Origin of the sequence: Trichocoleus sp. FACHB-6 (genome assembly GCF_014695815.1) — a bacterium.
Lineage (GTDB): Bacteria > Cyanobacteriota > Cyanobacteriia > Cyanobacteriales > FACHB-T130 > Funiculus > Funiculus sociatus.
Window position 1 is genome coordinate 57,672 of sequence record NZ_JACJOY010000057.1, and the last position, 55,023, is coordinate 112,694.

Annotated in this window: 45 protein-coding genes (1 of these 45 cut by a window edge); 18 read left to right on the forward strand and 27 right to left on the reverse strand. The window is 45.6% G+C overall.

The features are described from left to right. From H6F66_RS10935 to H6F66_RS10970, 8 genes are all read right to left on the reverse strand, one after another. Nucleotides 1–1,447 carry the 5' portion of a nitrate reductase gene (locus H6F66_RS10935; protein ID WP_190421040.1) on the reverse strand. Its footprint begins 776 nt before the window's first position, so only the first 1,447 of its 2,223 coding nucleotides appear in the window; the start codon lies at nt 1,445–1,447; the stop codon falls past the left edge of the window. 85 nt (nt 1,448–1,532) lie between these two features. Further along, on the reverse strand, nt 1,533–3,101 hold the full coding sequence (locus H6F66_RS10940) for a ferredoxin--nitrite reductase (protein WP_190421136.1): 1,569 nt from the start codon (nt 3,099–3,101) through the stop codon (nt 1,533–1,535). 404 nt (nt 3,102–3,505) lie between these two features. Continuing rightward, nucleotides 3,506–5,719, reverse strand: coding sequence for a nitrate reductase (locus H6F66_RS10945; RefSeq protein ID WP_190421042.1), 2,214 nt, complete (start codon nt 5,717–5,719; stop codon nt 3,506–3,508). 151 nt (nt 5,720–5,870) lie between these two features. Continuing rightward, complete coding sequence (locus tag H6F66_RS10950; protein WP_190421044.1) at nt 5,871–6,731, reverse strand: nitrate ABC transporter ATP-binding protein; 861 nt, start codon at nt 6,729–6,731, stop codon at nt 5,871–5,873. 51 nt (nt 6,732–6,782) lie between these two features. Next, nucleotides 6,783–8,783: a nitrate ABC transporter ATP-binding protein gene (locus H6F66_RS10955; RefSeq protein ID WP_190421046.1), complete on the reverse strand. Its 2,001-nt coding sequence runs from the start codon at nt 8,781–8,783 to the stop codon at nt 6,783–6,785. An 86-nt stretch (nt 8,784–8,869) separates the two neighbouring features. Continuing rightward, nucleotides 8,870–9,712, reverse strand: a complete 843-nt coding sequence (gene ntrB / locus H6F66_RS10960) for a nitrate ABC transporter permease (RefSeq protein ID WP_190421137.1) — start codon at nt 9,710–9,712, stop codon at nt 8,870–8,872. Nucleotides 9,713–9,800: 88 nt separating this feature from the next. Continuing rightward, the gene (locus H6F66_RS10965) at nt 9,801–11,153 is read right to left on the reverse strand and encodes a CmpA/NrtA family ABC transporter substrate-binding protein (RefSeq protein WP_190421048.1); all 1,353 of its coding nucleotides are present in this window, start codon (nt 11,151–11,153) and stop codon (nt 9,801–9,803) included. 29 nt (nt 11,154–11,182) lie between these two features. Continuing rightward, a complete protein-coding gene (locus tag H6F66_RS10970) occupies nt 11,183–12,718 on the reverse strand; it encodes a ferredoxin--nitrite reductase (RefSeq protein WP_190421050.1) in 1,536 nt (511 codons plus the stop codon). A gap of 413 nt (nt 12,719–13,131) precedes the next feature. On the opposite strand from H6F66_RS10970, the gene H6F66_RS10975 reads away from it, so the two are divergent. From H6F66_RS10975 to trpE, 3 genes are all read left to right on the forward strand, one after another. Next, nucleotides 13,132–15,201, forward strand: a complete 2,070-nt coding sequence (locus tag H6F66_RS10975; RefSeq protein ID WP_190421052.1) for a DICT sensory domain-containing protein — start codon at nt 13,132–13,134, stop codon at nt 15,199–15,201. Nucleotides 15,202–15,352: 151 nt separating this feature from the next. Continuing rightward, nucleotides 15,353–15,787, forward strand: a complete 435-nt coding sequence (locus H6F66_RS10980; RefSeq protein ID WP_190421054.1) for a photosystem I reaction center subunit II PsaD — start codon at nt 15,353–15,355, stop codon at nt 15,785–15,787. 261 nt (nt 15,788–16,048) lie between these two features. Beyond that, a complete protein-coding gene (gene trpE / locus H6F66_RS10985) occupies nt 16,049–17,575 on the forward strand; it encodes an anthranilate synthase component I (protein ID WP_190421056.1) in 1,527 nt (508 codons plus the stop codon). 144 nt (nt 17,576–17,719) lie between these two features. Here trpE and H6F66_RS10990 read toward each other — a convergent pair whose 3' ends face one another. Continuing rightward, nucleotides 17,720–18,991 (reverse strand): septal ring lytic transglycosylase RlpA family protein, encoded by a 1,272-nt coding sequence (locus H6F66_RS10990; protein ID WP_190421058.1) that lies wholly within the window; start codon nt 18,989–18,991, stop codon nt 17,720–17,722. A gap of 193 nt (nt 18,992–19,184) precedes the next feature. Between H6F66_RS10990 and H6F66_RS10995 the strand changes: the two genes are divergently transcribed. The 4 genes from H6F66_RS10995 to H6F66_RS11010 all read left to right on the forward strand — a co-directional run bounded on the left by H6F66_RS10995 (nt 19,185) and on the right by H6F66_RS11010 (nt 22,483). Continuing rightward, nucleotides 19,185–20,072 (forward strand): PhzF family phenazine biosynthesis protein, encoded by an 888-nt coding sequence (locus tag H6F66_RS10995; protein ID WP_190421060.1) that lies wholly within the window; start codon nt 19,185–19,187, stop codon nt 20,070–20,072. Between the two features lie 146 nt (nt 20,073–20,218). Then, on the forward strand, nt 20,219–20,560 hold the full coding sequence (locus H6F66_RS11000) for a DUF952 domain-containing protein (protein ID WP_190421062.1): 342 nt from the start codon (nt 20,219–20,221) through the stop codon (nt 20,558–20,560). A gap of 179 nt (nt 20,561–20,739) precedes the next feature. After that, the gene (locus H6F66_RS11005) at nt 20,740–21,585 is read left to right on the forward strand and encodes a DUF4351 domain-containing protein (protein WP_190421064.1); all 846 of its coding nucleotides are present in this window, start codon (nt 20,740–20,742) and stop codon (nt 21,583–21,585) included. A gap of 58 nt (nt 21,586–21,643) precedes the next feature. Next, on the forward strand, nt 21,644–22,483 hold the full coding sequence (locus tag H6F66_RS11010) for a M20/M25/M40 family metallo-hydrolase (protein WP_190421066.1): 840 nt from the start codon (nt 21,644–21,646) through the stop codon (nt 22,481–22,483). A 67-nt stretch (nt 22,484–22,550) separates the two neighbouring features. On the opposite strand, the gene H6F66_RS11015 is transcribed toward H6F66_RS11010, so the two are convergent. The 3 genes from H6F66_RS11015 to H6F66_RS11025 form a co-directional block, all read right to left on the reverse strand. Then, nucleotides 22,551–24,542, reverse strand: a complete 1,992-nt coding sequence (locus H6F66_RS11015; protein ID WP_190421068.1) for an alpha-amylase family glycosyl hydrolase — start codon at nt 24,540–24,542, stop codon at nt 22,551–22,553. Between the two features lie 240 nt (nt 24,543–24,782). Then, on the reverse strand, nt 24,783–25,712 hold the full coding sequence (locus H6F66_RS11020; protein WP_190421070.1) for a ribonuclease D: 930 nt from the start codon (nt 25,710–25,712) through the stop codon (nt 24,783–24,785). A gap of 306 nt (nt 25,713–26,018) precedes the next feature. Beyond that, nucleotides 26,019–27,728 carry a SulP family inorganic anion transporter gene (locus H6F66_RS11025; RefSeq protein ID WP_190421072.1) on the reverse strand — a complete coding sequence of 570 codons (1,710 nt, stop codon included), beginning with the start codon at nt 27,726–27,728 and terminating at the stop codon, nt 26,019–26,021. 444 nt (nt 27,729–28,172) lie between these two features. On the opposite strand from H6F66_RS11025, the gene H6F66_RS11030 reads away from it, so the two are divergent. The 5 genes from H6F66_RS11030 to H6F66_RS11050 all read left to right on the forward strand — a co-directional run bounded on the left by H6F66_RS11030 (nt 28,173) and on the right by H6F66_RS11050 (nt 33,464). Beyond that, nucleotides 28,173–31,934: a hydantoinase B/oxoprolinase family protein gene (locus tag H6F66_RS11030; RefSeq protein WP_190421074.1), complete on the forward strand. Its 3,762-nt coding sequence runs from the start codon at nt 28,173–28,175 to the stop codon at nt 31,932–31,934. 56 nt (nt 31,935–31,990) lie between these two features. Continuing rightward, on the forward strand, nt 31,991–32,308 hold the full coding sequence (locus H6F66_RS11035; protein ID WP_190421076.1) for a hypothetical protein: 318 nt from the start codon (nt 31,991–31,993) through the stop codon (nt 32,306–32,308). Beyond that, the gene (locus H6F66_RS11040) at nt 32,305–32,673 is read left to right on the forward strand and encodes an aspartyl protease (RefSeq protein ID WP_190421078.1); all 369 of its coding nucleotides are present in this window, start codon (nt 32,305–32,307) and stop codon (nt 32,671–32,673) included. Before H6F66_RS11035 ends, H6F66_RS11040 begins: the two co-directional genes overlap by 4 nt. A gap of 243 nt (nt 32,674–32,916) precedes the next feature. Next, nucleotides 32,917–33,132, forward strand: a complete 216-nt coding sequence (locus H6F66_RS11045; protein ID WP_190421080.1) for a DUF2945 domain-containing protein — start codon at nt 32,917–32,919, stop codon at nt 33,130–33,132. A gap of 59 nt (nt 33,133–33,191) precedes the next feature. Beyond that, nucleotides 33,192–33,464: a DUF3140 domain-containing protein gene (locus H6F66_RS11050; protein ID WP_242018975.1), complete on the forward strand. Its 273-nt coding sequence runs from the start codon at nt 33,192–33,194 to the stop codon at nt 33,462–33,464. 255 nt (nt 33,465–33,719) lie between these two features. Here the strand turns inward: H6F66_RS11050 and H6F66_RS11055 are convergent, their stop codons facing one another. Beyond that, nucleotides 33,720–34,709 (reverse strand): pentapeptide repeat-containing protein, encoded by a 990-nt coding sequence (locus H6F66_RS11055; protein ID WP_190421082.1) that lies wholly within the window; start codon nt 34,707–34,709, stop codon nt 33,720–33,722. A gap of 107 nt (nt 34,710–34,816) precedes the next feature. Between H6F66_RS11055 and H6F66_RS11060 the strand changes: the two genes are divergently transcribed. Further along, entirely contained in the window at nt 34,817–34,966 is a 150-nt protein-coding gene (locus tag H6F66_RS11060) for a hypothetical protein (RefSeq protein WP_190421084.1), read from the forward strand. Nucleotides 34,967–34,968: 2 nt separating this feature from the next. On the opposite strand, the gene H6F66_RS11065 is transcribed toward H6F66_RS11060, so the two are convergent. Beyond that, nucleotides 34,969–35,208, reverse strand: coding sequence for a hypothetical protein (locus H6F66_RS11065; protein ID WP_190421086.1), 240 nt, complete (start codon nt 35,206–35,208; stop codon nt 34,969–34,971). Nucleotides 35,209–35,382: 174 nt separating this feature from the next. On the opposite strand from H6F66_RS11065, the gene H6F66_RS11070 reads away from it, so the two are divergent. Next, entirely contained in the window at nt 35,383–36,087 is a 705-nt protein-coding gene (locus H6F66_RS11070; protein ID WP_190421088.1) for a TPM domain-containing protein, read from the forward strand. Here the strand turns inward: H6F66_RS11070 and H6F66_RS11075 are convergent. The 5 genes from H6F66_RS11075 to H6F66_RS11095 form a co-directional block, all read right to left on the reverse strand. Further along, on the reverse strand, nt 36,084–36,467 hold the full coding sequence (locus tag H6F66_RS11075; protein ID WP_190421090.1) for a DUF4346 domain-containing protein: 384 nt from the start codon (nt 36,465–36,467) through the stop codon (nt 36,084–36,086). The genes H6F66_RS11070 and H6F66_RS11075 overlap by 4 nt on opposite strands. Nucleotides 36,468–36,705: 238 nt before the next feature. Further along, nucleotides 36,706–37,308 (reverse strand): Uma2 family endonuclease, encoded by a 603-nt coding sequence (locus tag H6F66_RS11080; RefSeq protein ID WP_190421092.1) that lies wholly within the window; start codon nt 37,306–37,308, stop codon nt 36,706–36,708. A 121-nt stretch (nt 37,309–37,429) separates the two neighbouring features. After that, nucleotides 37,430–38,632 (reverse strand): GNAT family N-acetyltransferase, encoded by a 1,203-nt coding sequence (locus tag H6F66_RS11085; RefSeq protein WP_190421094.1) that lies wholly within the window; start codon nt 38,630–38,632, stop codon nt 37,430–37,432. Between the two features lie 192 nt (nt 38,633–38,824). Then, on the reverse strand, nt 38,825–40,423 hold the full coding sequence (locus H6F66_RS11090) for a DUF1565 domain-containing protein (protein ID WP_190421096.1): 1,599 nt from the start codon (nt 40,421–40,423) through the stop codon (nt 38,825–38,827). A 193-nt stretch (nt 40,424–40,616) separates the two neighbouring features. Beyond that, nucleotides 40,617–41,165 (reverse strand): DUF2808 domain-containing protein, encoded by a 549-nt coding sequence (locus H6F66_RS11095; protein WP_190421098.1) that lies wholly within the window; start codon nt 41,163–41,165, stop codon nt 40,617–40,619. 194 nt (nt 41,166–41,359) lie between these two features. Here H6F66_RS11095 and H6F66_RS11100 point away from each other — a divergent pair, with 194 nt between their 5' ends. From H6F66_RS11100 to H6F66_RS11110, 3 genes are all read left to right on the forward strand, one after another. After that, nucleotides 41,360–42,286: a hypothetical protein gene (locus H6F66_RS11100; RefSeq protein ID WP_190421100.1), complete on the forward strand. Its 927-nt coding sequence runs from the start codon at nt 41,360–41,362 to the stop codon at nt 42,284–42,286. 122 nt (nt 42,287–42,408) lie between these two features. Beyond that, the gene (rpmF, locus tag H6F66_RS11105; RefSeq protein WP_190421102.1) at nt 42,409–42,582 is read left to right on the forward strand and encodes a 50S ribosomal protein L32; all 174 of its coding nucleotides are present in this window, start codon (nt 42,409–42,411) and stop codon (nt 42,580–42,582) included. Nucleotides 42,583–42,678: 96 nt separating this feature from the next. Next, nucleotides 42,679–43,272, forward strand: coding sequence for a sulfite oxidase-like oxidoreductase (locus tag H6F66_RS11110; RefSeq protein ID WP_190421104.1), 594 nt, complete (start codon nt 42,679–42,681; stop codon nt 43,270–43,272). Nucleotides 43,273–43,520: 248 nt separating this feature from the next. On the opposite strand, the gene H6F66_RS11115 is transcribed toward H6F66_RS11110, so the two are convergent. The 4 genes from H6F66_RS11115 to H6F66_RS11130 form a co-directional block, all read right to left on the reverse strand. Continuing rightward, the gene (locus H6F66_RS11115; protein WP_190421106.1) at nt 43,521–43,727 is read right to left on the reverse strand and encodes a hypothetical protein; all 207 of its coding nucleotides are present in this window, start codon (nt 43,725–43,727) and stop codon (nt 43,521–43,523) included. 237 nt (nt 43,728–43,964) lie between these two features. Then, nucleotides 43,965–45,344 (reverse strand): aldehyde dehydrogenase, encoded by a 1,380-nt coding sequence (locus H6F66_RS11120; RefSeq protein WP_190421108.1) that lies wholly within the window; start codon nt 45,342–45,344, stop codon nt 43,965–43,967. Nucleotides 45,345–45,497: 153 nt separating this feature from the next. Beyond that, the gene (locus H6F66_RS11125) at nt 45,498–46,637 is read right to left on the reverse strand and encodes a hybrid sensor histidine kinase/response regulator (protein WP_190421110.1); all 1,140 of its coding nucleotides are present in this window, start codon (nt 46,635–46,637) and stop codon (nt 45,498–45,500) included. A 369-nt stretch (nt 46,638–47,006) separates the two neighbouring features. Further along, nucleotides 47,007–47,198 carry a hypothetical protein gene (locus H6F66_RS11130; protein WP_190421111.1) on the reverse strand — a complete coding sequence of 64 codons (192 nt, stop codon included), beginning with the start codon at nt 47,196–47,198 and terminating at the stop codon, nt 47,007–47,009. A 139-nt stretch (nt 47,199–47,337) separates the two neighbouring features. Here H6F66_RS11130 and H6F66_RS11135 point away from each other — a divergent pair, with 139 nt between their 5' ends. Next, the gene (locus H6F66_RS11135) at nt 47,338–47,769 is read left to right on the forward strand and encodes a hypothetical protein (protein ID WP_190421113.1); all 432 of its coding nucleotides are present in this window, start codon (nt 47,338–47,340) and stop codon (nt 47,767–47,769) included. Between the two features lie 118 nt (nt 47,770–47,887). Here H6F66_RS11135 and ureC read toward each other — a convergent pair whose 3' ends face one another. The 4 genes from ureC to H6F66_RS11155 are packed head-to-tail and all read right to left on the reverse strand — an operon-like array spanning nt 47,888 to nt 54,356. Further along, on the reverse strand, nt 47,888–49,618 hold the full coding sequence (gene ureC / locus H6F66_RS11140) for an urease subunit alpha (protein ID WP_190421115.1): 1,731 nt from the start codon (nt 49,616–49,618) through the stop codon (nt 47,888–47,890). Between the two features lie 58 nt (nt 49,619–49,676). Then, the gene (locus H6F66_RS11145) at nt 49,677–52,265 is read right to left on the reverse strand and encodes a DEAD/DEAH box helicase family protein (RefSeq protein ID WP_199294782.1); all 2,589 of its coding nucleotides are present in this window, start codon (nt 52,263–52,265) and stop codon (nt 49,677–49,679) included. Between the two features lie 54 nt (nt 52,266–52,319). Then, nucleotides 52,320–52,625, reverse strand: coding sequence for an urease subunit beta (locus H6F66_RS11150; RefSeq protein ID WP_190421124.1), 306 nt, complete (start codon nt 52,623–52,625; stop codon nt 52,320–52,322). A 39-nt stretch (nt 52,626–52,664) separates the two neighbouring features. Next, nucleotides 52,665–54,356: a CHASE3 domain-containing protein gene (locus H6F66_RS11155; protein ID WP_199294784.1), complete on the reverse strand. Its 1,692-nt coding sequence runs from the start codon at nt 54,354–54,356 to the stop codon at nt 52,665–52,667. Between the last annotated feature and the right edge of the window lie 667 nt (nt 54,357–55,023).

The following is a 55,023-nucleotide window of genomic DNA, read 5'->3' on the forward strand; positions in this document are numbered from 1 at the left end:
GACGGAAAGCTGGACAAAGCGTTACTACTCGCTCAGAATTGGTCATCGTGCCAGTTTTTTCGCCCCACTGCGCTGCTGGTAACAAAACGTGAGCAAATTCGGCAGTTTCTGTGGGATAGTAAGCGTCTTGATAGACAGTAAAAGGCGAAGTCTTAAGGGCGGCTTTTGTCCGTTCCAAATCCGGCATACTCACCGCTGGGTTAGTCGCCGCAATCCACAAAAATTCTACTTCTCCTATCTCTAGTCCAGTAATAATTTCCCAAGCGCTGCGGCCGGGAACTGGCGAAATTTGCCCAGGTTGTAATCCCCAAAACTGCTCAACTTCAGTTCGGTGCTGCTCATTTTTTACCAAACGATACCCAGGTAAAAGATGCGCCAAACCGCCAACTTCCCTTCCTCCCATCGCGTTCGGCTGACCTGTCAGCGAAAAAGGGCCGCTTCCGGGAAAGCCAATTTGACCAGTCATGAGGTGCAAATTGATCAGACTGCACACTTTGGCGGTACCTTCTGAAGACTGGTTTAAACCCATTGTCCACATAGACAGCACACGCTTCGATTCAGCCCAAGCTTTTGCAGCTGTTATCAAGTCATGGATGGAAATTCCGCATCGTTCAGAGACAACTTCCGGCGGATAGTGCTGAATTACCTCAGTGTAGGATGGAAAACCTGTGGTGCATTCGTCTATAAATTCAATGTTGAGGCGGTTCCAGCGCAGCAACAGATAACCAATACCATTGAGTAGATCAATGTCTGTACCTGGTCGAATTGCCAGATGCAAATCTGCGGCTTCAGCTGTAGTGGTACGGCGCGGATCGACCACAATCATTTTGACATTCTTGTTTTGCTTGTGGTGTTTCCGCAGTCGGTTGAAGATAATCGGGTGACATTCTGCCGCATTGGAACCGATGATAAAGGCACAATCTGTTAATTCCAGGTCTTCGTAGCAACAGGGGGGTCCATCTGAACCCAAGCTGTAATAATACCCGGCTGTGGCGGAAGACATACACAGACGCGAGTTGGTATCAAAGTTATTAGTCCCCAAAATACCTTTAAAAAGTTTTTGGGCAAGATAATAGTCTTCCGTGAGGAATTGACCGGAACCATAGAGGCAGATTGCATCTGCACCAGAGGTGTCACGCACAGTTTTAATGCGACTTGCGATCGCATTTAAGGCTTCGTCCCAAGAAGCGCGACGGAAAGGTTCATCCAGGGAATCGCGCATCATTGGATACATCAGTCGATCTTTACTGATAGACTCTGTAACTGTGGCTCCTTTGACACATACCATACCCTGGCTCGAAGGATGAGCGCGATCGCCTCGAACTTTCCAGACAGGATTGCCTTTACTATCTCGATTCGTTTCCCGATTAGCTTGGGCTGGCGGCGAAACTTCTAAACCACACCCAACACCACAGTAAGGGCAGAGCGTTTTGATTAAATCACTCATATTCTTAGTTATTTGTTATTGGTAATTAGTCATTGGCTAATGGCTAAGGGCAATTAAGAATTACCTATTACCCATTAGCAACAAACTAATGACTAAGAACTAATGACTGCTTCGGTTTTGCCCCAAAGTGTTCAACCAACAAATCTCGCAGCACTGGCTTAAGATCGTCACAGGGAATCGATTTCATCACCCGGCTACCAAGTTCAGCTTCATAACCTACTTTCCCGCCCATCCAGATATCGACGGCTTCGACGACTTTGCCATTCTTGCGTCCTTTTGTTCCCATCAACCCAATATCTGCCACTTGCGGTTGACCGCAGGAATTGGGGCATCCCGTCCAGTGAATTCGTATTGGTTGAGGTAAAGTTAATTCGGCTTCCAATGCTTTTACAAAAGCCAAAGCGCGGTTCTTGGTTTCTATTAGTGCAAAGCCGCAGAATTGACTCCCCGTGCAGGAAACTAACCCGCGCATCAAGTTCTCTGGATTAACTGAAAAACGTTCTAAAATTGGTTCTTTTAAAAACGCTTCCATACGAGTATCGGGGATATTGGGAATAATTAAATTTTGCTCAACTGTAAAGCGAATTTCCCCACTACCATACACCTCGGCAATTCTGGCTAAGTCAAACATATCTTGGGCATACATCCGACCGACGGGAATATGTAAACCCACAAAGTTTAATCCAGGTTGCTTCTGTTTATAAACTCCGATGTAATCTTTCTTTTCCCACAGGAATTCATCTTTTTCAGCAGCCGATTGCAGAGGTAGAGTGCCACCAACTTCACCAAAGCGTTTTTCTATCTCTTCTCTAAACTTCTCAATTCCCCATTTATCAATCAGATACATCAGCCGCGACTTTTGCCGATTCGCCCGCAGCCCGTGGTCGCGGTAAACTTCTAAAATGGCTCGGCTCAAAGCCACCACGTCTTGTGGTGGAACCCAAGCATTCATAGGAACTGAAGCTTCGTAACGTTTGGGTGAGAACATCCCGCCGACGATGACATTAAAGCCGATGGTGTCGTTTTTGTAGGCTGGGATGAAACCGATATCGTTAAGTTCGGCGTGAACTGAATTGTCACGACAACCTGCGATCGCAATATTAAATTTTCTTGGCAAATTCGTAAACTCTGGATTCCCTTTCCCCATATTAGTGATCATGTCCTGCACCATGCGACACAATCCCCGCGTATCGATCAATTCATCTGGATCGATTCCTGCTAAAGGTGAACCCGTAATATTGCGAACATTGTCCACGCCAGACTGAACCGATGTTAATCCAGCTTGTTCTAATTTTCGGTAGATATCTGGTACATCTTCAAGGCGTATCTGTCGCAGTTGAATATTTTGCCGTGTGGTGATATCGGCGTTTCCCTCATCTCCGTAATGCTGCACAATTTCAGCCAAAACCCGCATTTGGTAAGCACTTAAAATCCCATTCGCCAGCCGCATCCGCAGCATAAATTTGCCTGGTGTCACTGTGCGGTAAAACAAACCCAAAACCCGCAACCGATAGTCTCTATCGGCTTCTTCCATCGCTTCCCAGCCAATCTCTGCTAAATAGTCTAGTTCTTGCTTTAATACCAGACCATCTTTTTCGGATTTAATCCTTTCAAATTTGTTTTGGGTTGGTGTTGCTTCGCCTGCATTTGTCAAATTTTCAGATGATTCGACGGTTGCTGGGGAGCCGTTCGCTTCCACCTGAGCTTTACCTACCTTTCCTGGTACTTCGGTTGCTTCCGTCATAAGTTTTAGCCTCGTTGCATATTATGTCTCTAGCGAGCGCACGACTCGCCTCAACAGCTATTTATCGGACAATCTAGTCAGATTTTTATCTAACCTTATGCCCTCTTATGCCAGGAATCGGTAGACTTTGTTACAGAAGATGCCTATTTACCCAGAACCCCACCTTTTGAAATATTTATAATTTTTTAACTCTTTCTTTTGGAAGATTGCTAAAACTCTCTTTAGAGGTGTGCTTCTTTTCCTCAGCGCCCTCAGCGGCTCGGCGGTTCGCTTTTCCACCAAAAAGGACTAATTTTTCACAAATTTATACCAAGCTAAACTCGTGAAGAAAAAGCCGGAGATTTAGTGTCACAACGCAAATAACCTCCCTCAGATTTTTCGGCAACAACAGGTACAAGTTGCACTGCACAAGCCTTTAATTCTGGTTGCAGCGAGTCGGGACAGGATATGTGATGAGTTAGGGCATTAGCTTCTGCTTTGTCTGCCCAAAGTGCGCCCCAGTGCATTGGGACAAAGACAGTTCCGGGGGAAATTGCTTTTGTTACTTTAGCTGGAAAACGAGATGTGCCGCGACGACTTTGCACTTCCACCAAATCATTCTCCTGAACATCTAAATTGGCAGCATCGCGGGGATGAATCTCAATAAATGGATTCGGGTGCATCTGCTTGATTTTATCAATCCGTCCCGTGCGGGTTTGGGTGTGCCAATGGCCGTAAAGTCTGCCTGTAGTGAGGACATAGGGATAGTCTGGATCTGGTGGTTCTGCCAAACCGCGTGAATGGTATGCCCCAAAACGCGCCCGTCCATCAGGCGAAGGAAAGCGCCCATCTGTATACAATCGCTTCACAGCCGGGAGTCTAGATTCCTTTTCCTTTGGGAGGGGCCATTGTAGCGGGCCTTGTGCTGCTAGTCGTGCGTGACTGATGCCACTCATATCGCAGACGCGATCGCGTGTTACCTGAGCATATTCGTCATAAACTTCAGCTGAGGTAGAGTAAGGAAATTTGTCGCCAAAGCCCAGCCGCCGTGCTACTTCCACAAAGATTTTCCAATCGGCTTTCGCTTCACCGGGAGGAGTACGAAACGCCTTACATAAAGTGACAACTCGCTCAGAGTTAGTCATTGTCCCAGTTTTTTCGCTCCACTGCGCCGCAGGAAGCAAGACGTGAGCAAATTCGGCAGTTTCGGTGGGGTAATATGCGTCTTGGTATACCGTAAAAGGCGATCGCATTAACGCTGCCTTAGAACGTTCTAAATCGGGTAAACTCACAGCAGGGTTAGTTGCCGCAATCCAGAGCATTCCGACATCGCCAGTTTCCAGACCCGTGATGATGTCCCACGCCGCCAAACCTGGAACAGGCGAAATCTGTCCAGCGGGAAGTTGCCAAAATTCTTCTAATTCGGCACGATGTTGGGGATTTTTTACCACTCTATAGCCTGGTAGGATGTGGGAAAGTCCCCCAGTTTCCCGTCCACCCATCGCGTTTGGCTGACCTGTCAGGGAAAAAGGGCCGCTCCCCGGTTTACCAATCTGAGCAGTCATTAGGTGCAGATTAATAATAGTCCGTACCTTGGCAGTCCCTTCCGAAGACTGATTCACGCCCATCGACCACATAGACAGCACCCGCTCAGAATCAGCCCAGTAGTGAGCAGCTGTTTCCAGTTCTTTTACGGATATGCCGCACCGTTTGGCGACAACTTCCGGCGGATAGTGCTGAATCACCTCAGCATAAGCCGGAAAATTGGAGGTGCATTCGTCAATAAAAAAAGTATCAATTCTGCCCCAACGCATCAACAGGTGGGCGATACCGTTGAGTAAATCAATATCAGTCCCTGGTTTTATCGCTAAGTGTAAATCTGCTGCTTCCGCTGTAGTGGTTTTTCTGGGATCGACCACAATCATTTTCACCTTGGGATTTTTCTTGTGGTGTTTCCGCAGGCGGTTAAAAATAATTGGGTGACATTCTGCCGTGTTGCTACCGATGATAAAGGCACAATCGGTTACATCTAAATCTTCGTAGCAGCAGGGAGGGCCATCGCTTCCAAAGCTCTGAGAATAACCTGCCACGGCGGAGGACATACACAGCCGCGAATTGGAGTCAAAATTATTAGTACCCAGACACCCTTTAAGGAGTTTCTGAGCAACATAGTAATCTTCTGTTTGCAGTTGTCCAGAGCCATACATACAGACGGCTTCTGGCCCTTGAGTCGAGAGAACGGTTTTAATCCGACTCGCCACGCGATCTAAAGCTTCTTCCCAGGAGGCGCGGCGGAAGGGTTCGTCTAGGGAGTCGCGCACCATTGGATAGAGGAGCCGGTCTTTGGACAGAGACTCGGCAACGGTTGCACCCTTGACACACACCATACCCTGACTGGAAGGGTGAGTGCGATCGCCCTGCACTTTCCAGATGGGAGTTCCTTGACTATCCCTATTTACTGCTTTACCTGGTTGTGCTGGAGGTGAAACCTCCAGTCCGCAACCAACACCGCAGTAAGGGCAAAGGGTTTTTGTCGTGTCAGTTGTCATTAGTCTATAGTTTATTGCTAATGGCTAAGCAGTCCTAGTTTGATGAAAAAAACGAACTGCTGAGGCGCAGAGGGCGCAGAGTAAGAGAATTTACAACTCCTGCAAGGATTGCTATTAGCTATTAGCCATCCATCCTGCAAATAGCCAATGACTATTCATCGTCATGAGCAAATCGGTTATACAAGAAGTCTAAGGCGTAGTTACGCAAGTTGTAGTATTCAGGATTTTCCATAATCTGGGCGCGGTTGCGGGGACGGGAGAAGGGAATATTCAAGATTTCGCCGATTTTAGCTTTTGGGCCGTTGGTCATCATGACTAACCGATCTGCTAGAAACAGCGCTTCGTCGATGTCGTGGGTAATCATTAAGACTGTTACCCGATGTTCCCGCCAAATTGTCAGGAGTTCTTCTTGTAATTCTTCTTTGGTGATGGCATCTAATGCGCCGAAAGGCTCATCTAAAATCAGAACTTTGGGGCGTATGGAAAGGGCGCGGGCGATCGCTACCCGCTGTTTCATCCCGCCAGATAGTTGCGTTGGCTTTTTGTCAGCGGCTTCGGTGAGTCCCACCATCGCCAAATGTTCTTTGACGATGGCGACTTTTTCTTTGTGGGGTTTGTCTGGGAAGACGGAATCTACTGCCAAATATACGTTATCAAAGGCAGTCATCCAGGGCAGGAGACAATAGTTTTGAAACACCATCATCCGATCTGGGCCTGGTTCGCGAATTGTCGCAGTTTGCAGGCGCACTTCCCCATGAGTTGGCTTGTTGAAACCTGACACCATGTTTAACAGTGTGGATTTGCCACAACCAGAGTGACCAATCAGGCAGATAAATTCGCCTTCGTAAACTGTGAGGTTTACCCCATCCAGAACGGTGCATGGGCCTTGGGCAGAAGGATAGACTTTGGAGACATTCTCAATTACCAAATACGGGTCGCGGTTGATGACCGGACTAAAGGCTGACGGCTGCGGACTGACTGATGAGGTGTTGCTGTTGTTTACAGTTTGCATGAGAAGGATGGGGATGAAGGATTACTAATTGTTTTTGCCATCAGCCATTAGCTATTTACTAATAACTAATTGGTCGATGTTGATTTCTTCGATGATGGTTGGGCGCTTAATTTTGACGCTGTTGAGGTATTGCAGGGGGTCGTCGGGGTTGAAAGTTGTTCCGTCAAACATTTTGATCGGTTCGCGATCGCGTCCAATATCCGTCAACTCTAATTCCCGTGCCGCTTGCCCATAAACGTCCACGCGCCGCACCCGTTCTGTAACGTCTAACCAGTTTTTCGGGAACGGAATAATCCCCCATCGTGCCAGCTGAGTCATCACCCATAGTCCTTCCTCCCGTTCTGGGAAGTTTGCCTTGTCAACAAAGAATTGGTTGTAACGCAACATCATCTCAGGTTCTTCGCCTGTCCCGCGATCGTAGGGGTCGATAAAGCCGGGACGAATATGTTCGGCGGCAGCGCCTACATAATCAGGCTTACAAAGTAATTCCAGAACTTCTTCTCGATGGCGGCGGTCATCGCAGTATTCGCAAGCTTCCAGCAGCGCTTTAATTAAGGCTACGTGGGTTTGGGGGTATTTATTTGCCCATTCTTCCTTACATCCGAGTACCTTCTCAGGATGTCCAGCCCACAGTTGCATATCTGTAGTGATGACAAAGCCTAAACCTTCCTGAACGGCGCGAGAGTTCCAGGGTTCGCCGACGCAGTAACCATCAATATTTCCAGCTTTGAGGTTGGCTACCATTTGCGGGGGCGGAATCACTGTGAGGTTGACATCTCGATCTGGATCTATCCCAGCGGAAGCCAGCCAAGAACGCAACATCAGATTGTGCATTGAGGCTGGATGCACTACCGCGAAATTGTAAACTTTGTCAGGATTTTGGGCGATCGCTCCTTTTAAGTCTGCCAGAGTACGAACGCCTTGATTGTATAATTCCTTACTTAAAGTAATTGCGTTGCCGTTGCGGGATAAGGTCAATGCTGTACAAATTGGTACTGGCGGCTTTCCCCCACCACCCAAAGTCATTGACATCGGCATTCCGGCGACCATTTGGGCAGCATCCAGCCGTCCCGTCCCCACACCTTCTGCGATCGCTTTCCAGCTAGGTTCGCGGTTTAAGGTGACTTCCTCTAACCCGTGTTTGGCAAAAAATCCTTTTTCCTTCGCCACCACCAAGGGGGCGCAGTCAGTTAAAGGAATAAAGCCAATTTCCAGATTTACTTTCTCCAACCCGTTGCGGGAAATTGCCATAGGTGCCTGTATCTGGCGCTTCTTGGCTTTTTTCTGCTGGTTGAGGAAGTAAATCATCTCGTTCCGCAACACGTAGTAGCTAGGATGATTCACCACGTCCATGCGCCTGCGGGGGCGGGGAATCGACACATCCAGAATTTGCCCGATATGCGCTTCCGGGCCATTGGTCAGCATCACGATCCGGTCTGATAGCAACAGCGCCTCATCCACGTCGTGCGTCACCATAATTGAGGTAACGTGGCTTTCCTCGCAAATTTGCATCAATTTTTCTTGCAAACCGCCGCGTGTCAGTGCATCCAGCGCCCCAAAAGGTTCATCCAACAACAGCACTTTCGGACGCAGGGCGAGGGCGCGGGCGATCGCTACCCGCTGTTTCATCCCTCCCGACAGCTGCCCCGGTCGTTTATCAGCCGCTTGCCGCAGCCCCACCATATCAATGTGATGTTCTACAATACCTTTTCGCTCCCCTCTCGGCTTGTTCTGAAATACTTCATCTACCGCCAGAGATATATTTTCTCGAACAGAAAGCCAAGGTAGCAACGAATAATTTTGGAAGACCACCATCCGGTCTGGCCCCGGCGAAGTGATTTGTTTCCCCTCTAAAATCACACCTCCTCTGGTTGGTTTATCTAAACCAGCCACCATATTTAATAAGGTGGATTTGCCACAGCCAGAGTGTCCAATTAAAGATATAAACTCACCCTGTTTAATTTTTAAATCAACATTCCTAAGTGCTACATAAGTGCCACCATTGGCAAGTGGGTAAATTCGGTCTACGTGGTCGATTTCTACAAAAGACATAGGGATTGGGGATTAGGGATTGGGGATTGGGGATTGGGAATTGGGGATTGGGGATAATTCTTACCTAGTCCCTAGTCCCCAGCTCGCTATTTTTGTTCTTCTGGAACTACCATTGAAGCGATAAAAGCCACTATTCTATCTAGCAGCAGACCAACAATACCGACATACACAAGCGCGATGATAATTTGACTCATCAAAGAATTGTTGTAGGCATCCCAGATAAAGAAGCCGATACCCACACCGCCTACCAACATTTCAGCCGCAACAATCGCCAACCAAGACAAACCAATTCCAATTCTTAATCCCGTAAAAATGTAAGGAACTGCTGCGGGAAGTAGAATTTTCAAGAAATACTTTTGTTTAGATAGCCGCAACACTCTGGCGACATTTCTGTAGTCTTGGGGTAGCTGCTGTACGCCTACAGTTGTGTTAATAATAATAGGCCATACTGAGGTAATAAAAATCACGAAAATAGCTGAAGGGTTGCTTTGTTGTAGTGCTGCCAGAGATATAGGCAACCACGCCAACGGGGGAATAGTACGTAACACTTGGAAAATTGGGTCTACAGCCCGATAAGCAAAATCATTCGCCCCAACTATAATACCTACAGTTATGCCAACTATCGCAGATAAAGAAAAACCAATTGCTACCCTTCCTAAGCTGGCTAAAATTTGCAATGCCAAACCTTTATCTGTACCGCCATTATCGAAAAAAGGATTAATAATGTAAGGGTTCCAAGTATCACCAATCACTTGGATTGGCCCTGGCAAACCTTTAGAACCGGGAGGGCAGAGGAGTTGCCATACTAGCAGAAACAATGCTAGTGCAACCAGGGGCGGCACAATATATTTAGCTTGCTTCTGAAAAAAACTTGTCAGTAACTGTTGAGGATTGTTAGTTTGCAGGCGGCGGTCAGCTTTAGCAGTCATTCTTCTTCCTAATTGTTGGTTATTAGTCATCAACTAATTGCTAATTGCTTTTAAACAATTAGCAATTAGCTATCCTTCAATCAGCCATTTATGCCTTTTTAATCTTGAGACTCTTCAAGTATTCTTCTGGCTTTTCGGGGTCAAACTTGACACCATCGAAGAACGTTTCAATGCCACGAGAACTGCTAGTAGGAATTTCTGCATTGGGAACACCAAGCGCCTTAGCCGCTTCTTTCCACAAATCTTCGCGGTTTACTTTGTCCACGAGTTCCTTAAGATTTGTGTCAGCGGGAATGTTGCCCCAGCGAATGTTTTCAGTTAAGAACCAGGTGTCATGACTCTTGTAAGGATAAGAAGCATTATCTGCCCAGAACTTCATCTGTAGCGGGCTACCCGTAACCACTGGACGACCGTCGCCGTAGTCAATATTGCCTTTAGAACGCTCGATAATATCTTTGGCTGGCACCTTGAACCACTTCGCCTGGGAGACAATTTGGCACATCTCCTCTTTGTTTTCTGCTTTGTCGCACCATTGCTGGGCTTCCTGTACCGCCATCAGCAACGCTTTGGCAGAATTGGGATTTTTATCCACCCAATCTTGTCGCATGGCAAAAGCTTTCTCTGGGTGGTCTTTCCACAGTTCACCTGTCACTAATGCGGTGTAACCCTGTCCCTGGTTAACTAACTGCGCGTTCCAAGGTTCACCTACGCAGAAGGTTTCCATGTTGCCCGTTTTCATATTTGCCACCATCTGCGGCGGTGGGATAGGAACAACAGAAATATCCTGGTTAGGATCAATACCGCCAGCGGCTAACCAGTAGCGCATCCATAGGTCGTGGGTGCCGCCAGGAAACGTAATCGCAGCTTTGAGGTCATTTTTACCACCTGCTTTGGCTTGAGCAAAGGCTTCTTTCAGCCCCTTGCTTTCTAAACCAACTTTTGCATCTTTGTAAGTATTGGCAATGGAAATCGCCTGACCGTTGGTATTCAACCGCGCCAAAATGTACATCGGTACGGGTTGCTTGTTCTTGGTCTGGCCCAAGGTCATGAAGTAAGGCATGGGGCTTAAGATATGCGCCCCATCAATACCACCGCCTTGAGAGCCTATTTCCAAGTTGTCGCGAGTTACGGGCCAAGAAGCTTGCTTGAGGATTTCGACACCTGTCATGCCGTACTTATCGAATAAACCCTTTTCTTTGGCAATAATCAGGGGTGCGGAGTCGGTAAGAGCGATGAATCCTAACTTGGCGTTGGGTGTTTCTACTTTTGGTGCGTTAGCCGCTAGGGTGGCGGCGGGTGAGGAACCTGAAGCACCTGATGTGGAGCTATTGGCGCTTGTGGAGGTGTTGGTAGGGCCAGAGCTACAGCCATGAGCGAGTAAAGATGCAGCTGTAGCTGCTCCTGCGGTGATGATGAATTGCCTTCTGGAAAGTCTGGTCATTTTGTTTCTTTGTTGTTGCTAATTACTGACTAATTTTTGATTTCGGCTTTGAATTGCTGGATGAGTAAATCGCGCAACACTGGTTTGAGGTCTTCGCAGGGAATGCTTTTCTGAACGCAGGTGCCGAGTTCGGCTTCTTTACCTACTTTGCCGCCCATGTAAAGATCCACACCTTCAACGGTTTTGCCGTTTTTGCGTACCTTTGTCCCCATTAAACCGATGTCAGCAACTTGCGGTTGGGCGCAGGAGTTGGGGCAACCTGTCCAGTGAATTCGCACGGGTTGGGTTAGGGAAAGTTCTGCTTCTAGCTCCTGAATCATTGCCACAGCGCGGTTTTTGGTTTCAATCAGGGCAAAGTTGCAGAACTGTGACCCGGTGCATGAAACAAGTGCTTTTGTCAAAGGTTGGGGACTGGTGGAGAATTTTTCTAAGAGGGGTTCGGCTAGGAATGCCTCCATCCTTGAGTTTGGGATGTTGGGGATGATGACGTTTTGTTCAACGGTGAGGCGAATTTCGCTGCTGCCGTAGACTTCAGCTATTCGGGCGAGGTCAAACATATCTTGGGCAAACAAACGCCCGACGGGAACGTGTAAACCGACGTAGTTTAAGCCGGGTTGCTTTTGAGGATATACGCCGAGGTGGTCGCGTTTTTCCCAGTCAATTTCGTCTTTTTCGACTGCTGGTTGCAGTGGTTTACAGAGATATTTTTCTACTAATGCCCGGAAATTTTCGAGTCCAAGTTCATCGATAAGCCACATCAACCGGGCTTTTTGCCGATTGGATCTGGGGCCTTGGTCGCGAAAAACTTCGAGAACTGCTCTGGATACATCTACAACATCTTCGGGAGGCACCCAGGTATTTAGGGGAATTGCTGCGTCGCAGCGTTTTGCGGAGAAGAAGCCACCGACGAGAATGTTAAACCCGAAGGTGCCGTTTTTGAAGGCGGGGACGAAAGCGAGGTCGTTGATTTCGGCGTGAACCGAGTTGTCGCGACAACCTGCGATCGCTATATTAAATTTTCTCGGCAGATTCGAGAAGGCTTTGTTGCCTTCCCCCTTACTGGTAATCATGTCCTGAACTTGCTGCACAAGTTCTCTGGTATCGAACAATTCATCCGCATCAATTCCCGCTACTGGCGAACCAGTGATGTTGCGAACGTTGTCCATCCCAGACTGGACGCTAGTTAAACCGACTTGGTTAAACCGATTGAAAATCTCTGGCAGATCCTCAATCCGGATTCCCCGCAGTTGAATGTTTTGCCGAGTGGTAATATCAGCATTGCCATCTTCGCCATACTGTTGCACGACTTCAGCTAACACCCGCATTTGACTAGCTGTGAGAATGCCGCTTGGCATCCGCAGCCGCATCATAAACTTTCCGGGAGTGACTGGTCGAAAGAACACACCCACCCACTTAAGACGGTGGTCACGGTCTGTTTCGTCCATCGCCTCCCAGCCAATGCGGGCGAAGTGTTCCAGTTCTGACTTTACTGCCAGACCATCTTTTTCGGCTTTAAATTTTTCAAACTTGTTCAGACTTGCTGTTGGCGTGGCTGTGCTTGTCATGGGTGTGTCCTCATTACTTAGCGCTCAACTGCCCCCAAACCGATTTCAGGTGTTTCGTCAATCGCTCGTTGATGATAAGTTATGCGGACTGACTGAGGAAATTCGTATACAAAGTTACAAAATATTAATGTAAATGAAGTTTCTGCATAATTGTTATGCTAATTTGACATCAGCTCCTACTTAAGAAAGATTGATAAGTAGGGCTGATTATGGTTATAAAGGCTAAAAATTAGAGGATGGAGAGTGAGGAAAGAGAAGGTATAAGATTTGTTAATTAATAACTGATAAATAATAACTTTCTTTTTTGCTACCTAATGTGTAGCAAATAAATACAGAAACCCTATTTAAAAGTTAGAATGCAGCGCTGTTTTGTACGATAAGCATTAGAACGGGTACAAAACTCGGCAAAATTAATGATCATACCGACTTCTGTGCTGACAGAGCTGCTCTGGGCCCTGCCTCACCTGCGAACCCAAATGTATTTCAAGTCTTCCTTAACGGCACTCTCTCATGCTATGGAAGACCAAATTCTGGCATCTTCAGACAAGCATCTGGTGATTGCCAGCTTCCAGCGAGAGCGTTTCTATCGTCAGGAGGCTCATCGGTATCGACGGATTGCCGAACGGACGGATCAGGTATATGTGATGGCGGCACCGGAAACATCCTTTACCAGCGGATCGGGCTTTTACGAGACTGTGGCTTTTGAGCCTGAGGACGGCTTGGGTAAAGAATGGCACTTAGTGGTGGTAGGACAGCACTATGCCACCTGCTTAGTGTGTCGGGAAAGAACAGCTGAAGAAGCAAAAGTTAAGAGGCAAGAAGCAAGAGGAGAGAAGTCCCGCCTGTCAGCTCCTTTGGAGATGGACACAGCCCGCCGATTTGAGGGAATCTGGAGTTTTGATCGGCAAGTAAGCTGTACTGTTGCTGGATTATTATTGAATCGGATTTTACAGTATCGCCCGGAGTTGGAGGAGAAAATCGCTCAAGCGCAAAACGCTTACGGCATTGCTTCGGTAGCACGGGTTGTAGGGGTTGGGGCGAATTTATTAACTCAAAATGCAACAGCCACCAACCCCGATCCGTTTGTTGAGTGCCTGCTGACTTACTTGCAAGCTGGGCAGTATAAACTGCTAAAAGCTTATCGCTCTATTTCTGCTCAGGAACGCAAAGAGCGTTTGGTAAACTCAATTACCGCTGCCATCCGCCGGGGTAGCAATACAGGACAGCCGCTACATCCGGATGAAATTCTGGAAGTGGCAGTGCAGGAGTTGGGTCAGGCTTTGTCTGCTTCTCGGTGTCTAATATATCGGGTCTCAACGGATACAGCTACGACAATTAATCATGAATTTTTGGGGGTGAGTGGTAGCGGGGATTCTCGACTTGTCTCTACGCTAGGTCAGGCTTGGCCTTTGGAGAATAATCCTCTGTTTCAGGAAGTTGTACAGAAGCGAGAACAAGTGTATGTAGCTAATACTCATACAGATTCTCGGATTGTCGGGGATGGGTTGAAATCAGGCTCTAATAGCCAGCTGCAAGCTATTGTGAGCAATTTTTCTATTTCTTCCTGGCTAATGGTACCAGTGCTGTATCAGGATCGGTTGCTGGGGATGGTGGAGTTGCATTATTGCGGCGGGACACCGTATGAGTGCGAGGAAGATGAACTGGAATTGGTGGAAGCGATCGCTACTCAGATCGGTGGTGCTTTAATTCAAGCTGAAGCCTACGCTAACCTGCAAGACCTCAACCAGCAGCTAGAAGCCCTCGACCGCACCCGCAGCAACTTGGTCGCCATTACTGGTCACGAATTACGCACCCCTCTGTCTACCATCCAAGTCTGTCTGGAAAGTCTGGCAACCGAACCTGATATGTCTCCAGAAATGCGGCAGGTAATGCTCAACACTGCTCTCTCCGACGCGGAACGGATGCGTAAACTCGTGCAGGATTTCCTCACCCTTTCGCGGTTAGAAAGCGGTCGCGTACAATGGCACCCAGAATCACTGGAGTTGCAAGAGTGCATTGATCTGGCCCTCAGCAGTATCCGCGCCCGTCATTCTGATGGTCAATTGCCAGAGATTATTACACAAGTCCCCAATCCCCTGCCTTTGGTGAGAGCCGATGGCGAGTGGCTGGTTGAGGTTCTTGCCAAGCTGCTAGATAACGCTTGTAAATTTACCACGTCTAAAGGAAAAATTAGCATTAAAGCTGGCAGTAACGGTGGCTCTATGCTGGAAGTTACTGTTGCTGATACGGGACGCGGTATTGAACCCAATCGACTTGAGGCTGTTTTTGATCGGTTCTATCAGGAAGAAGGCGCTTTGCGGCGAACTACTAGCGGTACTGGTTTAGGACTGGCAATTTGTCGCCAGATTGTCAGCGGTTGGGGTGGTGAGATTTGGGCTGAATCTGCTGGTAAGGACAAAGGCAGTAAGTTTCACTTCACCGTTCCCATCGTGGCAAAGCAGTCAATGGTTAGTAGTCAGTAGCCGTGGGAAGGTGGGAACTACAACATTCCCACCTTCCACCTTCCACCCTCCAACCCCTTGACTAATGACGAACTGTTACAGTTCTTGACAGAGTGGCAATAGAGACGTTTGCTGGGTGATAGGATGCCCTAAAACGTTGGGAGAAAAATCTATGCCAGAAACGGTAGAGACTCTAACTGGACAAACCCCGATATTTGGTGGCAGTACCGGAGGCTTGCTAACAAAAGCCCAAACCGAAGAAAAGTACGCTATCACCTGGACAAGCCCCAAAGAGCAAGTGTTTGAAATGCCGACTGGTGGTTCTGCCATCATGCGGCAAGGCGAAAACTTGCTGTTCCTCGCCCGCAAAGAATATTGCATTATGTTGGGCGGACAGCAACTACGCGCCAAGTTCAAAATCAACAACTACAAAATTTACCGTGTCTTCCCTAACGGTGAAATGGAGTATCTGCATCCGAAGGATGGCGTGTTCCCTGAGAAGGTAAACCCCGGTCGTCCCTATGTAGGTAAGAAAGAACGCCGGCTAGGAGAGAATGTAGAACCTCCAAAAGTGAAGTTTAGCGGCCGTAAAACTTACGAAGTGTAGCGTCCGTTTTTGGGGTAAATGTCGATAGTTTTGTGGCGCGGTACGCCGTTGTGCATAACTTTAGGCACATAGCCCCAATTGTTCTCAAAAATACATAAAAAATAGTAGGGTGGGCAAGAAAAAGGCAAACGGCAAAGGTAAAAAGGCAAAATTATTCATTTTTCCCTTTTTCCTATTGCTTTTTCCTTCTTAATGCCCGCCCTATTTGTTTGAAAGGCTTATTGTGTTTTTTACACTTGAGGAACAATACCCGATAAATTTATGATTTTTCCTGACTTTACTCAATTTTCCGATTTAGCTAAAGAAGGCAACTTTGTACCTGTCTACCAGGAATGGGTAGCGGATTTAGAAACCCCTGTGTCTGCTTGGTACAAAGTCTGCGCGGGACAGCCTTATAGCTTTTTGCTGGAATCAGTGGAAGGTGGGGAGAATATCGGACGCTACAGTTTTTTGGGATGCGATCCGTTGTGGGTGTTGGAGGCGAGGGGAGAGAAGACTAGGCAAATTCATCGGGACGGGAATGCGATCGCATTTGAAGGCGACCCGTTTCAGGCATTGGCATATTGTCTAAAACCCTTTCACCCAGTAAAGTTGCCTCAATTACCGCCAGGAATTGGGGGATTGTTTGGCTTCTGGGGATATGAATTAATTAACTGGATTGAACCTCGCGTACCGATTTATCCAGCTACTGAAGAGGATTTGCCGGATGGGTTGTGGATGCAGGTGGACAATCTGATTATTTTCGATCAGGTGAAGCGGAAAATTTGGGCGATCGCTTATGCAGATTTGCGAGATCCTGATGTGGATTTGGCTACTGCGTACAAGTTAGCCGGCGATCGCGTTAAGCAACTGGTAAGCAAACTCCAGCTACCCTTATCCGGGAAAGACACAGTTTTAGAATGGACTCCGCCAACCGGAGAGGGGAGTGAATATACCAGCAATACTTCCCGCGAACAATACTGCGCCAACGTCCAAAAGGCAAAAGATTATATTCGTGCTGGGGATATTTTCCAAGTTGTACTTTCCCAGCGACTCTCGGCTGAGTATAGCGGCGACCCCTTCGCCTTATATCGTTCCCTGCGCCTAATTAACCCTTCGCCTTACATGGCTTATTTCAACTTTGGCGACTGGCAAATTATTGGTTCTTCTCCAGAGGTGATGGTGAAAGCGGATCTTTCTCCAGAAGGGAAAGCGATCGCTACCGTCAGACCAATTGCTGGAACGCGCCCGCGAGGGAAAACGCCGAAGGAGGATGACAGCCTTGCGGAAAACTTACTTCAAGACCCCAAGGAAATTGCCGAACACGTCATGCTAGTTGACTTGGGACGCAATGACATGGGGCGCGTTTGCACCAGCGGTACGGTGAGAGTCGATCAACTGATGGTAATTGAGCGTTACTCTCATGTGATGCACATTGTCAGCAACGTTGTGGGACTCCTAGCCCCCGATAAAACCGCTTGGGATTTACTTAAAGCTTGCTTCCCCGCTGGGACAGTCAGCGGTGCGCCCAAGATTCGGGCGATGGAGATTATTAAGGAATTAGAACCTTGTCGTCGCGGGCCATATTCTGGGGCTTATGGCTGGTATGACTTTGAGGGACAATTGAATACTGCGATCGCTATCCGCACGATGGTTGTCCGCCCCCAAGACGGCGGTAAACATACCGTTTCAGTTCAGGCTGGTGCTGGTTTGGTTGCGGATTCTGACCCGGAAAAAGAATATGAAGAAACTCTCAATAAAGCCAGAGGGCTTTTAGAGGCGATTCGCTGTTTAGCTATTAGCCAGTAGCAGCGGGCTACTGGCTAATAATTTCAAATCCGTCTGTCTAGTTGTCCATAATCAAAGAACCCCACTCCCAACCCCTAGAGAGATCAACCGGGGAGGGGCTGGGGTGACTCTTCATTGCGGGTAATCAACTGAATTTGGCTTAGGCTACAGCTGCTTCATAACGACCGCTTCATACGGCACGACACCAGCCTTTTCACTTTTAATACAGCGTGCCGCAGTCCGCGATAAATCAAGCGTCCTGGGGGCAATGTAGGGGCCGCGATCGTTGATTCGGACGATGGTAGCATCCCCATTTTTCGTATTTGTCACCTTGAGAAAGGTATTAAACGGTAGAGAGGGATGCGCTGCCGTTAGTGCGTACTGGTTATACTTCTCGCCGTTTGCTGTTAAGCGCCCGTGAAAATAGTCTCCATACCAGGAGGCAAAACCTTCAAATTTGTCATCTGTGGAGACTAATCCGTGCAGTTGCGCCTGTGCTTTTACCAAGGTTAAAGGTGCAGCGCCCAAAGCGACGCGGAGATTATTCACCCATTCGATTGCCAATAGTTCTCCATTGCGATCGAGATTGGATGCGATCGCTTCATCAATGGCAAACAACTGGTTATTGCCTAACCTCCCCCCAGGCATCCCATACAATAGCATTGGTTGCACTTGTGAACCATCCACATTGGGGTTTTGCAAAAGTTTCGCTACACGCTTGGCAAAAGCTTCAGCTTCAACTTTGTCGGGAATTTCGGCAATCAAATTTCCCTTCACCCAGACTTGAAACTGCTCGTGTTCTGTGGCTTTTTTGCCAGAAGAATTCTTTTTTCCCTTCGCCAATGACAGCCAAAATCCTCGCCGCTGACTGAGTTTAGAGCTGTTTAAATTCTCCCCTGCTTCACTTTTGTAGCGAGTCCGAACTACAGCAACAGGCGCAGGCTTTGCTTTTTCATTAGGCTCAAAACGAGCAGGCCAGTTTAACAAATTCTGCACAACCTGCATTATTCTTTGAGGGAAACTAATCTTTAATACTCTACTGCCTGGTACTTCAATCCATGAGGCAGATTTGGAAATAATTGTTGGTGTAAAGGGCGCAGATTCATTGCTTTGCTCTGACGCTGGAACACAGAGATCATTGTCTAACGCATCTATCCAGCGGATAGATTGAACAGCCGATTTTACTTTGTCTTTGTTTGGTAGAGGCTCTCCTATTCCCGATCCAGCCTGCAAACCCAAGCTAGGTAAAACTGCACTAAATTTCTGAGAATGCAAGCCCCCTAAGTTGAATTGTGCCGGAAAAACTACGGGATTATAAGTTTCCAGGGGATTACCCACAGCCGACAAAACCTTGGACGGAAGAGCAGCCGACAAATAATCTGGTACCCTCAACAACGCCTGGTTAGACGATAAAAAATAACTGAACCAGGATGTCACCCAAAAAAGTCCGAAGAATGGCATGAGCAGTTAAATATTTGGTTACAATGCACTCTGGGTAGCTAATCGTTACCCAGTATACATAACTCCAATAAGAGTATATCTGCTCAATCCTTAATTGTACAGTCTAGGGCGATCCCAGCCTCTGGGTACCGTAATAGCGATCGCAACAACGCAACAATTTTTACCAAATATGGACAACCTCACCTTCTACATTGTGGATGTATTTGCTCTAGAAAAATACACCGGAAACCAGTTGGCAGTTTTTACCAATATCGGTGAACTTTCTGATGGTGAAATGCAACGAATCGCTAAAGAAATGAATTATTCAGAAACCACCTTTGTGATATCTCCAGATATTCGCGAAGGTGGTTATGACGTGCGAATCTTTACGCCGGAGCAAGAACTACCTTTCGCAGGTCATCCTACACTAGGTACTGCCTATATCTTGCAGCAGAGAATTATTAATAAACCAGTTGAATCCCTGAATCTAAACTTGAAAGTTGGACAAATTCCTGTAACCGTGCACTACGCCAAGCAAGCAGTTGAATGGTTATGGATGCAGCAAAAAGCGCCTGCTTTTAACCAAAACTTGGAAATAGATACACTTGCCAAAGTTTTAAATCTAGATTCAAGCGAGATAGATAACCGATTTCCAATTCAAGAAGTTTCCACTGGAGTTCCGTTTATCATCGTTCCATTGAAAACTCACTCCTCCTTAAAGCGGATCAAAATCAACAAAGATAAATACTTTGAGCTTGTAGATACCACTCAGGCAAAATCCATACTGGTTTTTTGTCCGGAAACCTACTATGCAGAGAATGACCTAAGCGTGCGCGTATTCGCTGATTATCTTGGGGTTCCAGAAGATCCAGCCACGGGAAGTGCGAATGGTTGTTTGGCTGGATATTTAGCGCAGCATTCCTATTTTGGAGAAAAACCCATTAATATCCGAGTGGAACAGGGGTATGAAATTGGCAGACCTTCCTTGCTGTTGTTAAAAGCTGAAAAGAATGCTGATTCAATTGAGGTATTTGTAGGGGGAAAGGTGATTATGGTAGCGAAAGGAGAATTTGTTTAATAATACCCCCGACAAAGGGGAATCATAGCTAAATAAACAAAGCCTACCTACCCAAGCTTTCAAAATATCGTTCCTAGGCTGCGGCTTGGAAATGAATAGGGAGGCCGAGACTCCTGATAACTACGTACCTAAAATTTGAGATTTGTATGAATATCATATTGCATATCACGAAGCGCGAACAATGGAAAGAAGCACAGTCAACAAAAATATATCGCGGCGATACTTTAGACTCTGAGGGTTTTATTCATTGCTCAACACCGCAGCAAGTTATTAAAGTAGCTAATAACTTTTTTCGCTACCAGACTGGTTTAGTTATCCTGTGTATTGAATCTGAAAAAGTAGAGCCAGAAATCCGATATGAAGGATTAGATGCGGGAGAGCAGTTTCCTCACATTTACGGTGCTTTGAATATCAGTGCTGTGGTGCGAGTGCTGGACTTTGAGCCTGGCGAAGATGGCTTGTTTACATTGCCAGCCGAAATTGAGTAGGATTAATAAGTTTGTAGGTTGTCTTAAGTCCGAAAGAAACCCAACGCCAATTTGACTGGCATAGTTGGGTTTCCCATCCTCAGTCCCAACCTAGGCTACTACTTTATATTGTGTACTTTCATCAGTTACTCTCGGTGAGAGAATAATATTTTAAATTATCTATCTACACCGAATCTTTCTTGAACTACGACAACGCTTGTAAATATCTTGCCCAAAAGTATCCGCGCCAATTTGCCCGTTGGTTACTCTCAGTTGACACTGACGATATCCAGGTACTTAAAACTGAACTGAGTCTAGAACCAATTCGCGGTGATTCTCTAACATTTCTGCAAACCGATAACCAAATCCTGCACGTAGAATTTCAAACCCTACCAGTATCTAATCCGCCATTACCACTGCGGATGCTTGACTACTGGATGAGACTTCATCGCCAGTACGGTTGTCACATTGAGCAGGTTGTCCTATTTTTAAGGCGTACTACCTCAGAAGTTGCTTTTACCGAACAGTTTGAAGCTGTCAATACCAGACATCGCTACCGAGTAATTCGTCTGTGGGAGCAAGACCCCGCGCCACTCCTAGCAAACCCTGCGCTTTTACCTTTCGCCACTTTAGCTCAAAGTGACTCACCTAACACTTTACTAGAGCAAGTCGCTGCACAAGTCGCTAGGATTGAGTCACGCGAAGAAAGAGCGAATCTGTCAGCTTGTGCTGGGGTTCTCGCGGGGTTGCGGTTTAACGATAATTTAATTCGTCAATTATTGAGGGAGGACATTATGCGAGAATCTACGTTCTATCAATACATCCGCCAAGAGGGACGCCAAGAGGGACGCCAAGAGGGAATCCAAGAGGGAGAGGTGGCGTTGCTACTGCGTCAGCTTACTCGTCGGTTTGGTACTATTACCCCTCAATTGCAAGAACAGATTCGTACTCTATCTATCTCCCAATTGGAAGATTTGGCAGAAGCATTTTTAGAATTTTCTAATGTAACCGATTTAATTAATTGGTTAGAGGTTCATTCCTCATAAGCACTCACAGGGGAGACTATTTTTGTCACCTAGTGGGAAAATCAGGAGGGATAGGAAATTGGATTTAAAAGAGCAGCTACATACACATCTTAAGCAGATAGTCCGCGATCGCGATCCTTATCTGGCAAGTTCTGGACATTTTTATGTCCAGCAATACATCCGCGAACATTTGGCACAGTGGGGAACAGTAGAAACCCATGAATTCCAGATAAGGGGTAAAACCCATCAAAATTTAATCCTGAACTTACCAGCTAGTGCCAAGAATCAAAAACCACCGATTTTAATCGGCGCTCATTATGATGCTGTACCTGGAACTCCTGGCGCAGATGATAATGCTACTGGTGTCGCCGCACTGTTGGAATTGGCGAGAATTTTCGCGGCAGAACCAATAAAATATCCAATGCAATTTGTGGCATTTGATATGGAAGAATACGGCTTATTGGGTAGTCAGCAATATGCAGCTGATTTGAAGAAGCAAGGGCAACCAATACGATTGATGCTGTCTTTAGAAATGCTGGGATATTGCGATTCTACGCCTGGTTCGCAACGCTATCCGGCTGGTTTAGAACGCTTTTACCCGAATCGGGGTGATTTTATTGCTTTAATTGGCAATTTAACGGCAATTCCTGACTTGATTCGTCTTAGCAGTAACATTCGTAAAGTTGGCACGCCAGCTGAGTGGTTGCCTGTTCCGAATAGAGGTTTAATTGTCCGTCAGACGCGACTAAGTGACCATGCTCCTTTTTGGGACAACGGTTATCGGGCGATGATGGTGACGGATACGGCTTTTATGCGAAATCCCCACTACCATCAGACAAGCGATCGCATCGACACCCTCGATTTAGACTTCCTCACCGGAGTTTGTCGCGGTTTAAGCGAGGGCATTCGCCGTCTGTAAAGGGGGAATCATTTTTAACGCAAAGGGACGCACAGAAAAATTCTATTTTGCCTCCCTTTGCGTTTTATTAAACTAGCGCGTAAACTTTAGCTTCCCACGGAAAAATTGGCTCTTTCCCAGCCCATTCTCCGGAAACCATGCGTTCTTGCGTTATTTCTTTCCACTGCTTGCCAGGGCGTGTTGCAGGCCAATTTGGTACAACATACTTAGCGTTAGGATTATTAGGATCGGGCGTGCCATATTCAGAAAAATTCGCTACCACGACTACTAAGTTTTCGTCTTTTCCTCGCTGCCAAACAATAACGCGCTTACCTTCATTGAAATCAACATGGATAAAGTTCGTGTCGTTTACTGCTAATGCGTCAGAAGTAGTGCGGAAGTTTACTAATCTGGAAACGTAGCCGAAAATACGCTTTCGCCAATCATCATCCATGCGGCTGTAGTTAACTGGATCAACTTGTTTTTTATGGTCATCTGAAGTAGACAAGTCATTTTGATCGGCAAATTCATCTCCTGCTAAAATCATCGGAATCCCTACAGCAGTGAGAAGACAAACAAAAGCTAATTTAATACGATTTTCTGTGTCAAAAACTCCATTGTTAGTCAAGTAGCTGTAAATTCGCTCGTTTCCAAATCCTCCCACATCATGAGAAGTTAGATAGTTAACAGCTTGCGAACCATCTGTAAAACCTAAGTTTCTACAATCAATGAGTTTCCGGACACTCCATTCAAAGCTGGGTTCATCAAAAGCACTATTTCCTAAAATTACCCGGCGGATAATCTGCTTAAACTTTTCGTTCCACAGCCCATCGAGACGATTTTGATAAACTAAATCCAGAGGTACGCTTAGTTCTTCACCAATTACAGTAAATTTATCGCCCTTTCCGCCTCGTTCTTGCCAAAGCGATCGCGCATAGTCTTTGAATTCTTGTAAAAAGTCATAATTGCTAACATTATTAACACTATCCAGCCGTAAACCATCCACGCGATAATAATCTATCCAGTGGGCAATGTGGGCTTTCATGTATTCACGCGCCGGAACATATCGGGAAAATTTGCCTGTAATTGGGTGATAGCCTTCCACCCAATAATTGTACTTAAATAAATCTCCGCCAAATCCATCCCGATTTCCTTGTTCTGGATCGCCGCTACCAAACTTGATGTATAAATCCAGAAAATTGACGTTGTGGTAAGGATTGTTGCGAGAAAAAGCCATCACAACATCAAGGAAAAACCGCACTCCATACTGATGACAAACTTTGATCAAATCGACTAAGTCGATAGAAGCCGTGGGTGCATTCTGACTATCCGGGCAACCTAAATCAAAATCTGCGGCAAAATAGTTAGCTGTACCATAGCCCCAATTTGTTTTATCATCGCTATCTTGCGGTGGTAAAAGTTCCAGGGCGTTAACACCCAATTCAACTAAATGAGCGTGACCTTGCTGAAGTTCTTTAACTTCAAGAAAACTAGGCGCGATCGCTTGTTTTTCTACTAGCGCCAGTACATCGCGAAAAGTGCCATTTCCTTCAGGAATTTTCCCATCCGAATTAATTTTAGTCCAGCGTGTGGGCAACTCGTAAATAACTAGCCGATTATTCGGTTGCAGCTTTTCTGTAGTATCCCCTTGCCAATTCGCAGTTTGACCCTCCGGATCGCACGGAATCAGCATTTCATCCTGATAAAGTATTACACTGGCTGGGTCTTTACTACCTTCCCCTGATAATCCCTCCGGAGCAATGAAACGCCGATCAACTGTGTAAGCTGTGGGATCGGTGCAATAATAAATTTCATTTTTACCATGATAAGCATCGGTATCGCGTACTTTGAACCAGTAAAAGTACACTTGTCCGTTTTTTAAATTGCAATCTGCGGCTGGTATTTGCCACACATCGGGAAATTCTTTCGATTGAATGAGGTCAAATTCTTGAAAATTTGAAAATTCCTCTGAACTATTTTTTTGAAAATTGCCGATGTAAAGTGTTGGTGCTGGGTCAATTTTTCCGGGTCGCCACAATAAAAAGTGAGTCTGTTTGCGGTTTAATAAATCTGGAAGCATAATATACACCTCTTTAAGAATTTGGTGAGTTACGGAGGTTGCTTACAAGAGAGTATTATGCTATTCCGGATAAAAGTTAGTATGGTGGGTGTTACCCATCATATCAAGCCCGATCTTCAACCCGTAATCTCTGTAGGGTGGTTGAAGGAACCTCACCTAACTTTCAATTAAGGTATGCGTTGGGTTGCGCGATCGCTTAACCCAAGCTACTATTTATGGCTATTGCAGGCAAAATGACTGCTAAAACGGAATATCATCATCAGCCTCATCTTGTTCTTTTTCTTTGAAATTTAGCCGTGAGTTAATGCTTTTCTCCTCTTGTATGGGCAAGCCATCTGTCAATCCTAATTGTTTTTGTAAATTTTGCGTCACCGTTATCGGAAAATCTAAGTTGATACCTCGCTCTTGGGCAAATTTTGCCAACTCGTCAAAAGAAACTTTTTTAGTAGTTTTCTCATAGCTGGAGAGTTTAAAATAATCGCTTTCTGATAAATTCTGTGCCTGCATTGCTGCTTTAATTCGGTCTTTAATATGGTTGATTTCTGTATCCAGTGATTTCCAATTATGCTCAATTTCTCGATAGCGTTGAGCAAGTGCTGTTAAATCTTCGTTAGCTGGATTTGGATTAATTAGCTGAGTTAATTGCAACAGCCGATGATGTACGTGAGCCAGATAGACTGGATCCATTTTTGCATAGTGTAGCTGGCTTTTTGTCAAAGGTCGCTGTCCCCAATCGCTTTGGCTTTGGGTTTTGTCCACATTTGGGAAATAACATAGGTTTTCTGCCAAGGTTTTCAGTTGCAGATTCGGCACTGGTAGCAGATAGTAGGGAATTTTTTTGGCTATTTCTAAAGTGCAGATTACATTTTTAGCTTTATTTTTACCCAAGAATTTTAGGTCAAAGCTGGAATTGTGAAACACCTTTTCAATTGCCGGATTTAACATAATTTTTTCAATAAATATTTCGGTGATATCCGGGTATTCTAAGATATCTAATATAAAGACGCGATCGCCACTCAAGTCTGTGGATTCATCTAATACCTGAATCAGAGATAGTCGTGGTTTTTTGGTGTTGTAGTCAGCAACTTCTGTATCAACCCAGAGAGTTTTCGCCTGAGTATATGCTGCAATCTGTGAGCTGATATCGTTAGGGTTGGTGATATATGGCATTGCCGGAAGGAGTGGATATTAAATGTCAGATTAAACCAATGAAAGCAAAATCCTAGTCTAATGACGCAGATTGCTTATTTATTCAATCGGGAAATATATGTATCTTAATCGCAGTTTGGCTGTTCTACTCCTAATCAGTGGTACAACAGCCAGTAATTTAGCCTTAGCGCCCGAAAAAGGCTGAATTCAAAAGGCATTCAGTCTAATAAACTTACTAACGCTGCCCTAATAAATCGCCCTACCTCATAGCGTCTATGAGGTAGGGCGTGTCAAAAACAAACTTCAGTTTAACAGGCGGATTCCGCTTTATGCAGGCTGGTATCCAATATCACCAATGTCCCCCTGGGCTGTATTTCTCGCGATCGCTGGTTGTGCATTTACTAACGCAACCGCTTGGTGTAGTGCGTCAACACGATTCCGCACCAGGTGATTTTGTGGGATGAGGTTCAGAATGCCAAAGCGTTCCAGCCGTTGCTCGATCTTTTCAGTAGCACCGACAATGAACACCTCAAGACCTTTGTCACAAGCATCTTTGATAGCATTCTCAATTGCCAGCGAAGCTGTCACACCCAGCAGGGGAACATCACTCAGATCAAGAATCAGGGCTTGAGAGTTTTGTATAGCTGCGTGTTCGCGAGCGATCGCTTTCGCCACACCAAAGATCATCGGCCCGCTCAAGTAAAATAGCAGCACACGCCCATCGGCTTGATTAAACAGCTGCTTCTCTTCTTCCGAGAGCAAAATCGCATCGTCTGCATCGGTAATCGTCTTCACATCTTGAGATTGCAGACTTGACAAACGTTCGATTGTCAATATATTAGCAATGAACACGCCAACGCCGACTGCCACAATCAAGTCAACAAACACAGTCAGAAGCAACACGCCGTACATAATCAGTGAACCCTTGACGGAAACCTGATGTGAGCGTTTCAGGAAACTCCAGTCGAGAATATCAATTCCCACCTTGAGCGCAATCCCCGCCAGCACTGCCATCGGAATCGGCTGCGTCAGAGGTGCTGCCCAGAGGACAACAACCAGTAGCAGCAATGCACGAGTCAGTCCTGAAACTGCCGTGCTAGCGCCCGTTTGGATATTGACCACCGTACCCATTGTTGCCCCTGCACCGGGCAATCCACCAACCAGTCCAGAAACCAAGTTGCCAATACCTTGACCAATCAGTTCTTTATCAGAGTTGTGCTGGGTGCGAGTTAAGCTGTCTGCAATCACAGCAGTGAGCAATGTATCAATACATCCCAGCATCCCCAACATTACCCCATCAACTAGCATCACCGTGAGTTGATTCGCGGTAAAGGTTGGCAGAATTAAGCTCGGCAGACCCATTGGAATCTCACCAATCCGTCTGATGTCAGTCCCTTGGAACAAGATCAGAGAAACAACTGTGCCTAGTACCAGGGCCAGCAGTTGGGGTGGAACGAAGCGCTTCAGTTTTGATGGTGTCAAGAAAAGAATCGCCACTGTCAGCGCTCCCAAAGCCGCCTCAGCAGGATTAATATTTGCTAAAAGCTGGGGCAAGTTAGAGATTGTACCGAGTACACCACCTTTTGGGCTTGCCTGTCCGAGAAATGGGGCAATTTGCAGGATAATTAGGATTACACCAATTCCAGACATAAAGCCGGAAATCACGCTGTAGGGCATGAGCGTGATGTATTTCCCCAGCCGAAAGATACCGAAGATAATTTGGAATAACCCGGCAAGCATCACAACCGTAAACGCCATCGCCATGCCGTTTTCTGGATTGGCAGCTGTAAGACTCGCCACGATGGCTGTCATGATTACGGTCATGGGGCCAGTTGGCTCAGAAATCAGGGTTGGAGTACCTCCAAAGAGGGCGGCAAAAAAGCCAACACAGACTGCGCCATAGAGTCCGGCGACAGGTCCGGCACCAGAGGCAACGCCGAATGCCAGCGCCAGGGGTAGGGAGACAATCGCAGCTGTGAGTCCGCCAAAGAGGTCACCGCGCAGGTTTCTGAAATGGATACGGTTGGTGAGTTGCATGGAGAATGGAGATTAGAAGGTGGCTACAAACTTATATAGATAAAAAGCTATGATTACTATAGATTTGATCTATTTATTTCTATACTTAGCTATCTATATGAAATACCATGATTGCAAAAGCAAATGCAATTTATTAAGAATTGTTATCTCCAATACCAGCCCAAACTTTTATCTATGATCGAACTAACAGAGGCACGGTTACAAAAAAATAATTCATTACTCTAAAAGGGGATATATAAAATTACGATTAATAGTACAATTCTTATTCCTGTGGCGATCCCCCCTGTTCCCTGTTTAACAAAGCGGAACTGGATACTATTAAAAGCCTCGCCCTTGATGGAGGGTTAGGACGATAAAATTTTCTTGCTCAATGACCGCTGAGCAACATTTTACAAATCGCTTAGGATTGCTATAGAAATCCTTTTATTTTGAGGAGCAATAGCGATGAATACCACCTTTGATAACCGCTGGCAATTCTGGATCGATCGGGGTGGTACGTTTACTGATATTGTGGCGCGTCGTCCCGATGGGCAGTTGGTGATTCATAAGTTGCTGTCGGAAAATCCGGAACGCTATGCTGATGCGCCTGTGCAGGGAATTAGGGATATTTTGGGTATTGCTGCTGATGCACCGATTCCCTCGGAACAGATTGCAGTGGTAAAGATGGGAACGACGGTGGCGACGAATGCGCTGCTGGAACGCAAAGGCGATCGCACTCTGCTAATTATCACCAAAGGTTTCGGCGATGCTCTCCGCATTGGTTATCAAAACCGTCCCGATATTTTCGCCCGTGACATTGTACTGCCAGAGATGTTGTATGAGCGAACAATCGAGGTGGAGGAACGCTACAGCGCCCAAGGGGAAGAGTTAATTCCGCTGGGAGAGACGTATGCAACATCTCTTCAACAAGCATACGATGATGGCATTCGGTCTTGCGCGATCGCTTTCATGCACGGTTATCGCTACCCAGAACACGAGAAACAAGTTGCAGCATTGGCGCGAAAAATTGGGTTTACTCAAGTATCGGTATCTCACGAAGTCAGCCCATTAATGAAGTTGGTGAGTCGCGGCGATACTACTGTTGTTGATGCTTATTTGTCGCCCATTCTGCGGCGATATGTGGATCGAGTTGCAAGTCAGTTGGGTGGTACGGGCGGAAACAATATATCTGGGTTAACCTCTCCGCAACCCTCCTATGAGGAGAGGGGCGAGTCTCCCTCCCTTAGTGGGGAAGGGGGAGGAGGGTTAGGTTTGCCCGATCCGAACAGTAGTGGGCTTTCCCCGTCCTTACAATTTATGCAATCCAACGGCGGGCTTGCAGATGCTAAAGCTTTTCAAGGTAAAGATAGCATTCTCTCTGGCCCTGCTGGGGGAATTGTTGGGGCGGTGCAAACAAGCCGAATGGCGGGATTTAACAAAATTATCAGCTTTGACATGGGCGGTACTTCCACCGATGTCGCCCACTATGCAGGCGAATATGAACGCACCTTTGAGACGGAAGTTGCTGGTGTGCGTCTGCGAACGCCGATGATGGCAATTCACACGGTTGCTGCTGGTGGTGGTTCGATTCTGCAATTCGATGGATCGCGGTATCGGGTGGGGCCAGAGTCAGCTGGCGCGAATCCTGGCCCTGCGTGTTATTGCAAAGGTGGCCCGTTGACGGTGACGGATTGCAATGTGATGGTGGGTAAGTTGCAATCTGGGTTGTTCCCGAAGTTGTTTGGGCCAAATGGGGATTTGCCGTTGGATGCAGAAGTGGTGCGGCAAAAGTTTACTCAACTAGCGATGTCTATTGGCGACAACCGGACACCGGAGGCGGTTGCGGCTGGATTTTTAGCGATCGCAGTCGAAAAGATGGCAAGTGCGATTAAAAAAATCTCTCTTCAACGTGGTTACGATGTGTCGGAATATACTTTGTGTTGTTTTGGTGGTGCTGGTGGGCAACACGCTTGTCTGATTGCTGATGCGTTGGGGATGAAGCAGGTATTTATTCATCCTTATGCTGGGGTTTTGTCTGCTTATGGTATCGGTTTGGCTGATGTACGAACTATTCGGGAACGGGCGGTGGAGGCGAAACTGAGTGAGGAGTTGGGGCTGAGTCAGGTTTTAACTCAGTTGGAGGCACAGGGGAGGGAGGAGTTAAACCGCGAAGACGCAAAGGACGCGAAGGACGCGAAGGAAGAGGGAGAAGAGAAGGAAGAGGTTTTTTGGAGGGTGCATTTGCGGTATGAGGGAAGTGATTCGTCTCTGGTGGTGGATTTTGGGGATGTTGGGGCGATGCGGAGGGGGTTTGAGGCGGCGCACCGTCAGCGTTATGGTTTTGTTGTCCCGGAGAAGGCGCTGATTGTTCAGTCGGTTTCAGTTGAGGTGGTGGGTAAGAGTCAGGTTCTGGAGGAGGCAGTGATTTCGCGTACTTCAGAGGATGCACCTGTGCCGCTTGATACTGTGCAAATGTATGCTGCTGATGCGTGGCACTCGACTCCGGTGTATCAGCGGGAAGATTTACAACCGGGAGACTGTATTTCTGGCCCGGCGATCATTATGGAAGCAACGGGGACGAATGTGATTGAACCTGGTTGGCGAGTAGAATTAAGCGATCGCAATCATCTCATCTTGCAGCGTTGTGCCGATATCAATCCAAAATCGAAGATCCAAAATCTAAAATCGCAAGATCCGGTGATGCTGGAGATTTTCAATAATTTGTTTCGCGCGATCGCTGAACAAATGGGCATCACTCTGCAAAACACCAGTTCCTCAGTTAACATCAAGGAACGCTTAGATTTTTCTTGTGCTATTTTTGACCAACACGGGCAGCTAGTCGCCAATGCCCCACATATTCCCGTGCATCTGGGTTCAATGAGTGAAAGTGTTACAAGCCTTATTGCAGCGCGTGGCAACACTCTCAAACCCGGCGATGTGTTTGCATCCAACAACCCCTACAACGGCGGCACTCACCTGCCAGATGTAACAGTTATTACACCAGTTTTTGCCGATTCTGGCACTCTTCCCCTCTTCTACGTCGCCTCGCGGGGACACCATGCAGACATTGGCGGTATCACTCCCGGTTCCATGCCTCCCAACAGTACAAGTGTAGAAGAAGAAGGCATTTTACTAGATAACTTCCAGCTAGTTGCTGAAGAAATATTTCGGAAAAAAGAACTAATCGAAGCGCTTTCGCAAACGTCTTATCCCGCAAGGAATATAACCCAGAATATTGCAGATTTGCAAGCACAAATTGCGGCAAATAAACGCGGCGTGCAGGAACTGCAAAAAATGGTAGAACACTACAGCTTAGAAACTGTACAAGCTTACATGGGCTTTGTACAAGATAATGCTGAAGAATCAGTGCGTCGTGTTATTGAGGTTCTAAATGATGGCAGTTTTACCTATCCTCTGGATAATGCTAGTGCGATTCAAGTTGCAATTACCATCGACAAATCTACTCGCAGCGCTAAAATTGATTTTACTGGCACTTCTCAACAGCAAAATACCAATTTTAATGCCCCAGCAGCAGTGTGCAAAGCAGCAGTTTTATACGTTTTCCGCACTTTGGTAAATGACGATATTCCTCTAAATGCTGGTTGTCTCAAACCTTTAGAAATCATCATTCCCGAAGGTTGTATGCTGAATCCGCGTTATCCTGCTGCTGTAGTTGCCGGGAATGTGGAAACGTCGCAATCTATAACTGATGCGCTGTACGGTGCGCTGGGCGTGCTGGCAGCTTCCCAAGGGACGATGAATAACTTCACCTTTGGCAGCGATCGCTATCAATATTATGAAACAATCTGCGGCGGTTCTGGTGCTGGCGCAGATTTCAATGGTACGGATGCTGTACAAACTCACATGACAAATTCCCGCCTCACCGATCCAGAAGTTTTAGAATGGCGCTTTCCCGTTCTCATAGAAAGTTTTACTATTCGTCCTAATAGTGGTGGTAATGGACATCATCGCGGTGGTAATGGTGTTATTCGTCGTCTGCGTTTTCTCGAAGCAATGGCAGCAGGAATTCTCTCAAATCATCGCATTATTTCACCTTTTGGCTTGCACGGTGGTGAAGCGGGAGAAGTAGGGAAAAATAGCGTTGAACGCGGTGATGGAACTGTAGAAAAGTTAGGAAGTACCTCTGTTGTGGAAATGCAAGCTGGGGACGTATTTGTAATTGAAACCCCCGGAGGTGGAGGTTATGGAATTGCCAATAATATGTAACGTATAATTAGTAAATAATAAAAACCACACTTATCTTTTAATAAGGAAGCTAAGCTATGACTCAAACAAAACCAACTCGTCCTCGTGGTAAAGGTAGATTATTCCCAGAATACACAATACCCCCAGAAGAATTAGCCAAACGCGAAGCCGAAAAAAACGCTCGTTCTCAGCGTTATCGAGAAATTTTTGCACAAGTCAGTCCTCAATTGATCAACGAACATTACAACTGGTTCATTGTTATTGAGCCGAACAGTGGCGATTATTTCGTTGATATCGATGAAGAAATAGCTGTTCAAAAAGCTCGTCAGAAATACCCTACTGGTATGGTTGGAATTATGCGTCTTAATGAAACCGGGACTTGTGGAAAGATATGATTCCAGACAAGTTCGGTGAGATTGGCGAACTAATTTTTGAAATTGATTTAATTGCAAATGATGGAGAAAGATTACCCATTGAAGTGTTATTGGATACAGGATTTACAACAGGCTGGTTAGCACTTGATACTCAAGATGTCCAAAGTCTAGGATGGTTTAAGGTTGAAAGTGAACGAGCTATGCAACTGGCACGAGGAGAGGAGTTTTTTGATATATATGAGGGAAGAGTTGTAATAGATGAAGTTGAGTACATTATCCCAGTTTTGGCAGGTGCAGGAATTGTCGAACCTTTACTAGGTTTACAGTGGTTAAAAAGGCTGCCACTATCGGTTAACTTTTCGACGGGCGTGTTGACGCTGGGGTAAAAAAGAGAATGCGATCGCGCTACCAGAAAAATATACTATTTGAAAAAATTTGACTTTTGTGGTAAAGAAAACTCTTAGGCTAACTAGGGTTATTGAATAAATTAACACGCAACTAGCCACGCACATAAGGCGTATTTCTGGCGGATAATTTCTAGGTTGCTAATCTGCAACTAGACTGATTAATTCGTTTTCAGCCGCAAATATACTTGAGTAAGTAAAGAAATGTTAAGCAGGAGTAAAACATTGGCTGACAAATTTAAGAAAGGCGACAAGGTGAAATGGAAGACTTCTCAAGGTGAAACCACAGGCGAAGTGAAAAAAAAGCTTACCTCACCTATAGAAATTAAAGGACATCACGTTGCGGCATCAAAAGATAACCCAGAATACTTGGTTGAGAGCGACAAAACTGGAAAAGAAGCTGCTCACAAGCCCGATGCTTTAGAAAAGATAGAGGACTAAAGCCAATTATGAGTAAAGATACAAAAACGGTAATTGGTGAGTTTGTATAAGCCGTCAATATGACAGCAAAGGAACTGGAATCTTGGCTAGAGACGGAAGATTCTAACTCTGTTGGACAAAAGGATGGTAATGAGGAATCAACTGGTCACAAGTCTGGTAAACGCATCATTGAATTGTTGCAGAAGAATGACTACAACGAGGATGACTTAGCACACATGAAGAAAGTCATCAGTTACGTTCATCGCCACAGCGCTCAAAAACCATCAGGGGATGTGGAGCATACGCGCTGGCGCTACTCGCTGATGAATTGGGGACACGATCCATTAAAGTAGTTGAAGAATCCTCGACGACTGTTGGCGCCTGCGCTCTCTTCGCTTAGTCAACGGCGAACAAACTCAATCCAACGGTTGTAGAGACGCTTTCATTTCGCGTTTCTATAGCAATTAGCAATTCAAGGGTTGGGTGGGATACATCTGTAAGGACATGGCATTGCCATGTCCTTACCAAGGTGGCCCGAACGTCAGAACCCCGATATATTCCACCCAAGTGAGAAACGCTATATATTAGGCCGTCTTTGGGAAAAGTCTCTATTCGTGAATGGTTCCATCTGGCAGAATTGCGCCAGTAAGAGTTGCCTTACACCAGTCTGTGGCTTCTAGATATGCTCCGCGCAGGCTGGCTCCTGTTAAGTCTGCGCCATGCAGTTCTGCTACATTGAGATTAGCTCCCCACAGGTAAGCTCCCCGCAAAGCAGCGTTCGATAAATCGGCTTCTTGCAGACTTGCCATATTCAGGATAGCTCCAGTCAAGTCTGCTTCGCTTAAGTTTGCGCCTGTCAAGTCTGCCTTACTCAAGTTAGCTTCGCATAGGTCGGCTTTATTGAGCGATGCGCCAGTTAGATTGGCTGCGTGCAAATTTGAGCGAGACAGGAGTGTTACGCGCAACTGGGCGGAAGATAGATTTGCTGCACTCAGGTTGGCTCCACTCAGGTTGGCTCCACTCAGTTTGGTTTCGCTGAGGTTAACACCATCCAAGTCTACGCCATTGAGATCGACTCCGTTCATAAACGCAGATTTCAGTTGCACTCCGTTGAGTATAGTGCCTCGCAATAAGGCACCGCTCAATCTGGCTCCACTCAAGTTTGCCCAACTCAAGTTGGCATCGATCAGGTTAGCGGAACGCAAGTTAATTCCGCGCAAATCTGCGCTACACAGATTAACTCCAGATAAGTTAGATAAACGTAAGTTTACTGCCGTGAGGATGGCACCGCTCAGTTTTGCTCTTACCAGCAGCGACTTAACAAGGGTGGCTCCTCTAAGGTTAGCTTTTGTCAGGTCGGCTTCAGTTAGTTTTGCCTCGTTCACTTTGGCAAAACTTAAATCGGCTCGTTGTAGGAAGGCTCCACTGAAGTCTGCTCCTGTAAGGAATGCTCTACTAAGGTTTGCAGCTAATAGATACGCTCCGGAAAAGTTTGCTTTTTCCAGGTTTGCTTTTTCCAGGTTTACACCGATGAGATTTTCTCCGCTAAAATCTCTTTCTCCTGCTCCATAACGCCGTTTCAGTTCTTCAGCATCCATATTCTTTCCTCATTGGCTTAATCAATACTCTCTAGTTATAGATTTCCCAAATTAAGCTTTAAAAATGCGTTAAGTTTTTAATCTTTTTTTGATGTAAATACTTTAAGGTGCATGAAGAAATCTTTACAGCTGCGGCGAAAACAGGCGATCGCTTGCATTATCCTGAGTGGAGGTTCTATCAATGGTTAGCGTCGCGTGTAGCAAACGGCACAGATGCCGTAGCCAATATTCTCAACAGCGATCGCTTGGCTCTTTAAGCTCAAAATGGAATATCGTCGTCGTAGTCGCTATCAGTGGAAAAAGGATCGAACGGGTTCGGCTGAGTATTTTCCGGTTGTGATTGCATATCAATCCAGCGCTTTGCCAAGGAGAGGGCTTCTTCTTCTGTCTTAGCGTTATGAACGGGTATAATACACTCGCCGCCAGCACTCCAAACTTGGACGCAGAACACTGGTCTTGCTTCGATGAGCCAACCCTTGTAAATTTCTGGCGAACTCATAACTGACACCATCCAGAGCGACTACAAGAATATTTTCCTTAACCTACCACGCTCATACTAGACAATAGCGCTCAAAAGGTTTTTTTAAACGTAACACGTCCGACTAATTTATAGTGAGTTTTACAGGCGTTTATGTAATATTTTTGTTAAACGTTATTTTTGTAATTTCATCAAATGAGACAACTCCTCAGGCAAATCTTCAGGCGGATACTGCCTATCGCCCTAATGGTTTTGGTATTGGGGCTGATTGCGGCACCAGCAAACGCTACAGGCGTTTATCAAATTCCTAATCTTACCCCAGGCGATCGCGCTTGGATTCTCGATAAAGCTGAAGTCCTCAGCCGTCTAAACGAAGGTGCAATTAGCAAAAATCTAGACGATTTAGCTAAAACTACCGGAAATCAGGTGAGATTTGTGACTATCCACCGCCTTGACTACGGGGAAACAGTGCAAAGTTTCACTAATCAGCTGTTTGAAAAATGGTTTCCCACAGAAGAAGCGCAAGCTAATCAAACCTTACTGGTTATCGATAGCCTGACTAACGATGCTGCGATTCGCAGTGGCGACAAGATAAAGTCTGTACTGACAGATGAGATTGCCCAGAGTGTTGCTTCTGAAACTGTACAGGTGCCATTGCGGGAAGGCAATAAATACAATCAAGCTTTAGCGGATGCAAGCGATCGCTTAGTTGCTGTACTCTCAGGAGAGCCAGACCCAGGCCCCCCTCAAGTTACAGATACGGTTAACGTAGCCAGAACTTTTAAAACCGCAGAAGAAACTGACACTGACAACGCTACCATTTGGGTAATTGGCTTACTGATTGCCGCTACCGTGATTCCGATGGCAACTTACTTCTTCTATCAAGGCTTCTCCGGCTAATCCTGAACGTACTCCTGCCGATTAACTAAAGCCAACTCAGCCCGAACAAATTCTCGCCCCAGATAAGCTGCATGATCCAGCATTGTCACCGGGCTGGGCTGAGTTTCCTCAAAAATTTTGACGCAAAGTTCCTTAGCGGTTCTCCCAGTAAATAGCGCTGCGTGGGTACGTTCCACCTTGCCTCTTACGGGGATGGGTTTCCCTGTTTCTGGATCGACGGCTAAACCGCGATCGCTAATTATATTGGTGAAATGTTTGGCACAAATTTGTCCAGCTTCCCGATCCAGGTAAATAATAAAATATCCGCCCGGATCTAAGTTAATAAAACGCTTGGAAAGCTTATCATCAATTGCCGCTAAAGTTAAATCAGTTTGATTCATACAAAATCAGGCATCATCCACACACTATTTTTCTACCTATTTTCAGTTTAATGCCTTCTCTCTTTTTTTGTGGTCTAACGGCTATTACCTAACATCTCATGCTAACGCCTAGCGACTGATTCCTCTAAATCCTTCTATTGCTCTACAGCAAACTTAGTTAATTGCTCATACTCTGTGTTTTGACTTATTATTTTATGTGTGGTAAAAGTTTATCCACAAATTACGCAACTTAATATTGTCAATTCCAAACTTCAGTTAAATCTACAACAAACCCAAGTAAAACATCTTCACCTGACAAAGTTACAGGATTATCCAACACTTCCACATCCTGGCCTTGCCTGTAAATTTCCACCTTCGTGTTTTTTCGGTCAATCAACCAACCTAAACGCGCTCCGTTTTCCATGTATTCCCTCATTTTGGTTCGCAGGGGTTTGATGTTGTCACTTTCAGAGCGTAGTTCCAGCACGAAATCAGGACAAATAGGAACAAAGCTTTTTCGTTCTTCGGGGCTAAGAGCATCCCATCTGTCTTGACGCACCCAAGCTGCATCAGGAGAACGATCCGCGCCGTTGGGGAGATGAAAGCCAGTTGAAGAGTTGAACGCCTTACCGAGTCTAGTCTGACGGTTCCACAACCAGAGTTGCCCCTCCATATCCAGGTTTCTGTTCCCTGTCTCGCCTCCTGTTGGTGGCATAAGAATTAACTCTCCTGTAGCAGTGCGCTCTAATTGTAAATCTCGATTAGCGATCGCCAACTCAACGAACTGCTCGTGGGTGAGTGTAAGGGTTAGTGTTGGTGGGATATTGACGGCAATGGCTTGGGGTAAGTTGACTTGTGTCATCGTTTTTGACTTATGACAGCTACTTTTTTAAACGAACCGCTGAGGCACACAGCACACAGAGCAAAAGCAAGGAGAGAAGTTTATAAATGATTTAGGATTGCTTTAGATGCAAGATGCCAGTTCAATCAAAAGTTATTGGCTTGTCGGTATCGCGCTGAGCAAATGGTAACTCTTGGTTAATAGCGTCAATTTCTTGTTGTTCGTAATTGTTAATTTCGTTGATATGATTGCGTAGAATTTGACCAAAACGTGGATTGTAAAATCGGTGCATACTGTGATTGGGCGTAGCTGGGAAACCGCGACGTTTTTTATGCCGCCCACCTGCACCTGGGTCAAAAGATTGGATGTTGTGCGCGATCGCCCACTCAATCGGCGTATAGTAACAAGCATCAAAGTGCAGACAGTCAATATCCTGTAAGCTTCCCCAATAGCGTCCATAAAGTTTGTCGCCCTTGGTGAGACAAAAAGACATTCCCGCTGGCTGACGGTTATCCTGCTCATTGTATGCCGCTACAAATAACACCCGATGCCGATAGTTAGAATGCAGTTGCTCAAAAAAGCGCTTTGTTAGATACTTACTCCCCCACCAGCCAAACTTGTCGCAAGTATCGGCGTAGAAGGTGTACATCAACGGAAACATCTGTTTAGGAATCTCATCGCCAGTCAGGGTTTTCATTTGCAAACCTGCATTCTGCACAGCTTTGCGTTCCCGCTTGATGTTGCGGCGCTGATTGGCATTGAAAGCGCCTAGGTAATCATCAAAAGTATTAAACCCATTATTTTGCCAGATGTAGCTGTGATGTAGCCAAGGCATGAAACCGTGACGTTCTAGCACCATTTTCCATTGAGGATCTACATAAAGAAAATGACAGCCAGAAATGCGGTTTTGAGAACAAAAATGGTCAATGGCATTTACCATTAACTCTGTTAGCTCATCCTCATCTTCACCTGGTGCAATTAAAAAACGATACCCTTCCGCTGGGGTAAACGGAGACATACCAAGTAATTTTGGATAATATTGTACGCCCAAGCGTTGAGCCAAATCTGCCCACTGATGATCGAAGACAAATTCACCGTAACTATGCCCTTTCACATATAGGGGTGCAGCAGCAATTAAGTTTCTGTCTCGCCACACAGTTAGATGGTTGGGTAGCCATCCCGCTTTTGCCGTAGCGCTGCCAGATGTTTCCATATTGTTGAGCCAATCCCATTCTAGGAAAGGTGTCAACAGCGGCATAGCCATCGCATCCCACTCGGCTTGAGGCAGTTCAGAGATTTTGTTAATCCAGGCAACAGAATAACGGGGCTTGAGTTGTTCCACCATTTCAGAAATTGATGAGCTGGATGAGAAAGCCTTCTCTAGGGTAAGTCAACTTTCGCGATCGCATCAAAGTGTTGGCACCATTTCTCGTTTTAGGCTGAGCCTGGGAATACCTACGTTTCATTTAAGAATGGGAGGCAGAACCTCTTTAATAGCGTTCCTAAGCCGCAGCCCAGGAACGCAGGGGAGAAAGAATCAACCAGTAACGATAAAGGGTGAGTCAATCGGTTGTAGACGATTGGCATCTACCAAAGCTTGATAAACCATCGCTGCTACTTCCGCACGGGTAGCATCGCGGGTGGGGTTGAGTTTTTTAAGGTTCGGTTGATTGACAATTATCCGTTTTTGCGTTGCTGTTGCTACTTCATCTTTAGCATAGTCAGGAATACTAGCGCGGTCGTCAAAGGTGTTTAGGGCAGTAGCAGCGCCACCAGTTAGCTTTAGCCCATTAACTAGGGAGACAATCACTTGTACGCGCTGAACATTCTGGTTTGGTTTGAAAGTTCTGTCAGGGAAACCGGAGAGAAATTCGCCGCGATAAGCTTGTTGAATTGCGTTGAAGCCCCAGAAAGTCTGTGATACATCTACGAAAGCGATCGCATTTCGTTTCGCAGGTGGGTTGAAGGCTTTCGTCAGTAAGGCGGCATACTGCGCCCGTGTCATACTCGCATTAGGCTTAAAGGTTTTGTCGGGAAAACCACTGATAATATTCTGCTCGACTAATTCCTGAATAAAGGCAGCAGCCCAATGTCCGGCAATGTCGGTTAACTCAACAACAATATCACCGCCTGCTCCACCACCTGCTCCACCACCTGCTCCACCACCACCGCCTGCTCCATCACCTGCTCCGCCACCACCTGCTCCGCCACCACCTGCTCCGCCACCTGCTCCGCCGCCACCGCCTGTTGTATCGACGGGGGGAGTTTGATTATTAACTAACTCCACATTTCCCTGAACTTTAGCCGGATTCATCTGATTTCCCACAGCAACCAGCTTGTTAGAAGTGGTATTTTGCAAATCAAATTTATCGTTATACCGCAGGATGTTTCCCCCAGGATCGGAGTTACTACCTAAATCTGGTAAAGCTGTAGTAATTACTGTTAGGCCATCGTCAGTATTTCGTTCACTAAGATTATTCCGCAGTTTTGGGCGAGAATCACCAGAGACGAATATCCCTGAGCGATTTTCCGAAATTTGGTTATCTATAACTAGGGGCGCGGCACGTTCAGCAATGCTAATTCCATAACCTGTATTCTTACAGGTATTACCTCGGATTTCGCCTCTGGCATCCCCAGCCAAGGAAATACCATTGCCCATATTTTGCGTAAACAGATTACCTCTGATTACTGGAGTACCATTGGCTGTAACAAAAACTCCCTCGCGTTTGCTATTAATAAAGGTGCAATTCTTCACGGTGGGGGCAGTCGATTCAATCCAGACGGCAGTGCCACGGCTAGAGAGATTGGTAACGGTTACTCCTACCAGTTGGGCATTATTGCCTAAAACCATTGTCACATTTTGTCCGCCGGAGGAGTTGGGACTGCTGTAGGTTCCGCTACCTTCGATTAAAATGCCGCTGCCTTTATTAGCTTCATTACCGATAACTATTACGCCAGATGGCACTCTCAGGGGAAAGACTTCGCCGTTGGCTGCATTATAGTTTCCTGCTGCCAGTTGAATTGTGGTGTCTGATTGAGCTTGAGTGAGAGCTTTGCTAATCGTTTTAAAAGGCGCTGACTGACTGCCAGCAGCGTTATCATTGCCAGTTGCTGGATTGACGTAAATTTGAGCCATAGTAATCTTGAAATATGGTAATAAGAGCATTAACCGCTTGCAATTTTACCCATTTTATGCTGGTAATTCAAACAGCTACATTGCCAATAAGAGCGTATCCGGAAAATAGGGCAATTGGTTTTAAAAGCTACATTTTGAGAGTTTTGTTAGTGAAATCTGCTTTTGACGCGATCGCAAAGAGGACAATTTTTTTCTAGAACGACGGATAAAAGTGCAAGCGTCCCACACCCAAATCTAAACCATAAGCTTTCTCCCCGGCTGGAAAAGCTGTAACTCGGAACAGGTACACACCGCTAGTCCAGGGGTTGCGTACTGGATCGAGTCCAATCGTAACAGTCTTACCCGGAGATACTGGGGGATCGAAGGTGACAGTAATGGTGCCTGTTTTGTTGTCCTTTGTCACTGCTTTGAGTCTTAGCTTCTCACCTTTGCGCTCAGGAGTCCCTTCAAATGCTACGCTATCTTTGAGTTGAAATCGAATGTCATCAAATCCTTGATTTTGAGCGATCGCAATCCGTTGAAGCGGTTCACCAGCATTTTCTGGTAAGCTGACGGTGAAATAATAGGTAGCTCCCGGTACATTAACAGTTTCAAAGGTGGTGGAAGCATTAACCAGGCGAGGCGGCTTGTCAAAAGAAACTGTACCATCTGCCAGTCGAATTGCGACAGCCGAGGGATGGGCAATTCCCCAGATGCTTGCTGCTACAGCTAGGGTGGAGCCGAAAAGAAATGAAAGGCGCATTGCTTCAAAATCAACGACAAGAAGTGTTGTTATTTTAATGAAAGCGATCGCTTTCCCGGTAAAATCTCTCTACAGTCTGGAGTAGTTCTCCGCCACGGTAGAGGTAAATTGCATTTTTGTAAGGCATTATCTTTAGTAAGAATAACGCTTAAAGTTAGCGATTTCACGCTGTGAGTAAAAAGTAGGTGGCGATTGTGGGCGAATCTATCTCTTTTAATTTCAAGGCTCTACCAGGAATCGAGTTTAAGGTCAAAAGATCCCGGAAGTCTTTTGTACACCGATTCCTTGCACCGCTGAGTTTAGTTGGTATCTTGGGTTGTACGGGAGTAACGTGGTTAGTGTCGAGCGCTCTTGCACCCCAGATTGCCCAAGCTTACACCGCTCGTGTTGACCTTCGCATGGTCGGTCAGCCAAACGAAACCTACGAAGGCTTGATTCGCCGAGCCGAGGCGGTAGCGAGAGCCGCAGCACAGCGTAGCTTTGACCGGGACATCTTAGTAACAGATGTTGCGGTGATGATTATGGGGCAAAATCAAGGTGCGATCGCGCCAATTCTGGCTCTTAAAGTCAATCGCGGCGCATGGAGAAGCCGCCCTGATGTCTCTCGTTGGGCAACTTACTTTCCCAGTACCAAGGCTTTACTCGGCTTTAGAGATGATGTAATACCAGACCCCCAACCAGCACCAGCAGCCGCTCCTCAACAAGCACCAGCAGCCTCGCCACAGGCAACTCCCCCAACAACTATAACTCCAGGTAACGTTAGAGATATCCCACGACCACCTGCTGGAGGTACTCCACGAAACCAGGCGCCCGGAACTGCCCCCGCAGCTGCTCCTGGTACTGGGCAAACCTTAGGTGGAGCGGGTGCTGGAGGCACTCCACAAAACCAGGCACCCGGAACTGCCCCCACAGCTGCTCCTGGTACTGGACAAACCCCAGGTGGAACAGGTGCCAACGCGCCGACACTTCCTTCTGCACCAACGCTTCCAGGGGGAAATACGAACAATCCTAATCCCACAGAGAATATTCCGAATCCCACAGAGAATATTCCGAATCCAGCACAGAATCTTCCTAATCCTGCCACGCCAGCACCTGCAAGAGGAACGAATGGACAGCGGTAATCACAGAATGAAGTTGTCGCTGCCCAATTGGTTTCCAGCAAACTTGAGAGGTTAACTAGATTGCACTTGTCAAGGAATCTCTTACAATGGGAAGGCTGTAACCGATTGCCTCATTAACAATCATGGCTGTTCCAAAGAAGAAAACGTCAAAATCCAAGCGCGATAAGCGCAAAGCTACCTGGAAGCACAAGGCGACGATTCAGGCTCAGAAAGCCCTCTCGTTGGGCAAGTCAATTCTGAGCGGGCGTTCTAAGTTTGTGTATCCAACACAAGAAGAAGAAGCCGAAGAAGAATAATTCGACCTGCTGGGATGTCCGAGCGCCTTTGGGCGCTATTTTTTTAGCTGTTGTGCATAGTAGATATAGTACCTAAAACGCTTTTCTACTTGACTCATGCTAGGAAAATTTTTCAAAAAACCAGAATCGCCAGATAGCGAACGCACTCCTCCTGGTCAATATCTGACAAAAGGCTTCCCAGTGCTAACTTACGGCAATACTCCTCGCGTCAACGCTGATACGTGGCAATTTCGCGTCTGGGGTTTGGCAAAAGAAAAAACTTTCAGTTGGGCAGACTTTATGGCTATGCCCCAACATAACTTTACTGCTGATTTCCACTGCGTCACTCGCTGGTCTAAACTCGATGTGCAGTGGACTGGTGTTAAGGTTACAGACTTTATGAAGCTGGTGGAGGTTGACCCAAAAGCGGCTTATATCATGGAACACTGCTATGGCGGCTACACCACCAACATCTCTATGGACGACTTTGTGCGGGAAGAAAACTTTTTTGCTCACACCCTATTTGGAGAACCATTACCCCCCGAACATGGTGGCCCGATGCGGCTTGTTGTCCCTCACATCTATGCCTGGAAAAGCGCCAAATGGATTAATGGTTTGGAATTTCTCAGTCAGGAAGAGTTGGGTTTTTGGGAGCGGAATGGCTACCATCGCCGGGGGGAGCCGTGGGCAGAAGAGAGATATAGCTATTAAGCCATTGGTGATTAGTCATTAGTTAGAGGCGAAGGGCTAGAAATTAAAAAGCGCACTTCGTGCCGCTTCTTTAACATAACTTTAGCCTGGCGTTACATAAATAAAGCTTGCTCCAAGCAAGCTTTATTTATGTTGGCCCACCATCCGAACTTTGTTTGTTCGCCCTTGAATAAGCTCTAACGGGCAGGGTGCGCCAACAGTCGCGGGGTATGTGCGCTCGCTGCGTAGAGAGGTTATCTGTAACCTCTCTACGCAAGCTTTTTTGCCCTACTCATTAATTGCCGTGACTCTTGCTTGACAAAGCCAGCTATTGCTGCGCGCTGCAATTTTGTCAAAGCTTCTATGTCTTCTAAGTCATAGTCAATTGCTAAAAGCTGCCGCAGTTGCTCTTCGGCTTCAATTGTCAAACAGCCATTTTCAATCACTTGTTTAACTACTTCACAGATTTGGGTCATAGAATCTACCTTTTGTACGCTATAAGTAGTATTTCGTCTGGCTGTATAACTTCTGGTGATGCTTCGGCTGGAAATTTGTGATGTTCTATGGGAAACTTTCGTGATGGAGTAGTTAATTTTTGAGTGAGCTAAATCACAAGTTGTCCGCTGTCAGCAGTCAGTAAAGAGTTGTCAGGTTATAACAACTTTCCAACCTGACAACTTGAGAACTCTCAAACGCCAACGGACAATGGATAACTATTTAATCAGCGACTTGAGTAACTTGAGCTTGCCAAGGTAGGGAGCGTATCTTAACTTCACGTCAACCAAGAAAGATTTGTTGAGAACGCTTTTTTGATGGGAAAATGTATCAAAACCTGCTTTGCCGTGATAACTACCGATACCGCTCTCCCCAACACCGCCAAATGGTAAATCTAGGACAGCAAGGTGCATAACTGTATCATTGATGCAGGCACCCCCTGATGATGTCTGGTGTAAAACTCTCTGTTGCTTTTGTTTATCTGTTGAGAAGAAGTAGAGGGCGAGAGGTTTCGGTTTGGCGTTGACAAGCGCGATCGCTTCCGTTAATTCTGTATATTCGATTACTGGTAAAATGGGACCAAAAATTTCTTCTTGCATCACTGCATCTTGCCAGCCAACCCCTTCGATCAGCGTAGGAGCAATGTATCGCTCAGATGGATTTGTGTCTCCACCAATTACAATTTCCCCGCTGCCTAAAAATTTACAAAGACGATTAAAGTGTTTTTGATTAATAATTCTGGCATAATCAGGACTTTTTTCCGGGTTCTCTCCATAAAATTCGCTAATACATTTTTTGATTTGCTCTAATAAATCTTTTTTAATTTTTCTATCTACTAAAAGATAATCTGGGGCTACACAGGTTTGCCCTGCATTCATAAATTTACCCCAAACTATTCTTCTAGCTGTATATTCCAGGTGAGTTTTCGCATCAACAATACAAGGAGTTTTTCCACCTAGTTCTAGCGTTACTGGTGTCAAATGTTTTGCCGCCGCAGCCATGACAATTTTTCCAATTTCACCGCTACCTGTGAAGAATATATGGTCAAATTTTTCTTCTAGTAGTTGCTGACTGGTGTCTACGCCGCCTTCAACTACAGCAACAAACTCTGGATTAAAGTATTTTAGGATAATTTCAGATAGCAGATGGGATGTGGTTGCAGAAATTTCGGAAGGTTTTAAAATTGCACAATTACCAGATGCGATCGCTGCCACTAAAGGAGAAATTACCAGTTGAAATGGATAGTTCCAGGGGCCAATGATCAGAACCACGCCCAAAGGCTCACAATATATCTTTGCTGTGGATAAAAGCTGGGTAATTGGTGCCTTTATTTTTTTTGGCTTTGTCCAGCTATTAATATTTTTTAGAGCATTATTTATTTCTTCTAAGCAAAATACTATTTCTGAGCCATAAGCTTCAAATTCTGGTTTGTTTAAGTCAGATTGCAAAGCCTTTAATATAGCTTCTTTATTATCTACAATCGCTTTCTTTAATAGTTTTAATTGCTCAATCCGAAAAGATATATCTTTGGTTTTGCCTGTCCCAAAAAAATTGCGCTGTTTCTCTATGACATCACTAACTTTTGGTACTTTTAGCATTTTGGTTTCTTGTACTTGATTTTATATTTTTGATTTTAGGTACTATAAAATCAATAACGCTAACGCTTACGCGCTGGCTATAGCAACAGTATAAGCCATGCGATCGCCAACGGAGGCGAAGAAACTCCTTTGCCCCCGCAATAGGCTCTCATATCAGTGTTGAACAGGAAGGCTAATCCTGAATAAACTACCTTTCCCCAACTCTGATTTAACCTCAATTGCACCTTGATGAGCTTCCACAATCCGACGAGATAAATGTAGCCCTAAACCACTACCGGAACGCTTGTGGTTCCCTTGACGAAATCGCTCAAATAATACTGCTTGGTCTTCTGGGGGGATACCAGGGCCAGTGTCTTGGACTTCAATAAGGAGGTAAGGAGTATCGGAGTCACCAGTGCTAGTATCTGGCACCATTCGGACAACGACTGAGCCTTTATCTGTAAACTTGATGGCATTTCCAATTAAGTTGGTAAAAACTCGGTGAAGTTCCAGGCGATCTCCTACAACTTTGCTATTAAGTTTATTATGAGCGTCCTTATCTCCTACATCCAGCACCAAAGACAAATTTTTTTCCCCAGCTAAGGGAGTAAGTTCTTCAATAACTTCCTGAAGCAGTTGCTTTAGATCAATGGGAGAAAAAGTCAGGGTCTTACGACCTGCTTCATAGCGATAAACTTCTAGCAAGGTGTTGACCATTGCCAGTAAGTTGCGGTTGCTACGAGCCATTGTAACGACGGCTTCCTGCATCCCTGGCGCGAGTTCTCCCAATGCTCCTTGCTGAAATAAAGCCAGCATCCTCTCAGCTGCGACTATCGGTGTCCGTAAGTCATGGGTGAGCCAGGAGACAAAATCTTCTCGCTGACGAGCAATTTGGTCGCGTTCGTCTACACTGTGTTTTAGCCGCAGTAGCGATCGCACCCGTGCCAGCAATTCATCTACTTGTACTGGCTTGCGAATAAAATCATCCGCGCCTGTATCTAATCCTTCCACGACGCTGGCGTGATCGTGAGCGGTGATTAGTAAAATCGGAATAAACGGTAACTTAGTATTGTCTCGTACTCGTTTGGTGACTTCATAGCCATCCATCCCTGGCATCATCACGTCCAACAATACTAAGTCTGGTGGGCCTTGTTCGATTTCAGCTAGGGCAGAACGACCATTCTCCGCTAATGTAATTTGATATCCCTCTTCTTCCAGAATGGTTTGAACGAGGAACAAATTATCGGGAGAATCATCCACAACTAGAATATGGTCAGTTTTAGAGGGTTGAGTGAGACTCGAATGATTCTTCATGAAACGGTAGGTTTACAACAAAACTTATCAAAAATTCAATCTTCTCAAATTTTCGGCTATCACGTATCATTCTTTACGCCTAAGGTATCATTTTGCCTCATTCCCAGGAAGGATTCTTAAGAATCCGTTTAACCAAGTAGTCTGAGCTTTTTTAGCTTTCACCTAAGGACTGTAATAGATTAGTAATTTTTACTACAATGATATAGCTAAAAAGCTTACGTATGTTTAATGACGCAACTTGGGATTCATGGGTGGGACACCTATGTTATGAACTGGGGACTGGGAAACAGAATAATACAACTCTTTTCTCTTCCTCCTTACCAATTATCAATCTCCAGTAGATTTTTCTGAGTCCTATACATCTGGCTGTTAACTGGGAAAAAGCCGCCAAACTATGCTGTATTCCCCGATTTTTATAAAGATAAAACTGGAAGAATACAATCTTTTGCCCTTTTGAGATGTCAATTTCCGCGACTTGTGGGCTGCAATAATTTTTGTAAAAGTTGTTGAAGAAGCGATCGCAACCATCAGCAGCAAATAAGTTTCTCTGCCATCTTGCATAATTCTCAGTAAGTAGCTAATTATTAATATGCCTTATTCGGCTTGACACATCGACCAAATTAAATTTGTATATAACTATCGATAGATTGACACCACAACCCAAGGTTGTAGATTTAAGCAAAATTCAAAGTTAATCTGTATGGGTCGATCTGCTTCTCAATCAAGCCCAACCATCGGCAACAAAAAAGCTCCAAATCGCCGTCCTTCCCACAAAGGCCCTGTAAAACTTGTAACGGGCATCTACTTTTCTGTGCTTATTTGTACCACGATTGGGTTAGTAATGCTTAGCAGCGGTAGAATGACGGTTGGTGGCGTTCCGTTGCCGATTGTTATCAGCTTTTTGAACGATCAAACTGCGCGAGATGCGTACTTTTCAGGGAAAAAAACTAAACTGCACGATCGCCTTGATGATATGGGCATTGAAGAACAAATGAAAAACTTTTATCGCCCCCAGATTCCTGACGAAGCAAAGCTAGACCAGCACATTCATCAAATTCTCTATGAACGCACTGGCTATGTGGGCGAACAATATCGTGTTAACGGGCAAGGGTTTTTGGTTTTGAAAGATTGATCGGTTGTCTTAGCGTTGGAACGTTTGAACGTTGTCAGGTTGGGTAGGGATTCTCGTTGTTAGAACCTGACAACTTTTGAACTTGACAATTCGATGACAACGCACAACAGACAAAAAATCAGAATAAAAAATAGCGTTGCGCTAAGGGTAGGATGGTTGCGGGTTCGCAGGTGAGTAATTCTCCATCGGCTCTGACTTCGTAGGTTTCTGGGTCTACTTCTATGCGAGGGAGAGCATCATTAAGCTTCATGTCCCACTTGCTCAATTGCCGCGTACCAGATACCGCAACTGCTGGCTTTTGTAAACCAAGTTGAGTGGGGATGTTTTTTTCTAAGGCAGCTTGGGAAATAAAGGTGAGGGAGGTGGCAGCGATCGCGCCCCCAAAACTGGCAAACATCGGACGCATATGCACTGGTTGTGGGGTGGGGATACTAGCATTGGCATCTCCCATCTGCGAGTATGCGATCGCTCCCCCTTTAATCACCATCTCTGGTTTCACGCCAAAAAATGCTGGCCGCCAGAGGCACAAATCAGCGAGTTTCCCTACTTCTACTGAACCAACGTACTGAGAAATTCCGTGAGCGATTGCCGGGTTTATAGTGTACTTTGCTACATATCTCTTGGCCCGAAAATTATCTGCCCTTTCTTGCGCCTCTCTTTGTAAGAGAGGGGTTGGGGAGAGGTTTCCCCGCTGTACTTTCATTTTGTGCGCCGTCTGCCATGTGCGAATAATCACCTCACCCACTCGTCCCATCGCCTGAGAATCTGAGGCAATCATGCTAAATGCGCCTAAATCGTGCAGAATATCCTCCGCCGCAATCGTCTCGCGCCGAATTCGGGACTCGGCAAAGGCGACATCTTCGGGAATGCTTGGATCAAGGTGATGGCAGACCATCAGCATATCCAGGTGTTCATCTAAGGTGTTGACGGTGTAAGGACGTGTAGGATTGGTGGAAGAAGGTAGTACGTTGGCTTCGCCGCAAACTTTGATGATGTCCGGGGCGTGACCTCCCCCAGCACCTTCCGTGTGGTATGTGTGGATAACGCGATTTTTGAAGGCATTGATGGTGGTTTCCACAAAACCAGCTTCGTTTAAGGTATCAGTATGAATTGCTACTTGTACATCATATTCATCGGCAACGCTTAAGCAGGTATCAATTGTTGCTGGTGTGGTTCCCCAGTCTTCGTGCAGCTTCAAGCCCATCGCTCCGGCTAAAACTTGCTCTACCAATCCTTCCGGCTGGCTGCTGTTGCCTTTTCCTAAGAAACCCAGGTTAATTGGAAAGGCATCGGCGGCTTGCAACATTCGGTAAATGTTCCAGGGGCCAGGGGTGCAGGTGGTAGCATTTGTACCCGTCGCGGGGCCAGTACCGCCGCCGATCATAGTGGTGATGCCGGATGCGATCGCTACCTCAATTTGTTGCGGACAAATAAAGTGAATGTGGCTGTCAATTCCGCCAGCAGTGAGAATCATCCCCTCGCCAGCAAGTGCTTCAGTTCCCGGCCCAATAATAATATCTACGTTGTCTTGAATATAAGGATTTCCCGCTTTACCAATTTTGAAAATTCGCCCGTCTTTAATTCCAATATCGGCTTTAACGATTCCCCACCAATCTAGGATTAGGGCGTTGGTTATTACTAAATCTACAGCACCAGCAGCGTTAGAAATTGGGGATTGTCCCATCCCGTCTCTGATAACTTTGCCGCCGCCAAATTTCACTTCATCGCCGTAGGTGGTGAAGTCTTGTTCGACTTCGATAAATAATTCTGTGTCAGCGAGACGAACGCGATCGCCTACTGTGGGGCCAAAGGTTTCGGCGTAGGCGCGGCGATCCATTCTATAACTCATACTTCACTCCTGATTGTCTACAAAAAATTCACGTTACTACCACGAATCGTATTTACAATCATTCCTCCGAATCTTTGAACGACACAAGATATTCCTCGATAAGTGACTCCGGTCTTAGTGTAGAATTAGCTAAAAGTTGCTCACACCGAACAACAAGTTCATCGTCAGACACGACTGACTCGCATAGCTCTACGAGTAAAGTACGTCCGTCAGTGATAAGTTGATTTAATTTTTCAATGGTCAAAGCCTTAGAATCGTTAGTTACCGTATTCTTTGTTGCCCCAATATTTGGATGAACTGAAACACGTATACAAGAGTAATTAGGATATTCTTTCTTGAACCATTGTTCTGCATTCAACAGTTGACCGTGTTCTTTTTTTGTTAAGACGTTATCATGATTCTTGCGACTTTTTGCCTCGATAACTAAACCAAGATGATCGTTTAGTAACCACAAAACATCTGGGCCTTTGTCGTAGATTTTATCTGGTCTTTGTGTCCCGAAGCCAAGCATATAGCCCAAACTTGCTAAAGCCTGCTCAAATTGAGTGGCTGACGCTTCTGGAACTAGCTGTGAGACTTGTTGATTAAACCATGAAAGATAACCTCTTCGGAGGGATTTATAGCTAGCAATCTGAGTAACAATCGCTTCAGCTTGCTTACCTGGCTTCATTAGTGGCACATATGGTGGGATAACTTGAGGTCGTAATAAGTTAGTGTTATCCGCATATGCTTGCTGCTGAAGCTTTTGAGCTAGGTCAGTCTTACCCCAGTAGTGTGCAGCACGAGCCGCAAGTTGCTTCAACCAGCCTCTGCTCTTTTCGTCAATTCCAGCTGCTTCCTGCCAGTGCTTTTCTAACTTAGCAATTGTCTTCTCAAAATAACCATTACGCATTAATTGGAATACCTTCCTTTCGACAGCCACCTGAGTCAATGAATTTTTATCTTCTTCTGTGGATTCAGTACGCTCGGCTAACGTCTCTGCATGGTATTCCATCCAGTCTTTATCGCGATTAAGACAGCGCATAATTGTTTCATGCAGTTCTTCTTTGTCAGTAACACTTCTACTGATCTCTTGTCCCATTTCAAACTGAGCGTGTGTACTTTTTGTCAAGAATTTAAGATGGGCAGAACGACCAAGCCATGCAGTGAGGTCTTTACCAGTAACTATCACTACGCAATAGTCACCAGAACCTCGCGCAGCCCTTCCCATGCCTTGCTCAATCCGCTGCGCTAAAGCACTAATAAGTTCAGCTCCACCAGCAAAAGTATTTGCCCGATATTGCTCGTACTCACTACTTCCACGAGGTAATCCTGATAAAATTAATAGCCGACACGCTGAACCAGGAAGGTCTATTCCGTCATAGCGATTAGCAAACACAAAAGGCCCTTGCGATTTGTTTTCTTGAAGTTCTTTGACATAGGTAACTACCTTCTCCGTTGAATCTGCAAATGTTGCAACATCCATCCACTGCTTAGCGGTAGCATCAGACGGTACAAGAATCACTGTCCCTACCTTTTGTTGCTTAGCCATTGCCTTGGATAGTTCTTGGAGCATTTGCAGCACATCATCTGGGGGAAGCTGCATAAGTTCCGGAGCCAGAATCATTCTTTCGCTGACACCAGCTAATGAGTTTGACGTAATGGGCTTAGCTACCAAATCTGGGTTGGCATCAAATGTACGCACAATAGCACTGTCATCACCAATTGTTGCCGACATAAAAATACGGTGGGGGCAATCTGTGAATGTAGGGATCAAATCCACTAATGGAAAAATTGGTGTGATGACAAAAGCGTTTCGGCTAATCAGACAGTGGCAATAATCAAAATTATCACGGAGAAATGGCCAGACAAATTTATAGACCTCGGCTTTATTACGTAAGAATTCCCTCACTTGCTCTGATTTCGCTTGCCAGCTCCAATAGGGGACTTCCAAAATACCATTTTCTTTGCCGCTTACAAGGTCATCAAATGTTCCCGACTTGCCAAGCATTTGGAAATCGTTGCGAAAGATATTTGTAAGGTGGGTGTAACTATCTGAGTCGCTGCTTACATCAACTCTTAGCGTGAACATATCACGCATCGTTGAAAAAGCTACATGGGCATCATCCAGTATGATGGCTGCTGCCATTAAAGCTTGGCTACCACCACGAACTCCAAATCGGCTACGACCGTTAAAGAGAGCTTGATATGTACAAATCAGAACGCTCTTCCCTGCAAGAAACTCGTCAGGAAAATCGGTACTTTTTTCGTAAGTAACTGCGGGAATACTATATTGTTGAGCCTTCTCCAGAGTCTGTCGGACAAGCTGAACTGTCGGGGATAGATAAATGACAGGCTCCCGGTGTTCGTTTAGGATTGATTGGGCGATAAGCAAACCAACAAGCGTCTTTCCACCGCCTGTGTGCAACTTAATTACAATGTCGCGTTCATTTCGACGATTGAACCACGCTTCTAACACCTGAGCTTGGCTAATGTAAACGTCATTAATACCGGGTGGCTTCGGTAAGCGTCGGAAAATTTCAATTGGTTCTATAACGATCGATTGAGTTTTAGACTCACGCAATTTTTTAAAATCCACCATTGAAACCGAAGCCCCCCTTGGGATATTTTTATCTCTCTTATTTGGCACTTTTTTCTGGTAGTCCACGAGGGCGAAGGCTTAATGAAGTAAAGCAACCCCCTATTTTTACCATTTCATAACCTATAACTTATCGTTGATTTTTGCATTGAAACCGTAAACTTGACGGCTACCTGCAAAGGGGACTAATTCTACTTCTTTGTCATCTCCTGGTTCAAAGCGTACTGCTGTCCCGGCTGGGATATTAAGCCGCATTCCTTTGGTTTGTTCTCTATCAAATTCTAAGGCTTCATTTACTTCAAAAAAGTGATAGTGGGAACCAATTTGAATCGGGCGATCGCCTGAATTGGCAACTATTACTCTGAAGGTGGGACGGCCTGCATTGAGTTCAATTTCTCCATCTTGTACAATGATTTCCCCTGGAATCATATTAAACTCCAATTATTTAAGGTTTTTTATTTGCTCTCGCTAAATCGACAACGTTTGTAAATGATGTAACGAGCTAATATCGTCAACGGACAAATTTGCCGGAGGTGTCACAGGGATTTCAATCCAGAACTCTGTGCCTTGTCCAGGTTGGCTAAAACACTTTAGCTCCCCGCCATGCTTATTTACCACAATTTGGTAGCTAGTGGATAGCCCCAATCCCACCCCCTGACCTACTGCTTTGGTTGTGAAAAACGGGTCAAATATGCGTCCTCTAATCTCTTCTGGTATTCCAGGCCCATTATCAATAATCCGAATCGCTACGCGATCGCCATCAGCGTCTCTATTAGCCTGATTCAATTGTGTATGAATGACGATTCGCCTGGGATGCTGCTTCATTTGGTCTGGGGAAAACTCCACCTCGTATTGCTCAACAGCATCAATCGCATTACTTAAAATATTCATAAACGCTTGGTTTAGGTATCCGGCATAACACTCTACAAAGGGGAGTGTGCCGTACTCTTTAACAATTTCAATAGAGGGACGGGAGGCGGTAGCGTTCAAACGATGCTGCAAAATTAGTAGCGTGCTGTCAATGCCTTGGTGGATATCAACAACTCTCCGAATAGTTTCATTTCGCCGGGAGAAGCTTTGCAATGACAAAACGATTTGACGGATACGATTAGCACCAACTTTCATTGATATGAGAATTTTGGGTAAATCCTCGGCAAGGAATTCTAAATCAATTGCCTCCGCCAGCTCGATAATCTCAGGATTTGATTGGTCATAATAGCGCTGGTAGAGTTCTAAAAGGTCGAGTAAATCTTGGGTGTATTGAGCGACGTGAGATAAATTGCCGTGAATAAATGTAACTGGGTTGTTGATTTCATGAGCAACGCCTGCAATCATTTGACCGAGGCTGGACATCTTTTCTGTCTGAATTAGTTGGTCGGTTTGAAGCAGTCGAGCTTGAGCCTCTTGTAGTTCCTTCAAAGCTACATTAAGCTGTTCGGCTTGGGTTTGAGCTGCGATCGCTCGTTGGCGTAAATCAGCTTCCCGAAATTTTAGTTCGCGATCGAGACGGTCAAACAGAAAAGCTGCTGTAATTGCGCCAATAATGCCAATGATGGCGGATAAACCCAGTGTCGCCTGAGTTAGGTTCTGCTGGCGCTTTAAAAGCTGGTTGCGTTTTTTTAGCAGACGTTCCTCCTCTTCCTGAAAAATACTGATTTGCTGGCGAGTCTCATCCATTAAGGATTTGCCTTGAAAAAGCAAGTTCTTCAGGGTGGATGGGGAGGTTGTCTCATCTTTGATTGCGTTGAGAGTGTTCTTTAACATCTCCATCCGTTCCTGCGCCTGAATTTTAATCTTCTGGAGTCGTTGACGCTGCTGTTGATCCTTTACGCGATCGCTTAGTCTAGCTAATGATTTAGGAATAGTTGCGATCGCTGCTGAATAAGGTTCTAAAAATTCCGGCTGACGAGTGAGACTGTATCCTCGAATACCTGTTTCTGCATCCACCAAAGCATTGAGCAGGCGATGAGTTTCAAAACGTATCTGCTGCGCTTGTTGGACATGATGATGAGCCTGCACTGTATTCTTTTGTAGCCAGGACAACGGGCCAAGCGAAAAAAGCAGACAGCTCACTGGAATAGCCAGGATGATAGCTCCTCGACAGCGAATTGGTAAATTGAGCCAGATAGAGCGCAGCCCTCTAATTAGAAAAAAATTCATGGGTGATTATTCCGGTGCAGTATTCGATACGTAAAGAAAAATACAAAAAATTGCCTTCCCTATTGGAAACTTTCCTAGCACCCTGCACAGTTGTAACACTAGAAGATTTCTAGCAAATAGGTATTATATGTGTTTTGACTAATTTAGTTTAGCGGTGAATGTTACTTATGCCTTTGCCTTATGTATCATTTTCGTAATACTTCTATCAGATATTCCTCCGCCAGCAGATTATTCCGGATTTTTTTCAAATCTCTGGGGTGAGAGCATTACTTGTATTTGCTACGCTCATTTCTAGCCTGGCATAAGGCGCATTAATTTCCATTTCCCCTTTTTTTACAACGATTTCCCTATAAGTCGCGTCAATTTACTATAGCAAGGCTAATTTATGTGCTAATAAATCTTAAATAAAGGTGTTATCTAATATTAAAGTCAAGGCAGAGTGTTACGGTTGATATAATTTCGCTTTATGCCTTAAAAAAACAGTTTATTCCCCCTTATTAAGCGGGTTAGGGGTATGTTATGCGTTGGCATCACAAAGGTGAATTAGTATTAACCAGGGTAAGAGCATCTTAATCAGGCTTGACACAAGGAATCAGAAGAATCTAAGGTAGGGTCAAGAAAACAAGAACTGAGAACTTGAATCATATAATCATCATCCATAGCGTCT

Excerpts from the sequence above, each read along its gene's own strand:
- H6F66_RS10945 (WP_190421042.1), bottom strand. The coding sequence starts at position 5,719 with ATGACAACTGACACGACAAAAACCCTTTGCCCTTACTGCGGTGTTGGT.
- H6F66_RS10950 (WP_190421044.1), bottom strand. The coding sequence starts at position 6,731 with ATGCAAACTGTAAACAACAGCAACACCTCATCAGTCAGTCCGCAGCCG.
- H6F66_RS10955 (WP_190421046.1), bottom strand. The coding sequence starts at position 8,783 with ATGTCTTTTGTAGAAATCGACCACGTAGACCGAATTTACCCACTTGCC.
- ntrB (WP_190421137.1), bottom strand. The coding sequence starts at position 9,712 with ATGACTGCTAAAGCTGACCGCCGCCTGCAAACTAACAATCCTCAACAG.
- H6F66_RS10965 (WP_190421048.1), bottom strand. The coding sequence starts at position 11,153 with ATGACCAGACTTTCCAGAAGGCAATTCATCATCACCGCAGGAGCAGCT.
- H6F66_RS10970 (WP_190421050.1), bottom strand. The coding sequence starts at position 12,718 with ATGACAAGCACAGCCACGCCAACAGCAAGTCTGAACAAGTTTGAAAAA.
- H6F66_RS10975 (WP_190421052.1), top strand. The coding sequence starts at position 13,132 with ATGATCATACCGACTTCTGTGCTGACAGAGCTGCTCTGGGCCCTGCCT.
- H6F66_RS10980 (WP_190421054.1), top strand. The coding sequence starts at position 15,353 with ATGCCAGAAACGGTAGAGACTCTAACTGGACAAACCCCGATATTTGGT.
- trpE (WP_190421056.1), top strand. The coding sequence starts at position 16,049 with ATGATTTTTCCTGACTTTACTCAATTTTCCGATTTAGCTAAAGAAGGC.
- H6F66_RS10995 (WP_190421060.1), top strand. The coding sequence starts at position 19,185 with ATGGACAACCTCACCTTCTACATTGTGGATGTATTTGCTCTAGAAAAA.
- H6F66_RS11000 (WP_190421062.1), top strand. The coding sequence starts at position 20,219 with ATGAATATCATATTGCATATCACGAAGCGCGAACAATGGAAAGAAGCA.
- H6F66_RS11015 (WP_190421068.1), bottom strand. The coding sequence starts at position 24,542 with ATGCTTCCAGATTTATTAAACCGCAAACAGACTCACTTTTTATTGTGG.
- H6F66_RS11020 (WP_190421070.1), bottom strand. The coding sequence starts at position 25,712 with ATGCCATATATCACCAACCCTAACGATATCAGCTCACAGATTGCAGCA.
- H6F66_RS11025 (WP_190421072.1), bottom strand. The coding sequence starts at position 27,728 with ATGCAACTCACCAACCGTATCCATTTCAGAAACCTGCGCGGTGACCTC.
- H6F66_RS11030 (WP_190421074.1), top strand. The coding sequence starts at position 28,173 with ATGAATACCACCTTTGATAACCGCTGGCAATTCTGGATCGATCGGGGT.
- H6F66_RS11035 (WP_190421076.1), top strand. The coding sequence starts at position 31,991 with ATGACTCAAACAAAACCAACTCGTCCTCGTGGTAAAGGTAGATTATTC.
- H6F66_RS11040 (WP_190421078.1), top strand. The coding sequence starts at position 32,305 with ATGATTCCAGACAAGTTCGGTGAGATTGGCGAACTAATTTTTGAAATT.
- H6F66_RS11050 (WP_242018975.1), top strand. The coding sequence starts at position 33,192 with ATGACAGCAAAGGAACTGGAATCTTGGCTAGAGACGGAAGATTCTAAC.
- H6F66_RS11055 (WP_190421082.1), bottom strand. The coding sequence starts at position 34,709 with ATGGATGCTGAAGAACTGAAACGGCGTTATGGAGCAGGAGAAAGAGAT.
- H6F66_RS11065 (WP_190421086.1), bottom strand. The coding sequence starts at position 35,208 with ATGAGTTCGCCAGAAATTTACAAGGGTTGGCTCATCGAAGCAAGACCA.
- H6F66_RS11070 (WP_190421088.1), top strand. The coding sequence starts at position 35,383 with ATGAGACAACTCCTCAGGCAAATCTTCAGGCGGATACTGCCTATCGCC.
- H6F66_RS11075 (WP_190421090.1), bottom strand. The coding sequence starts at position 36,467 with ATGAATCAAACTGATTTAACTTTAGCGGCAATTGATGATAAGCTTTCC.
- H6F66_RS11080 (WP_190421092.1), bottom strand. The coding sequence starts at position 37,308 with ATGACACAAGTCAACTTACCCCAAGCCATTGCCGTCAATATCCCACCA.
- H6F66_RS11085 (WP_190421094.1), bottom strand. The coding sequence starts at position 38,632 with ATGGTGGAACAACTCAAGCCCCGTTATTCTGTTGCCTGGATTAACAAA.
- H6F66_RS11090 (WP_190421096.1), bottom strand. The coding sequence starts at position 40,423 with ATGGCTCAAATTTACGTCAATCCAGCAACTGGCAATGATAACGCTGCT.
- H6F66_RS11095 (WP_190421098.1), bottom strand. The coding sequence starts at position 41,165 with ATGCGCCTTTCATTTCTTTTCGGCTCCACCCTAGCTGTAGCAGCAAGC.
- rpmF (WP_190421102.1), top strand. The coding sequence starts at position 42,409 with ATGGCTGTTCCAAAGAAGAAAACGTCAAAATCCAAGCGCGATAAGCGC.
- H6F66_RS11110 (WP_190421104.1), top strand. The coding sequence starts at position 42,679 with ATGCTAGGAAAATTTTTCAAAAAACCAGAATCGCCAGATAGCGAACGC.
- H6F66_RS11115 (WP_190421106.1), bottom strand. The coding sequence starts at position 43,727 with ATGACCCAAATCTGTGAAGTAGTTAAACAAGTGATTGAAAATGGCTGT.
- H6F66_RS11120 (WP_190421108.1), bottom strand. The coding sequence starts at position 45,344 with ATGCTAAAAGTACCAAAAGTTAGTGATGTCATAGAGAAACAGCGCAAT.
- H6F66_RS11125 (WP_190421110.1), bottom strand. The coding sequence starts at position 46,637 with ATGAAGAATCATTCGAGTCTCACTCAACCCTCTAAAACTGACCATATT.
- H6F66_RS11130 (WP_190421111.1), bottom strand. The coding sequence starts at position 47,198 with ATGCAAGATGGCAGAGAAACTTATTTGCTGCTGATGGTTGCGATCGCT.
- H6F66_RS11135 (WP_190421113.1), top strand. The coding sequence starts at position 47,338 with ATGGGTCGATCTGCTTCTCAATCAAGCCCAACCATCGGCAACAAAAAA.
- ureC (WP_190421115.1), bottom strand. The coding sequence starts at position 49,618 with ATGAGTTATAGAATGGATCGCCGCGCCTACGCCGAAACCTTTGGCCCC.
- H6F66_RS11150 (WP_190421124.1), bottom strand. The coding sequence starts at position 52,625 with ATGATTCCAGGGGAAATCATTGTACAAGATGGAGAAATTGAACTCAAT.
- H6F66_RS11155 (WP_199294784.1), bottom strand. The coding sequence starts at position 54,356 with ATGAATTTTTTTCTAATTAGAGGGCTGCGCTCTATCTGGCTCAATTTA.